Source organism: Sphingomonas sp., from assembly GCF_039594485.1.
Taxonomy (GTDB): domain Bacteria; phylum Pseudomonadota; class Alphaproteobacteria; order Sphingomonadales; family Sphingomonadaceae; genus Sphingomonas.
Map to the genome: position 1 here is coordinate 57,672 of NZ_JBCNNI010000003.1, position 57,671 is coordinate 115,342.

General features: G+C 64.4%; 31 protein-coding genes and 1 pseudogene (2 of these 32 cut by a window edge). 22 read left to right on the forward strand and 10 right to left on the reverse strand.

The window, feature by feature from the left end:
* From ABDV78_RS01980 to ABDV78_RS02015, 8 genes are all read left to right on the forward strand, one after another.
* Positions 1-10,476, forward strand: the 3' portion of a protein-coding gene (locus tag ABDV78_RS01980) for a cadherin domain-containing protein (RefSeq protein WP_343525506.1). The gene continues 9,873 nt to the left of window position 1, outside the view; only the last 10,476 of its 20,349 coding nucleotides appear in the window; its start codon lies off the left edge, out of view; the stop codon is at positions 10,474-10,476.
* Positions 10,477-11,007: 531 nt separating this feature from the next.
* Positions 11,008-12,318: a serine hydroxymethyltransferase gene (gene glyA / locus ABDV78_RS01985; RefSeq protein WP_343525507.1), complete on the forward strand. Its 1,311-nt coding sequence runs from the start codon at positions 11,008-11,010 to the stop codon at positions 12,316-12,318.
* A gap of 22 nt (positions 12,319-12,340) precedes the next feature.
* Positions 12,341-13,594, forward strand: a complete 1,254-nt coding sequence (locus ABDV78_RS01990; protein WP_343525508.1) for a sarcosine oxidase subunit beta family protein — start codon at positions 12,341-12,343, stop codon at positions 13,592-13,594.
* An 11-nt stretch (positions 13,595-13,605) separates the two neighbouring features.
* Positions 13,606-13,890, forward strand: coding sequence for a sarcosine oxidase subunit delta (locus tag ABDV78_RS01995; RefSeq protein ID WP_343525510.1), 285 nt, complete (start codon positions 13,606-13,608; stop codon positions 13,888-13,890).
* Entirely contained in the window at positions 13,887-16,868 is a 2,982-nt protein-coding gene (locus ABDV78_RS02000) for a sarcosine oxidase subunit alpha family protein (RefSeq protein WP_343525511.1), read from the forward strand. Before ABDV78_RS01995 ends, ABDV78_RS02000 begins: the two co-directional genes overlap by 4 nt.
* Positions 16,861-17,400: a sarcosine oxidase subunit gamma family protein gene (locus tag ABDV78_RS02005; RefSeq protein ID WP_343525512.1), complete on the forward strand. Its 540-nt coding sequence runs from the start codon at positions 16,861-16,863 to the stop codon at positions 17,398-17,400. The genes ABDV78_RS02000 and ABDV78_RS02005 overlap by 8 nt, the downstream gene beginning before the upstream one ends.
* A 4-nt stretch (positions 17,401-17,404) precedes the next feature.
* Positions 17,405-18,766: an L-serine ammonia-lyase gene (locus tag ABDV78_RS02010; RefSeq protein WP_343525513.1), complete on the forward strand. Its 1,362-nt coding sequence runs from the start codon at positions 17,405-17,407 to the stop codon at positions 18,764-18,766.
* Positions 18,767-18,776: 10 nt separating this feature from the next.
* Positions 18,777-19,262: a prolyl-tRNA synthetase associated domain-containing protein gene (locus ABDV78_RS02015; protein WP_343525514.1), complete on the forward strand. Its 486-nt coding sequence runs from the start codon at positions 18,777-18,779 to the stop codon at positions 19,260-19,262.
* Between the two features lie 165 nt (positions 19,263-19,427).
* Here ABDV78_RS02015 and ABDV78_RS02020 read toward each other — a convergent pair whose 3' ends face one another.
* Complete coding sequence (locus ABDV78_RS02020) at positions 19,428-19,607, reverse strand: hypothetical protein (RefSeq protein ID WP_343525515.1); 180 nt, start codon at positions 19,605-19,607, stop codon at positions 19,428-19,430.
* On the opposite strand from ABDV78_RS02020, the gene ABDV78_RS02025 reads away from it, so the two are divergent.
* The 3 genes from ABDV78_RS02025 (at position 19,591) to ABDV78_RS02035 (ending at position 26,457) form a co-directional block, all read left to right on the forward strand.
* The gene (locus tag ABDV78_RS02025; RefSeq protein WP_343525516.1) at positions 19,591-21,594 is read left to right on the forward strand and encodes a BCCT family transporter; all 2,004 of its coding nucleotides are present in this window, start codon (positions 19,591-19,593) and stop codon (positions 21,592-21,594) included. The genes ABDV78_RS02020 and ABDV78_RS02025 overlap by 17 nt on opposite strands.
* 401 nt (positions 21,595-21,995) lie before the next feature.
* Entirely contained in the window at positions 21,996-24,422 is a 2,427-nt protein-coding gene (locus tag ABDV78_RS02030) for a TonB-dependent receptor (RefSeq protein ID WP_343525517.1), read from the forward strand.
* 73 nt (positions 24,423-24,495) lie between these two features.
* On the forward strand, positions 24,496-26,457 hold the full coding sequence (locus ABDV78_RS02035; RefSeq protein WP_343525518.1) for a sulfotransferase: 1,962 nt from the start codon (positions 24,496-24,498) through the stop codon (positions 26,455-26,457).
* 27 nt (positions 26,458-26,484) lie between these two features.
* Here ABDV78_RS02035 and ABDV78_RS02040 read toward each other — a convergent pair whose 3' ends face one another.
* Entirely contained in the window at positions 26,485-27,537 is a 1,053-nt protein-coding gene (locus ABDV78_RS02040; RefSeq protein ID WP_343525519.1) for a GlxA family transcriptional regulator, read from the reverse strand.
* Between the two features lie 168 nt (positions 27,538-27,705).
* On the opposite strand from ABDV78_RS02040, the gene ABDV78_RS02045 reads away from it, so the two are divergent.
* The 7 genes from ABDV78_RS02045 to ABDV78_RS02075 all read left to right on the forward strand — a co-directional run bounded on the left by ABDV78_RS02045 (position 27,706) and on the right by ABDV78_RS02075 (position 35,853).
* Positions 27,706-28,455 (forward strand): electron transfer flavoprotein subunit beta/FixA family protein, encoded by a 750-nt coding sequence (locus ABDV78_RS02045; protein WP_343525520.1) that lies wholly within the window; start codon positions 27,706-27,708, stop codon positions 28,453-28,455.
* 21 nt (positions 28,456-28,476) lie between these two features.
* The gene (locus ABDV78_RS02050; protein WP_343525522.1) at positions 28,477-29,409 is read left to right on the forward strand and encodes an electron transfer flavoprotein subunit alpha/FixB family protein; all 933 of its coding nucleotides are present in this window, start codon (positions 28,477-28,479) and stop codon (positions 29,407-29,409) included.
* A gap of 20 nt (positions 29,410-29,429) precedes the next feature.
* The gene (purU, locus tag ABDV78_RS02055; protein ID WP_343525523.1) at positions 29,430-30,287 is read left to right on the forward strand and encodes a formyltetrahydrofolate deformylase; all 858 of its coding nucleotides are present in this window, start codon (positions 29,430-29,432) and stop codon (positions 30,285-30,287) included.
* Positions 30,288-30,346: 59 nt separating this feature from the next.
* Positions 30,347-32,908 carry an FAD-dependent oxidoreductase gene (locus ABDV78_RS02060; protein WP_343525524.1) on the forward strand — a complete coding sequence of 854 codons (2,562 nt, stop codon included), beginning with the start codon at positions 30,347-30,349 and terminating at the stop codon, positions 32,906-32,908.
* Positions 32,909-32,927: 19 nt separating this feature from the next.
* Entirely contained in the window at positions 32,928-33,377 is a 450-nt protein-coding gene (folB, locus tag ABDV78_RS02065; RefSeq protein ID WP_343525525.1) for a dihydroneopterin aldolase, read from the forward strand.
* A gap of 123 nt (positions 33,378-33,500) precedes the next feature.
* Positions 33,501-34,748 (forward strand): aromatic ring-hydroxylating dioxygenase subunit alpha, encoded by a 1,248-nt coding sequence (locus ABDV78_RS02070; protein ID WP_343525526.1) that lies wholly within the window; start codon positions 33,501-33,503, stop codon positions 34,746-34,748.
* A gap of 25 nt (positions 34,749-34,773) precedes the next feature.
* Positions 34,774-35,853: a hybrid-cluster NAD(P)-dependent oxidoreductase gene (locus ABDV78_RS02075; RefSeq protein WP_343525528.1), complete on the forward strand. Its 1,080-nt coding sequence runs from the start codon at positions 34,774-34,776 to the stop codon at positions 35,851-35,853.
* Positions 35,854-36,032: 179 nt separating this feature from the next.
* Here the strand turns inward: ABDV78_RS02075 and ABDV78_RS02080 are convergent.
* A pseudogene (locus ABDV78_RS02080) lies at positions 36,033-36,128 on the reverse strand (Hsp70 family protein); the annotation flags it as partial.
* Between the two features lie 260 nt (positions 36,129-36,388).
* Here ABDV78_RS02080 and ABDV78_RS02085 point away from each other — a divergent pair.
* The 4 genes from ABDV78_RS02085 to ABDV78_RS02100 all read left to right on the forward strand — a co-directional run bounded on the left by ABDV78_RS02085 (position 36,389) and on the right by ABDV78_RS02100 (position 41,516).
* Complete coding sequence (locus tag ABDV78_RS02085) at positions 36,389-38,662, forward strand: FdhF/YdeP family oxidoreductase (protein WP_343525529.1); 2,274 nt, start codon at positions 36,389-36,391, stop codon at positions 38,660-38,662.
* A 632-nt stretch (positions 38,663-39,294) separates the two neighbouring features.
* Positions 39,295-39,867: a DeoR/GlpR family DNA-binding transcription regulator gene (locus tag ABDV78_RS02090; RefSeq protein ID WP_343525530.1), complete on the forward strand. Its 573-nt coding sequence runs from the start codon at positions 39,295-39,297 to the stop codon at positions 39,865-39,867.
* A gap of 35 nt (positions 39,868-39,902) precedes the next feature.
* The gene (locus tag ABDV78_RS02095) at positions 39,903-41,045 is read left to right on the forward strand and encodes an MFS transporter (RefSeq protein WP_343525531.1); all 1,143 of its coding nucleotides are present in this window, start codon (positions 39,903-39,905) and stop codon (positions 41,043-41,045) included.
* A gap of 153 nt (positions 41,046-41,198) precedes the next feature.
* Positions 41,199-41,516, forward strand: a complete 318-nt coding sequence (locus ABDV78_RS02100) for a UrcA family protein (RefSeq protein ID WP_343525532.1) — start codon at positions 41,199-41,201, stop codon at positions 41,514-41,516.
* 508 nt (positions 41,517-42,024) lie between these two features.
* Here ABDV78_RS02100 and ABDV78_RS02105 read toward each other — a convergent pair.
* The 7 genes from ABDV78_RS02105 to ABDV78_RS02135 all read right to left on the reverse strand — a co-directional run.
* Positions 42,025-43,533: a tryptophan halogenase family protein gene (locus tag ABDV78_RS02105; RefSeq protein WP_343525533.1), complete on the reverse strand. Its 1,509-nt coding sequence runs from the start codon at positions 43,531-43,533 to the stop codon at positions 42,025-42,027.
* On the reverse strand, positions 43,530-44,246 hold the full coding sequence (locus ABDV78_RS02110; RefSeq protein ID WP_343525534.1) for a DUF6445 family protein: 717 nt from the start codon (positions 44,244-44,246) through the stop codon (positions 43,530-43,532). The genes ABDV78_RS02105 and ABDV78_RS02110 overlap by 4 nt, the downstream gene beginning before the upstream one ends.
* A 68-nt stretch (positions 44,247-44,314) precedes the next feature.
* Complete coding sequence (locus ABDV78_RS02115; RefSeq protein WP_343525535.1) at positions 44,315-47,155, reverse strand: TonB-dependent receptor; 2,841 nt, start codon at positions 47,153-47,155, stop codon at positions 44,315-44,317.
* A 553-nt stretch (positions 47,156-47,708) separates the two neighbouring features.
* Entirely contained in the window at positions 47,709-51,317 is a 3,609-nt protein-coding gene (locus ABDV78_RS02120) for a family 43 glycosylhydrolase (protein WP_343525536.1), read from the reverse strand.
* 102 nt (positions 51,318-51,419) lie between these two features.
* On the reverse strand, positions 51,420-54,185 hold the full coding sequence (locus tag ABDV78_RS02125) for a TonB-dependent receptor (RefSeq protein WP_343525537.1): 2,766 nt from the start codon (positions 54,183-54,185) through the stop codon (positions 51,420-51,422).
* Positions 54,186-54,238: 53 nt separating this feature from the next.
* Complete coding sequence (locus ABDV78_RS02130; protein WP_343525538.1) at positions 54,239-56,809, reverse strand: cellulosome protein; 2,571 nt, start codon at positions 56,807-56,809, stop codon at positions 54,239-54,241.
* Positions 56,810-56,841: 32 nt separating this feature from the next.
* Positions 56,842-57,671 carry the 3' portion of an MFS transporter gene (locus ABDV78_RS02135; RefSeq protein WP_343525539.1) on the reverse strand. The gene runs 559 nt beyond the window's last position, so 830 of the gene's 1,389 nt are visible here — the last part of the coding sequence; its start codon lies beyond the right edge, outside the window — the gene reads right to left on this strand; the stop codon is at positions 56,842-56,844.

The window sequence follows — 57,671 nt, forward strand, 5'->3', positions numbered from 1 at the left end:
CAGGGCGGCGACGCGCAGGGCGACACGCTACGCAACATCCAGAACGTCATCGGCACGGCGTTCAACGACTATCTGATCGCTGGTGCGTCGGGTGGCCGTTTGTCCGGCGGCTCGGGCGACGACCGACTGATGGCCGGCGCGGGTGCGGATGTGCTGGATGGCGGCGCGGGCAACGATGTCGCGAACTATTCGCTTTCGACCGCGGGGGTCGTGATCGATCTCTCGCTCGGCATCGCGAGCGGCGGCTATGCGACGGGCGACACGCTGCTCTCGATCGAGAATCTTGACGGCACCAAATATGCCGACACACTGTCCGGCACCTCCGGCGTCAACACGATCATCGGTGGCGCGGGCGACGACGTGATCGAGGGGCTGGGCGGCGCGGACACGCTGGATGGCGGCGATGGTATCGATACCGTGTCCTATGCGCGCTCAGGGCTTGGCGTCACCATCGACCTGGGCCTGGCGACGGCGCAGAATTCTGCGGGCGATGCGTCCGGCGATATCCTGAGCGGGTTCGAGAAGGTGCTCGGTTCGGCTTATGCCGACCGGCTGACGGCGGCTGCGGCAGGCAGCACGCTGATGGGCGGTGCGGGCAACGATATGCTGGTCGCGGGCGCCGGAGCCGATGTGATCGACGGCGGCGCGGACAATGATACCGTCGACTATTCCAACTCGACGGCGGGCATCGCGGTCGATCTGGCGGCGCAGACGGCCTCGGGCGGCGATGCGCAGGGCGACGTCATCACCAATGTCGAGAATATCATCGGCACCGGCTATGCCGATACGCTGACGGGCGATGGCGGTGCCAATATCCTGCGCGGTGGTGCGGGCGATGACGCGCTGGCCGGCCTGGGTGGTGCGGACCTGCTCGATGGCGGCGACGGCAACGATATGGCGGACTACAGCGCCTCGACCAATGGTGTCACGGTCAACCTGACCGCCGGAACGGGGGCGGGTGGTGACGCCGAGGGCGACACGCTGATCTCGATCGAGAATGTCACTGGCGGCAGCGGCAACGACGTGCTGACCGGCACGTCGGGCGTCAACATCCTTCGCGGCGGTGCGGGCAATGACGTGCTGGCCGGGCTGGGCGGTGCGGACGTGCTCGATGGTGGCGCGGGCAGCAACACCGTCGACTATGGCGCGTCGGGTTCCGCGGTCTATGTCACGCTGGGCAATCTTCGGCTTGGTACGCCGTTGGGGCTGGTCACCAGTGCGGTGGCGCGTGGCGGCGATGCCGAAGGCGATACGCTGACCAACATCCAGAACCTGATCGGTTCTGCCTATAATGACATTCTGGCCGCGTCACTGGGCGGCGGCAAGCTGCAGGGCGGCGGCGGCGACGACATTCTGGTCGCCAATGCGGGCGCCGACGCGATGGACGGCGGGGCTGGCAATGATCTGGTCCATTATGGCTACAGCACTGGCGGCGTGACGGTGAACCTGTCGACCGGAGTCGGCAGCGGCGGGTTCGCACAGGGCGACACCTATGTCGCGATCGAGCGTGTGCTCGGGTCGAGCTGGAACGACGTCCTGACGGGCGATTCCGGCGTCAACCAGCTCCAGGGCGCGGCGGGCAGCGACATCATCGAAGGGATGGGCGGCGCGGATACGCTGGATGGCGGCGATGGCGTCGACACCGTGTCCTATGCCAGTTCGGCGCAGGGCGTCACGGTCAACCTGAACCTGACCACCGCGCAGGTGTCGGCCGGGGACGCATCGGGTGATATCCTGAGCAATTTCGAGAATATCCGCGGTTCGGCGCAGAACGACGTCTTGACCGGTGATGCGGGCGTGAACACGCTGACCGGCGGCGCCGGCGACGACGTGCTGGAGGGTGGCGCCGGGGCCGATACGCTGGACGGCGGCGCGGGTGCCGATACGGCGAGCTATGCCGGGTCCAGCGCGGGCGTGACCGTCGACCTGCGGGTGACGACGGCGCAGGCCTCCACCGGCGATGCGTCGGGTGACGTGTTGATCGGGATCGAGAACCTGACGGGCTCGGCGTTCGACGATATCCTGACCGGCGATGGCGGCAACAATGTCCTGCGCGGCGGCGCGGGGGCCGACACGCTGGTCGGTCTGGGGGGCGCGGATACGATCGATGGTGGCGACGGGGTCGACACGATCACCTATACCGCCTCGCTGGCGGGGGTCACCGTCAACCTGACGACCAACGTCAATCTGGGCGGTGACGCACAAGGGGACGTGATCCAGAATATCGAGAATGTCACGGGTTCTGCCTATGACGACACGCTGACCGGCGACGCCAATGCCAATGTCCTGCTGGGCGGCGACGGCAATGACGTGCTGGCGGGGCTGGGTGGCGCGGATACGCTGGACGGCGGCGCGGGCAGCAACACGGCCGATTATTCGGCGTCGAGTGCTGCGATCACCGTCAACCTGAGTTCGCGCAACACTTCCCTGGCCAATGCCGGTCAGGGTGTCGGCGGCGATGCGGATGGTGACACGCTGATCAACATCCAGAATATCATCGGTTCGGCGTTCAACGATTATCTCTACGCCAATGATGCCGGTGGTGTGCTGACCGGCGGTGCGGGCGACGATGTCTTCGTTGCCGGTGCGGGGCGCGACGTCTTCAACGGCGGCACCGGAAGCGATATGGTTTCCTATAACTGGTCGAATGCTGCCGTTACCGTCAACCTGACGACCGGCGCTGCATCGGGCGGTTATGCCGCGGGCGACACGTTCAACGGGATCGAGAGCCTGCAGGGCTCGGCCTATAACGACACGCTGACCGGCGACGCCAACAGCAATGCGATCAGCGGCGGCACCGGCAACGACGTCATCGACGGAGCGGCGGGTGACGACATCCTTGATGGCGGCGACGGTACGGACACGCTGAGCTATGCCAGCGCGACCAGCGGTGTGCGGGTGGTCGCGAACTCCAATGGGTGGGTGAACAATGTCTGGCAGTATCTGCCGTACAACACCGTCGGAGCCGGCACGGACATCACGAGCAATTTCGAGATCCTGATCGGTTCCAATTACAGCGACATTCTGAAGGGGGGGCGGGGCCTCTATACGTTCCAGGCCGGTGCGGGCAACGACCTCATCTTCGGTAACAGCAATTCAGGTCTGATCGACGGTGGCACGGGTATCGATACGCTGACCTATATCGAGACAAATTCCTGGGGTGGGGTGACGGTCGATCTTGGCGTCAACGGCAATGCGGCGACCAAGGCATCGGGCGGCTGGGCCAACAACGACCAGATCGTGAATGTCGAAAACCTGACGGGCTCCAACTATTCCGATTATCTGGCCGGTGACAGTGGAGTCAATGCGCTCGACGGCGCGGCGGGTGACGATACGGTGGTCGGCGGCGACGGCAATGACGTGCTGTATGGCGGCGACGGGGACGATATCCTGATCGGCGGCGCGGGTGCGGATGCGCTGATCGGTGGCCGCGGCACCGACACGGCGAGCTGGGCTGGCGCTACTGCGGGCGTGAACGCGAACCTTTCGACCGGCATCGCCTTTGGCGGTGATGCTGGTACACTCGGCACGGCGACCCGTTATGCCAATGCCAGCCTGATCGCTGGATGGAGCTTTTCGGAAGGATCGGGCAGCACCGCCACCGCGATCAGCGGGACGCAGACCATCGCGCTGAACAACGCCAGTTGGGTTGCGGACGATCATGGCGGCAAGGCACTCGACTTCGCGGGAACTGGCACCAGCAACGCGAAAGTTGGTGCGCTGACCTTCGGCGATAGCTTCACGATCGCCACAAAGGTCTATTTCGATCGGGCTGCCGGCGCGAACGAGGGCCTGTTTCGCTTCGGGATGAGCAGCAATACCGATGGTCAGGGGGCGGGGCAGATCTTTGCGAGCCGGAATGCCGCCGGTGCTCTGTATTTCGAAATCCGTGACAGTGTGACGGGCGTCAACTTCGGGACAACGTCGGCCGCAGGAATTACAGCGGCAGGCAGTTGGTACGACGTGGCAGTCACCTATCAGGCGGGTCGCATGACGATCTATCTGAACGGCGATGTCGTTGCGACCGCAGACAACAATGTCAGGCTGACGACTTCCACCTATGTCGACAACTATATCGGTCGGGACTATTCGAGCTCTCGCCCTCTCGATGGCAAGGTGGACGACTTCGCCGTCTTCAATTCCGCGCTGACCCAGGCCGAAATCCAGCAGCTTGCGACCCAGGCCAAGGGGCTGGAGGGCTCCGGTCTGGTGACCGATACGCTGTCGGGGATCGAGAACCTGACCGGCACCGATTATGCCGACACGCTGACCGGCGATCGCGGCGACAACACGCTGAACGGCGGCCTCGGGAACGACATATTGACCGGCGGCGCGGGCGATGACGTGCTGATCGGTGGGGCCGGTGCGGACGCGCTCGATGGCGGAGCGGGGACGGATACCGCATCCTATGCCGGATCGACCGCACCCGTCACCGTCAACCTTGCCACGGGTGGCGCTTCAGGCGGCGATGCGCAGGGCGACACGCTCACCAGTATCGAGAATGTGACGGGGTCGGTCGGCGACGATACGCTGACCGGTGATGGCACCGAAAATGTCCTGACCGGTGGGCTGGGCAATGACACGATCGTGGGCGGGGATGGCAACGATGCCATTTATGGCGACGGGGCGACCTCTGCTGATCTACGGAACCTGATCACCTTTGGGAGCCCGGCCAATCTGTTGGTGAACGGTGGTTTCGAGGCCTATACTGGCGCGGCGCGCAATGCCAGTTCGTCCTTTACGGCTAATGCTGCGACGGGCTGGAGCAGTCCGACCGGAAGGATCGATATATTCAGCAACTATACCAACTCCGACGGGACGCCGCAGAACCAGGCGGTGCGCCTTCAGTCAGGCCAAGTCGCTGACGTTTGGCAGAACGTCACGACGACCGCCGGTGAAACCTACATCCTGAAGTTCGATCTGGGAAACTGGAACGGAGGCTCCGCCGGATCGGTCAATGTGCTGTTCAACGGCGCGATCATCGATACGATCAATTCCACCGTGGCCGCCAATGGCTGGCAGAGCTTCGCCTATCTCGTCACCGGTACGGGGGCGCGCGACAAGATCGAATTTACCACCAATGGTAACGGCGTATTGGTGGACAAGGTCGTTTTCGCCGACGCGGGCGGCAACGACACGCTGTCGGGCGGCGGCGGCGACGACGTCATCGATGGCGGGTTCGGCAACGACCGGATCGATGGCGGCGATGGGGACGACTCGATCATCGGCGGCACCGGCAATGACACGATCGACGGTGGGGCGGGCGACGATCGCCTGTATGGAGACTCGCCGGCACTGACATCACTTGGGCCGGTCGAGACGTTCGAAGGCGGCCTCGATGGCTGGACCGGCACGACGGTCACTGCTGCGGCGGATGGTAGTGGCAATTATCTCGGGCCGCTGGGCGGATCGGGTAACAATGCAATCGTTACCGAACAGATTTCGAAGACCTTCGCGATCAATAGCGGCGGTGCTCAACAGGTAACGCTGACCTTCGATGTGCTTCGGATCGACTCGCTCGACGCAGGGGACAATCTCTCGGTCTATGTCAACGGCAAGGTCGTCGCGACGATCACGCCGATGGCCACGGTGTTGACCAATGCGGGGGTGACCGCGACGTTGAGCGCCGGCGCGACCACGCGGATCTACTCCGCCGGCTGGGGCGGCGACGCAGTCAACGATACGGTCTACCATTTGACGGTGAATGCGCCGATCGCGGCGGGTGATACGTCCGTCCGCATCGGTTTCGGCAGCAACGCCAATTCTCCCATCAGTGATGAAAGCTGGGGCCTCGACAACATCCTCGTGCAGGTTGGCGGAGCCGGAGCCGCCAACGTGGCCGGCGGCGACGATATCATTCGTGGCGGTGCGGGCGACGACGTCATCGACGGCGGCGGCGGTATCGATACGGCGGTCTATTCAGGCAATCGTTCCGCTTATACGGTCACCTATTCGAGCACGACACAGACCTATACGATCGACGGGCCGGACGGACACGACACCGTCACGACGGTCGAGAAATTCCGGTTCGACGACGGCACCTTGAGCGCGGCGCGGCTGGTCGCGGGGATGACGATCACGCCGACCGGCAGCATCGCGGAGAACAGCGCCGCCGGCACCGTCGCCGCGACGCTGGCGATGGCGGACGGCAGCGGCGCGACCTACGCGATCACGGGCGGGACCAATGCGGCGTCCTTCACCCTATCCGGCAATACGATCATCCTCGCCAACGGAGCGTCGCTCGATTATGAAGCGGGGGCGACCCGCAGCGTACAGGTCACTGCGACCGATGCGGACGGATCGACCCATATCCAGACGGTGACCATCAATGTCACCAACGTTAACGAGCCGCCCGTCATCACGTCGCCAGCGGGCTTCTCGACCGCGGAGAACGGAACGGCGGTCGGAACGCTGACGGCCACCGATCCAGATGCGGGCACGACGCTGCACTGGTCGATCGCGGGCGGTGCGGATGCCAATCTCTTCACGATCAACCCGAATACCGGAGCACTGACCTTCCGCAGCACAACCGATTTCGAGACGCCGCGCGATGCGGGGGGCGATAATGTCTATAACCTGACGGTTTCGGCGAGCGACGGCACTAACGTGACGACACAGAACCTTGCGGTCACCGTCACCAACGTCAACGAAGCGCCGTCGCTGACACTGAACGGTGTCGGCACGGTGAAGGAGAACGAGGTTGCCGCGACGGTGGCGACCTTCGTGGCGGGCGACCCGGATGCGGGCGATACGCTCACCTATGCGCTGGGCGGTGCGGACGCGGCGCTGTTCGTCGTCGATGGCAGCAGCGTGCGACTGAAGGACGGGGTCAGCCTGAACTATGAGCAGGCGGCGACGCGCAGCCTGACGCTGACCGTGACGGACTCGCACGGCCTGTCGCAGACGAAGGCGCTCACCTTCAATGTCGGCGACGTGAACGAAGCCCCGGTGTTCGACACGCCGACGGCGGTGTCGGTGGCGGAGAACGGCACGGCGGTTCAGCTGGCGCATGCCAGCGACCCGGATGCGGGCGCGGTGGTCACCTATTCGCTTGGCGGCACCGATGCGGCCCTGTTCGCGATCGACGCCCAGAGCGGCGCGATCACCTTCCGCGCCACGCCCGACTTCGAGGCACCACAGGATGCGGGGGGCAACAATGTCTATAACCTGACTGTTTCGGCGAGCGACGGCACCAACGTCACGACGCAGAACCTTGCGGTCACCGTCACCAACGTCAACGAAGCGCCGTCGCTGACACTGAACGGTGTCGGCACGGTGATGGAGAACGAGGTTGCCGCGACGGTGGCGACCTTCGTGGCGGGCGACCCGGATGCGGGCGATACGCTCACCTATGCGCTGGGCGGTGCGGACGCGGGGCTGTTCGTCGTCGATGGCAGCAGCGTGCGACTGAAGGACGGGGTCAGCCTGAACTATGAGCAGGCGGCGACGCGTAGCCTGACGCTGACCGTGACGGACTCGCACGGCCTGTCGCAGACGAAGACGCTGACCTTCAACATCGGCGACGTGAACGAAGCCCCGGTGTTCGACACGCCGACGGCGGTGTCGGTGGCGGAGAACGGCACGGCGGTTCAGGTGGCGCATGCCAGCGACCCGGATGCGGGCGCGGTGGTCACCTATTCGCTGGGCGGGACCGATGCGGCCCTGTTCGCGATCGACGCCCAGAGCGGCGCGATCACCTTCCGCGCCACGCCCGACTTCGAGGCACCACAGGATGCGGGGGGCGACAATGTCTATAACCTGACGGTTTCGGCGAGCGACGGCACCAACGTCACGACGCAGAACCTGGCGGTCACGGTCACCAATGTGAACGAAGCGCCGCAAATCACCTCGGCGACGGCGGCCATTGTGGTCGAAGGCTCGACGGCGGTCGCGACCTTGGCTGGTACCGACCCGGAGGGACAGGCGCTGCGCTATGGCCTGTCGGGCACGGACTCTGCACGGTTCGCGATCGATCCGACAACGGGTGTGTTGCGATTTATCGCCGCGCCCAGTTTCGATAACCCGACCGACGCGGGCGGCGACAATCGCTATGACGTCGTCGTTTCGGCCAGTGATGGCACCAACGTCACCTCGCAGGCGATGACGATCGACGTGGTGCGTGATCAGCGGCCACCGACGATCACCTCGCCAGCCACGTTCACGATTGCCGAGAACGAAACCAGTGTCGCGACGGCCACCGCGACCGACCCCAATGCTGGCGATACGATCAGTTGGTCGATCGCCGGGGGAGCGGATGCCGCGCGGTTCGTGATCGACAGCGGCACGGGCGCCCTGATCTTCGTCGCGGCGCCGGATTACGACGCGCCCGCCGACGCGAACGGCGACAATGGCTATCAGCTCGTGCTGAGAGCGACCGACCAGACCGGGCTCTTCAGCGACAAGGCGGTCACCGTGACCGTGACCGACGTCAATGAGGCGCCGGCCTTCGTGACGGGCACGGCGCTCAGCGTGCCGGAAAACAGCACGGCGGTCGGGACGATCCTCGCCGTCGATCCAGAGCATAGCGCGGTCCGCTATTCGATCGTCAGCGGCGGGGACGCCGCCCTGTTCACGATCGACAGCCGGACGGGTGCCCTGTCCCTCGTTTCGCCGAAGGACTATGAAGCGGTCGGGGCGGCGCATTATCAGGTCACCATCGCGGCGTCCGACGGCACGCTGAGCGCGACGCAGACCTTCGACGTGGCGATCACCGACGTCAACGAAGCGCCGGTTCTGGCCTCGACCGCCACCGTGACCATCGCCGAAAACCAGACGGCGGTGACGACGATCGTCGCGCAGGATCCCGACGCGGGCGCGCAGATCGTTTATGCGATCGCCGGTGGCGCGGATGCCAATGCCTTCTCGATCGACTCCCGTACCGGCGCGCTCAGCTTTCGAAGCGCTCCCGATTACGAGTCGGGCCAGCATAGCTATCAGGTGCAGGTGCTCGCATCCGACGGCTCGCTCGCGACGACGCAGACCTTGACGGTGAACGTCACCGACGTCGACGAACCGCCCGTGATCACCTCGCCGAACAGCGTGAGCGTGGCGGAGAACAGTAGGACGGTGATGACGGTCGAGGCCCGTGATCCCGAGGGGCACGCGCTGCAATATTCCATCACGGGCGGGGCGGATGCGGCACTGTTCTCGATCTCGTCCGCAGGCATCCTTTCGTACAAGACTGCACCGGACTATGAAACCGGCAGCCGTCTGAACGAAGTGCAGGTGTCGGTGTCGGATGGCACGTCGAGCACCAGTCAGATGATCCATGTCGCCGTGACCGACGTCAACGAGGCACCGGTCATCACGTCCGGCGATTTCACGATCAACGAGAACCAGACCGCGGTCGGCACGATCCAGGCCCGCGATCCAGAGGGTGTGGACGTGATCTATGCGATCGCCGGGGGGGATGATGGCGGGTTGTTCAACGTGGATTCCGTCACGGGGGCGCTCAGTTTCCGTAACGCCCCCGATTTCGAGGCGCCTCGCGATGCGGATGCCAACAACGTCTATAACGTCGATATCCTGGTATCCGACGGTACGCTGGTCACGATCCAGCATGCCCATGTCACCGTGCAGGACGTGCAGGGTGAAGTGGTGGTCGGTACGAGCGGTGACGATGTCCTGAATGGTGGCATCGGCGATGACAGCCTTTCGGGTCTGGGCGGAAGCGATATCCTGGTCGGCGGTCCTGGCGCGGACAGGCTGGACGGCGGCGAGGGCAGTGACCAGGTGGATTATACCCGGTCGTCCGCTGGCGTGACGGTCTATCTTGACGGAACCGCGGGTGTCGGCGGCGATGCACAGGGTGACGTGCTCACCGGGATCGAGAATATCAACGGATCGCTTCACGACGACGTCCTGGTGGGCGATAGCGGCAGCAACCTGCTTGATGCCGGGCCCGGTAACGACGTCTTGATCGGTCATGGCGGCGGCGACACACTGATCGGCGGCGATGGTACGGATACCGTCAGTTACGCCGATGCCGCGTCTGGTATCGTCATGATGCTCGGCATGGGGCCGGGCCAGGGTTCCGGTCCGGTTGTGGCCGGCAATGCCGCCAGTGGAGATATGTTGAACGGCATCGAGCGGGTGATCGGGACGGATTATGACGATCAGTTCGTCCTCAGCCTCTCGGGCGGAATTTCGATCGATGGTGGAGCGGGGAACGACATGGTGACGCTTGCGCCTGGAAGCGGTTCCGTGTCGGACACCGATCTGACGTCGGTGCTGAGCCATGTCGAAGAGATATCGTTCACGCGGAACAATGTTCAGGCCAACTTCACCGTGGACGCGGATTTCATCCGTTCGCTGGCTGGCGCGGGCGACAATTCCCATCTGACGTTACATATGGACGGGGACGACAACGTGACGATCGCTACGGGTGCAAACATGGTCCAGAACGGTAATGACTATACCTTTTATAGCGATAGCTCGTTGCAGCATCAGGTCGCATCCTTGACCCTTGCGGGATGATGCGCGCAAACATTGTCATATTGGTCCGCCGAACCTCCGGCAATGATCGGGATCGTACGCTCCTGGTCGTTGATGACGTGCCGAACCGAACGAGGTGCCCGATCAGGGGCTGGCCGGCGTGACGCCGGAGCCGCCCTGGCGCAGGGCGGCCCGCTGGACGCGCTGAAGAAGGGGATGGCCTTGACGCGGAGATGGTGCCGGTAGTGCGCGGAACGGTTATCGCCGTAAGGCGATAACCACCGATCCCGACAAGCTGGCCTTCATCGGTGAAACCTCCGCCCTCGCCGGGCTGGTTCTGGAGGTCGACAAACATGGCCTGCCGGAATTCCCTTTGGCCACAGGAAGACCACCAGCCTTTGAACGCCGATCCAGGATCGGTGCTTGTCTGAATCATGAACCTCGCGTCCTTGGGCGGCTGGGATGTTCGCGTCATGGCAGGTGTCGCAAATCTTCACGACCGGCGGCGCGCTCGTCCCAGCAGGCGAGGGGGCGAGCCATCATCCTGCTCTGCGAAGACGAGGGGGACCGATCATGGCGGATACCAGCAATCGCGGCGGCGACGCCGGCTCAGCCTTTTTCGGGGGCGCACTTGCCGCGAGCGATCCCGAGGTCGATGCCGCGATCAACGCCGAACTGGGGCGGCAACGCAACAAGCTCGAACTGATCGCGTCGGAGAATATCGTGTCGACGGCGGTGCTGCAGGCGCAGGGCTCTGTGCTGACCAACAAATATGCCGAGGGGTATCCCGGTCGCCGCTATTATGGCGGATGCGAGCATGTCGACGTCACCGAGCAACTGGCGATCGACCGCGCGTGCCGGCTGTTCAACGCCCGCTTCGCCAACGTCCAGCCGCATTCGGGCGCGCAGGCCAATATGGCGGTGCAGTTCGCGCTGATGAAGCCGGGCGAAACGCTGATGGGGATGAGCCTGGCGCATGGCGGGCACCTGACCCACGGCGCGGCGCCGACCTTTTCGGGCAAGTGGCTGAACGCCGTTTCCTATGGCGTGCGCGAGGAGGATCAGCGGATCGATTATGACGCGGTCGCCGAACTGGCGCGCGAATATCATCCCAGGTTGATCATCGCGGGCGGCTCGGCCTATCCGCGCCGGATTGATTTCGCCCGCTTTCGCGAGATCGCGGACTCGGTCGACGCGATACTGATGGTCGACATGGCGCATTTCGCCGGACTGGTGGCGGGCGGGGCACATCCCAATCCGCTCGACCATGCGCATGTCGTGACGACGACCACGCACAAGACGCTGCGTGGTCCGCGCGGCGGCATGATCCTGACCAATGACGAGGCGCTGGCCAAGAAGTTCAACTCCGCCATCTTCCCCGGCATCCAGGGTGGCCCGCTGGAGCATGTCATCGCGGCCAAGGCGGTCGCGTTCGGAGAGGCGCTGCGCCCCGGATTTCGCGACTACGCCCATCGCGTCGTCGAGAATGCGCAGGCCCTTGCGAAGGTCTTGGAAGACAATGGCTATACGATCGTGTCCGGCGGCACGGATACCCACGTCGTCCTGGTCGACCTGCGCCCCAAGAAGCTGACCGGCAAGCGCGCCGAACAGATCCTCGATGAGGCCGGCATCACCTGCAACAAGAACGGCATCCCGTTCGACCCGGAGAAACCCGCTGTGACGTCCGGCATTCGTCTGGGGAGCGGCGCCCTGACCAGCCGCGGTTTCGATGTCCCGGCCTTTCAGGAGGTTGGCCGCCTCATCAATCGCATCCTCGATGCCGCGTCGCTGGGGGAGGTGCCCGCTGCGCTGATCGACGAGGTTCGCGCCGATGTGGTCGCGCTGTGCGATCGCTATCCGATCTACGACACGGCGCGCGGCTGATGCCGGGCGGAAGGAATTCGTGATGCAACGCTTTTCGGCATTCTCGCTTCTCCGGCAGGGACTGGGCGGTCACAAGGGTTGGAAACCCCAATGGCGTCAGGCCGCACCGAAGCCGTCCTATGACGCGATCATCGTCGGCGGCGGCGGGCATGGCCTGGGCGCGGCCTATTATCTCGCCAAGGTTCACGGCATCCGCAACGTGGCGGTGGTCGAGAAAGGGTGGATCGGCGGTGGCAATACGGGCCGCAACACGACGATCATCCGTTCCAACTATCTCTTCGACGAGAGCGCGGCCCTGTATGACCACGCGCTGAAGATGTGGGAGGGGCTGAGCCAGGAGCTGAACTACAACGTCATGTTCTCGCAGCGCGGCGTGATGATGCTGGCGCACAACATCCATGACGTGCAGGTCTTCAAGCGCCATATCCATGCCAACCGGATCAACGGCGTCGACAATGAATGGCTGACGCCCGAAGCGGCCAAGGAATTCTGTCCGCCGCTCAATATCGATCCGGGGATGCGCTACCCGGTGCTGGGTGCTGCGCTGCAGCGGCGCGGCGGCACGGCGCGGCATGATGCGGTGGCGTGGGGCTATGCGCGCGCGGCCGATGCGCTGGGCGTCGACATCATCGAGAATTGCGAGGTGACCGGCATCCGTCGTGACGCGTCGGGTGCGGTATCGGGGGTGGAGACAACGCGCGGCTTCATCGCGTCGAAGCGGATCGGCGTTTCCGCCGCGGGGCATACCAGCGTGGTGCTGGGCATGGCGGGCGTCCGCCTTCCGCTGGAAAGCTATCCGCTCCAGGCTCTGGTGTCGGAGCCGGTGAAGCCCGTCTTTCCGACCGTCGTCATGTCGAACACGATCCATGCTTATATCAGCCAGTCCGACAAGGGCGAGTTGGTGATCGGTGCGGGGACGGACGCCTATACCAGCTATACCCAGCGCGGCGGGCTGCACATCGCGACGCACACGCTGGAGGCGATCTGCGAGCTGTTCCCGCAGTTCCGTCGGATGCGGATGCTGCGAAGCTGGGGCGGGATCGTCGACGTGACGCCCGATCGCTCGCCGATCATCGCCAAGACGCCGGTGCCGGGCCTGTACGTCAATTGCGGCTGGGGCACCGGCGGCTTCAAGGCGACACCTGGTGCCGCGCACCTGCTCGCCCATACCATCGCCCGCGACGAGCCGCATCCGATCAACGCACCCTATACGATCGAGCGGTTCCGCGACGGCTACATGATCGACGAAGCGGCCGCGGCCGCCGTCGCCCACTAAGGAGCGCGCGGATGCTCATCATCAACTGTCCCTATTGCGGCCCGCGACCCGAGCTGGAGTTCAGCTATGGCGGGCAGGCGCACATCGCCCGTCCGCTTCGGCCCGCCGAACTGTCCGATGAGGAATGGAACGCCTATCTGTACGTGCGTGCGAACCCGAAGGGCCCGCATGCCGAACGCTGGCGCCACCTGCATGGCTGTGGGCGCTTTTTCAACGCGGTCCGCGACACGCGCACCGACCATTTCCTCGCCACCTACAAGATCGGCGAGCCCGCGCCCGTGGAGGTGGGAGCATGACGACGTCCAACCATCGTATCATGCCCGGCAGGGTGATCGGCGATGCGGCGATCCGCTTCACCTTCGACGGCAAGAGCTATGCGGGGCAGGAGGGCGATACGCTGGCCTCCGCGCTGCTGGCGAACGGCGTGCATCTGGTCGGCCGGTCGTTCAAATATCACCGGCCACGCGGTATCTTGGGCGAGGGCGCGGATGAGCCCAATGCGCTGGTCACGATCCGTCGCGACGGCGCGCGCTATACGCCCAACCTGCTGGCGACGCAGGTCGAACTATATGACGGGCTGGATGCGGTCAGCCAGAACCGACACCCCAGCCTCGAGCGCGATCGCATGGCGATCAACGACAAGCTGTTCAGCCGCTTCATCCCCGCGGGCTTCTACTACAAGACCTTCATGTGGCCGAAAAAGGCGTGGGACCGGCTGTACGAGCCGCGTATCCGCGAGGCGGCAGGGCTGGGGATCGCGCCGTCCGAACCCGATCCCGATCATTACACGCAGCGTTATGCGCACTGCGACATATTGGTGGTCGGCGGCGGCCCGGCGGGGATCGCGGCGGCGCGTCAAGCGGCCGAGGCCGGCGCGCGGGTGATCCTGTGCGACGACCGCGCGCGGATCGGCGGATCGTTGCTGGCGGCGGTCGACACGACGATCGATGGCCTGTCGGCTTCGGACTGGCTGGCGCGCGAACGGGACGCGCTTGCTGCGTTGCCCAATGTCATATTGCTGCCGCGCACGATCGCGTTCGGCTATTATCCGCACAACTGGATCGGGTTGACCGAGAAGCTGACTGATCATCTCGCGGCTCCAGCCAAGGGTGCGCCGCGCGAGCGGTTGTGGCAGGTGCGCGCGAAACAGGTGGTGCTGGCGACCGGCGCGATCGAACGCCCGCTGGTATTCCCCGACAACGACCGGCCGGGGATCATGCTTGCCGATGCGGCGCGCACCTATCTTCAGCAATATGGCGTTGCGGTCGGGCGCAGGATCGTCATCGTCGGCGCACACGACAATGCCTATCGCGTCGCGCATGAGATGACGGCGGCGGGTATGACGGTCGTGGCGGTCGCGGACATCCGGCCCCGCTCGGCCGCATCGGAGGCTGCGCGGGAGGCGGGCCTGCCGGTGGTGACTGACGCGAAGATCGACGGTACGACCGGCGGCCTGCGCGTTGCGTCGATCACCATCACCGCCGATGGCGCGACCCGGCGGCATGCATGCGACGCGGTGCTGATGGCGGGCGGTTTCACGCCCAGCGTCCACCTCTTCTCGCAATCGCGCGGCAAGCTGGCCTGGGACGAGACGCTCCAGGCCTATCTGCCCGACGTCTCGGCCGAGGCGGAGCGGTCGGCGGGCGCGTGCCGGGGCCGGTTCGCGCTGGCTGACGCGCTGGGCGACGGGATCGCGGCGGGGCGTGAAGCGGCCTCGATGGCGGGCTTAGTGTCGTCGGCCGTGGCGGTGCCGCCAGCGGTCGAGGTGCGACATGCCCAGGGTCATGGCGGCTATATGGGCGCCGCGCCGACCACGAGCGACCTCGGCAAGGCCAAGGCGTTCGTCGACTGGCAGAACGACGTCACCGCCAAGGACATCCTGCTGGCGACGCGCGAGGGGTTCCTGTCGATCGAGCATGTCAAGCGCTACACCACGACGGGCATGGCGACCGATCAGGGCAAGCTGTCCAACATCAACGCGCTGGGCATCGTGTCGGAGGCGACGGGTCGGTCGATCCCGGAGATCGGGCTGACCACCTTCCGATCGCCCTATACCCCGGTGACGTTCGGTACGCTGGCGGGTCATGCGCGGGGCGACCTGTTCGATCCGGCGCGAATCACCGCGATCAATGACTGGGCCAAAGAACAGGGCGCGGCGTTCGAGGATGTCGGCAACTGGCGGCGCGCGCATTACTTCCCGCGTCCGGGCGAGGACATGCACGCCGCCGTCGCGCGCGAATGTGCCGCTGTACGCCGGAGCGTGGGCATCTTCGATGCCTCCACCCTCGGCAAGATCGAGGTCGTCGGGCCGGACGCGGCGGAGTTCATGAACCGCTTCTTCGTCAATGCCTGGACCAAGCTCGGCATCGGCAAGTGCCGCTATGGCGTGCTGCTGCGCGAGGATGGCTTCGTGATGGACGACGGCGTGGTCGGGCGGCTGGCGGCGGACAGGTTCCACGTGACCACCACGACGGGCGGCGCGGCGCGCGTTCTCAATATGATGGAGGATTATCTCCAGACCGAATGGTCGGGCCTCAATGTGTGGCTGACCTCGACGACCGAGCAATGGTCGGTGATCGCGGTACAGGGCCCGAAGGCGCGCGAGGTGATCGCGCCGCTGGTCGAGGGGCTGGACATATCGGCGGCATCCTTCCCGCATATGAGCATCGCCGATGCGCGCATTTGCGGCGTGCCGATGCGCCTGATGCGGGTCAGCTTCACCGGCGAACTGGGGTTCGAGGTGAACGTGCCGAGCGGCTATGGCCGGATGGTGTGGGAGGCGATCTGGGAACGCGGCAGGACGCACGGCATGGTGCCCTATGGCACGGAGACGATGCACGTCCTGCGTGCGGAAAAGGGCTATATCATCGTCGGCCAGGAAACCGACGGGACGGTGACGCCCGACGATGTCGGCCTGTCCTGGGCGATCGGCAAGGCGAAACCCGATTTCGTCGGCAAACGGTCGCTGGCGCGGCCCGCCATGTCCGCACCCGATCGCAAGCAGCTTGTCGGCCTCAGGAGCGTCGACGGCCGGACGGTGCTGGAGGAGGGCGCGCAGATCGTGACGCCGTCCGCCGCCACGACGCCGATCGGCCATGTCACCTCCGCCTATCACAGCGCCACGGTGGACGCACCCATCGCCCTGGCGCTGGTGCGCGGCGGCCGCCAGCGGCTTGGGGAAACGCTGCACATCCCGATGCCCGACGGGCCGATCGCGGTGGAGGTCGTCCAACCCATTTTCTACGATCCAGAAGGCACCCGCATCGATGTCTGATCTTTCCCCCGCTTCGCCCTTCGCGGCTGGCAGCGCGTCGATCCGTCCACTGGGCCATTTCGGTCGCGCGGTGCTGCGTTGTCCTGCGGCGATGCTCGATACGGTTGCCGAGCGGCTTGGCATCGCCCTGCCGCGCGAGGCGTGCCGTTCCACCGACGATGCGGCGCTCTCCGCGCTGTGGCTGGGGCCCGACGAATGGCTGTTGCTGGCGGATGGCGCGCCCGATGACTGGGTGACGACACTTCAGGCGCAGCTCGGTGATGCCTTGTGTTCGCTGGTCGATGTCAGCCACCGGCAGGTCGCGCTGGAGATCGTGGACGGCGGCGTCAGCGCGGAGACGCTGCTGGCCAGTGGCTGTGCGCTCGACCTGTCGCTCGCGGCCTTTCCGGTCGGCATGTGCACCCGCACGATGTACGACAAGGCGGAGATCATTCTCTGGCGACGCGCGCCGGAGCGCTTCCATATCGAGCTGTGGCGGTCCTTCGCCCGCTATGTCGAAGGGCTGCTCCGCATCGCGGAGACCGAGGCATAGATCGATGCTGGGGGTTCGGGATCTGTTCCGCGTCGGTATCGGGCCGTCCTCTTCGCACACCGTCGGGCCGATGAAGGCCGCCCAGAGTTTCGCGACCAGCCTGAAGGACATGATGTTCGCACGGGTGCAGGTCGATCTTCTGGGGTCGCTCGCCTGGACGGGCACGGGACACGCGACGGACAAGGCGGTCGTGCTGGGACTCGCCGGTTTCCTGCCCGATACGATCGAGCCCGAGCAGATCGATCGCGTGGTCGCACAGGCGCGCAGCGAGCGGAGCCTGATCATTGCGGGTCGGACGATCGCTTTCGACCTCGACACCGATATCGTCTTCGACCGCGACAGCGATACGCCCGTCCACCCCAACACCTTGCGTTTCACTGCGCTCGACGCGGGTGGGGAGGTCGTGGTCAGCGAACGGTGGTGCTCGATCGGCGGGGGATTCATCGTGCCCGAGGACCGGGTCGGCGACCCCGCACTGGACGAAGACGAGGCGAGCCCGCCCTTTCCGTTTCGGCGTGGGGATGAATTGCTGGCGATCTGTCGCTGTCACGGCCTCAGCATCGCGGAGGTGATGCGGGCGAACGAACTGTCGCGGACCTCCGCTGAAGACCTCGAGGCCTATCTGGATCGCGTGATCGAGGTGATGATGACGTGCATCGACCACGGCATGCGGACCGACGGCATCCTGCCCGGCCGGTTGAAGGTGCCGCGCCGGGCCCGCGCGCTCAGGCAGAAGCTCGACGGCGATCGCTTCCGCAATCGGCAGGCGCCGCACAGCATCATGGACCATGTCAGCCTGTTCGCGATCGCGGTGAACGAGGAGAATGCCGCAGGCGGCCGGGTGGTGACCGCACCGACCAACGGGGCGGCGGGCGTGGTTCCGGCGGTGCTGCGCTATTACCGCGACTTCTGGCCGGGTGCGGACCGCGCGGGAATGCACGATTTCCTGCTGACCGCGAGTGCGATCGGCGTCCTGACCAAGCTCAACGCCTCGATCTCGGGCGCGGAGGTTGGCTGTCAGGGCGAGGTGGGAACCGCGAGCGCGATGGCTGCCGCCGGGCTGGCCGCGGCGATGGGCGCGACCGATCGCCAGGTGGAGAATGCCGCCGAGATCGCGATGGAGCATCACCTCGGCATGACGTGCGACCCGATTGCGGGCCTCGTCCAGGTGCCGTGCATCGAGCGCAACGCCTTTGGCGCGGTGAAGGCGATCAACGCCGCCTCGCTCGCATTGCGGGGGGACGGGATCCATATCGTCTCGCTCGACCAGGTGATCGAGACGATGATGCGAACTGGCACCGATATGCACGCGAAATACAAGGAAACCTCGCAAGGCGGCCTGGCCGTCAGCTTTCCCGAATGTTGAAGGGCGGATCATGACCGAAGACGACATCTATGCACAGTTTGCTCGCGCCGGGGTGGCGGTCGAGAAGCTGGAACACCCCGCCGTCTTCACTGTCGAGGAAAGCGCCGCCATTCATGCCGCGCTGCCCGCCGCGCATACGAAGAACCTGTTCCTCAAGGACAAGAAAGGGGGCTTCTGGCTGGTCGTGCTGCCCAGCGAACGGCGTGCGGACCTGAAAGCGTTCGCGGAACTGCTGGGGGCGGGAAAATTCTCGTTCGGGAAGCCGGACGATATGGAGCGGCTGCTGGGTGTCACGCCCGGCGCGGTGACCCCGCTCGCGGTCGCCAATGCGCCGGTGAGGGAGGTGACGGTGGTGTTCGATGCGGGCTTTGAGCAGGCGGAACGGATTGCCGTGCACCCGTTGCGCAACACCGCGACCATCGCATTGCCCTTCGCCGCCCTGGTGTCGTGGCTGGAAAGCCTGGGCCATGATGTGCGGATCGTGGCGCTGCCTTGAAATGGGGTTCGACCCGCTGCCCATTCCAGGCGATGCGCGCCACCATTCCAGAAATTGAAATTATTTGCCGATGGCGCATTTGTAACGACCGCATGTCGCAGTCCTGATGTTCTAGCGCAAAGCGCCATGCTCTTCTCCATTCCAGGCTTGGCCCTTGACGCGCCGTCATGGCCCAGGCCGCGAAATATCGTGATCAGGAGAATTGGGGGGCATGAGCGCCTCGACGATGGCGGGACGGTGAAATCGATTTCGATGGGCATCGCCTGCTTCGGATGGCGCGATCAGTACCGGCAGCGGACGTAATCGACAGGGGAAGGGGTAGGTTACGATGAGCAGGTTCGTCATCAATCCGCCGGTTTTTTACGGCTCGGTCGGCGTCATTGCGGTGCTGCTGGGCGTGGGGGCGTTCCTGCCGCATCAGGCCGAGGCGATCCTGTCGGCCGTGGAAACCCGCATCCTGGCGGAGGTCGGCTGGTTCTATCTCCTCGCCGTCGGTATCTTCCTGATGTCCGTCACCATCCTCGCCTTCAGCCGGTTCGGCGACCTGAAGCTTGGTCCCGACGATTGCGTCCCCGATTTCCGCTTCGCCTCATGGGTCGCGATGCTCTTCGCGGCCGGCAAGGGCATCGGCCTGATGTATTATGGCGTGGCCGAGCCGATCATGCATGATGTGCTGCCGCCCGACGCCGTGGCGCGGTCGGTCGCGGCGCAGCAGGATGCGATGAGCATCACCTTCTTCCACTGGGGCATTCACGCCTGGTCGATCTATTCGGTCGTCGGCCTGTCGCTTGGCTATTTCGGCTATCGCTACAATCTGCCGCTGACGATCCGGTCGGGCCTGTATCCGATGCTCAAGGAGCGGATTTACGGTCGCATCGGCGATGCGGTCGATATCTTCGCGATCTGCTGTACCGTCTTCGGGCTTGCGACGTCGCTGGGCCTGGGTGTCCAGCAGGTGAATGGCGGCCTCAACTATCTGCTCGGCGTGCCGATGAACGTCGGCATGCAAGTGTTGTTGATCGTCGTCATTTCGACCGTCGCGACCCTGTCGGTGCTGTCGGGCCTGGGCAAGGGTATCAAGCGACTCAGCGAACTCAACATCCTGCTCGCGATCGGACTGATGCTGTTCGTGCTGATTGCGGGGCCGACGATCGTGCTGATGCGCGACCTGGTCCAGAATATCGGGCTCTATCTGACGACGTTCGTGCCCCGCACGTTCAACGTCTATGCCTATGCGCCAAATGCGTGGATCAACGCCTGGACGCTCTTCTACTGGGCGTGGTGGATGTCCTGGGCGCCGTTCGTCGGCATGTTCATCGCGCGCATCTCGCGAGGGCGGACAGTGCGCGAGTTCATCCTGGCGGTACTGCTGCTGCCGACCATCTTCACCTTCGCCTGGATGACGGTGTTCGGCAACACCGCGCTGTACCTGGATCACGGTGTCGCCAACGGCGCACTGTCCGCCGCCGTCAAGGACAATGTGTCGATCGCGCTGTTCAAGTTCTTCGACTATCTGCCCTTTTCCAACGCAACGACCGCGTTTGCCGTCTTCATGATCGGCATCTTCTTCATCTCTTCGCAAAGCTCCGGCTCGCTGGTGATGGACATCATCGCATCAGGCGGAAAGACCGTGACGACCTCCGCCCAGCGGCTGTTCTGGTGCGTGCTGGAGGCGCTGGTCACGATCATCCTTCTGATCGCGGGCGGCCTAGCCGCGCTGAAGGCGGCGACGATCATCGCGGCGCTGCCTTTCGCGATCGTGATGCTGGCGCTGGTTTACGGCCTGTTCCGGGGCATGCGTGCGGACATGGCGCAATATGCGTTGGGCGGGCGCGCCGTCGCCGATTATGCCCGTCCGTCAGCGGGATTGTCGTGGCAGGCGCGGCTTGGTTTCGCGCTTCATACGCCGACCGCCGATGAGGTGCGCGACTTCCTCGCCACGGTCGCCGCGCCCGCGCTGAAGGCGGTCGCCGACGAACTCAACGGCCGTGGCCGGGCGGCCAGCGTTCGCGAGGACGAGGATGGCGTCTGGCTGGAGTCGCCGACTCCCGGTCAGCGATGCTTCCTCTACGGCGTTCGCGCGGCGGCCCGGCCCCGCGCGACACTGTCGGCGGCGGATGCGATCGCCGTGGAGGACAGGTTCGAGGCGCAGACCTTCTTCGCATGCGGCGGCAAGGGATACGACATCCTTGGACTCTGCCAGGAACAGCTCATCGCCGATGTGCTGGCGCAATTCGAACGGCATCTTGCGCTGTCTCAATGCCCGGACACGCTGCTGGTGTCGCGCGCGCCGGATCATTCGGCGACGTCCTCGGAGGCTAAGCCGCACTGAATGTCGCCAATGTCGATAGGGAGCGTGGGAGAATCAGGTCATGTCCATCGAGATGCCGCCCGGTTCTGATCTCCGCTCGACAGAGGTTTTCATAATTTCCTTCGAACGGAGTGGAATTCGGAAGGATAGGTCTAGGGATAAGAGGGCTTTGTTGGAAAACGAAACCTCGAATGCCTTATCAAGACATTGCCAGGGATATCAGGTTCCATAGGCGGTGATGGCAGCATCACTTGAAACGATGGTGCTCCATGTAAGCGTATATAAAAAAGAAAATAATAATAAAGCGCCGGAGGGACGAGGCGATCATCAACGCGATGGATCGTCTTTGTCAGACAATGGAGGCGGGAATGAAAAGGGGTGTCAGAATATTCATGGTGCGTGAGCTTTGCGCATCAACAGCATTGACTGTATTTGTACTGGGAAGTCAGCCCGCCTGGGCGCAGATGACGGAGGGGACGACGGCCGAATCCGCCGCGCCGACGGCGTCGAATAGCGCGCAGGACGGCGCGAGCGGCTCGGCCACGGCGAAGGCGTCGCAGGGGGGAATCAGCGACATCATCGTCACCGCGACCAAGCGCAACGAAAGCATCCAGCGTGTGCCGGTGTCGGTGCAAGCGCTCAATACGAAGGCGCTGAACGACCTCAACATCACAAGCTTCGACGATTATGTGAAATATCTGCCGAGCGTGCGTTCGGGTGGGCGCGGCCCCGGTCAGAACGACGTCTATATCCGCGGTCAGGCGACCGATGCGGTGACCGTGCTGTTGTCGGGGGCACAGGGTTCCGAGCCCAACGTCGCGATGTATCTCGACGAGCAGCCCGTGACGTCGCCGGGGCGCAACCTCGACGTCTATGTCACCGACATGGCCCGCATCGAGGTGCTGCCCGGACCGCAAGGGTCGCTGTTCGGCGCCAGCTCGATGGCAGGCACGGTGCGCCTGATCACCAACAAGCCCGAGATGGGCGTGTTCCACGCCAGCGTCACCGGCTCGGTCGAGTTCACCAAGAGCGGCGAAATGAGCAACGCGGTGGAGGGCTTCGTCAACGTGCCCGTCGCCGACAATCTGGCGCTTCGCGGCGTGTTCTACTCGGCCCAGAAGGGCGGCTATATCGACAATGTCGCGGGCACCTACACGCCCAGCCCGACCGTCAACCGCGCGCTGCCCTCGGCGCCCGGCACGACCTATGAGACGGCCAACAACAGTGACCTCGTCCAGAAGAACTTCAACGACGCGAGCTATCGCGGTTTTCGCCTCAGCGCGAAATATGACGTGACGCCCGACGTCGATATCCTCCTGACGCATGTGCGGCAGAATCTGGATACGGACGGGGTGTTCGATTATGATCCCAAGGTCGGGGATCTGAAAGTGACGCGCTTCTACCCCGATTTCCTGCGCGACAGGTTCAGCCAGACCGCCTGGACCGTCAATGGTCGTCTGGAGGGCCTGGATCTCGTCTATACCGGGGCCTATCTCGACCGAAAGATCGCCCAGTCGGTCGATTATACCGGATATACCAATACCGGTGCCTTCGCGGCCTATTACACCTGTACTTATACGACTCCGCGCCGCTGCCTCAATCCGGTGAAGGGTTTCTCGGGCAACCAGCGCATCAGGCGGTTCACGCAGGAGGCGCGGCTCACCACGCCGCAGGAACTGCGCTTCCGGGTGACGGCGGGGCTGTTCTATGACCGGACCAAGCTCGAGACGCTGGACAATTATGTCTATGAGGCGACACCGCAGCTCGGTTTCGCGCGCAATGCGCCGATCACGGCGGCGCGGAACATCGATCCCTCGACGCGGCCGGCGGGCGTCGCCTTCTTCAACGATATCACCCGCATCGGCGAGCAGAAGGCGATCTATGGCGAGGCGGCCTTCGACATCGTTCCGAAAAAACTGATCCTCAGCGGCGGCGGTCGTTATTACTGGCAGACGACCGAATTCTACGGATCGTCGAACTTCGCCAATCTGGGGACGGATTCGACCGTGCCGGGCGCGGGCGGACGCATCTACAACCGGCCCAAGCTGAAGGAGAAGGGCTTTGTTCCCAAGGCGACGCTGACCTTCAAGCCGACCGGGCAATTGTTGTTCTACGCGACCTATTCGGAAGGCTTCCGCCCGGGCGGCTTCAACCGTGGTGGCGGGGCGGCGTCGTTCAATCCGGCCTATCCGACGGTCCCGGTCAATTATGTATCCGACACCGTCAAGAACTATGAATTCGGTTTCAAGACCGATCTGTTCGATCGAAAGGTCCGGTTCAACGGCAGCTTCTACCGCGTCGACTGGAACAATATCCAGGTGTCGCGCCTGGATACCGTCAACGTGTCGAACCTGACGTTCATCGACAATGCGGCCAATGCGCGGATCAACGGGTTCGAAGGCGATCTGACGATCAAGCTCGCCCCGCCGCTGACCCTGTTCAGCGCCGTGTCGTACAACGACGCGAAGCTGACCAGTACGCAATCGACGGTGATCGAACTGGCCCCGGTCGGAAGCCAGTTGCCGCTGACGCCGAAGGTCCAGGGCAATGTTCGCCTTCGTTACGAAGGGATACTGGATAACGATCGGACGTGGTTCGCCCAGGTCGGCACGCAACTCTCCGCGTACAGCTACAGCTCGCTCGCGTCGGCGCTGCGTGTCCGGCAGGATGGGTATAGCACGTTCGATGCGGGTGGCGGCTTCACCATCGGCAAATATCGCTTCGAAATCTTTGGCGAGAACCTGACCGACACGCGGGCGCAACTGTTCTACAACACGCAGGATCAGATCCCGCGCATCACGACCAACCGTCCCCGGACCTTTGGCATGAAGGTGACGGTGGACATGTAACGCTGGCGCCGTTCCCCGGCATCCGCGATGATGCCGGGGACGGACGCGTGCAATGGGGATTGAACGAAACGCCATGAAGTCGGATCAGGCGAAGGAGGCGCTGCAAGGGGGGCGGCTGGTCGAGGCGGAGGCGCTGGCCCGGCATGGCCTTGCCGCAACACCCGACGATCGCGACCTGTTATATGTGATGGCGGTCGCACAGCGCTATCAGGACAAAGCCGACGATGCGCTCGTCACGCTGGACCGGCTGGTGGCGGCGCATCCCGACTATGCGCGCGCGGAGCAGGAGCGGGGGCATGTGCTGGTCGCGCTCGATCGCCCTGCCGAAGCCCGCGAGGCCTTTGACCGTGCGGTTGCGGGCAATCCGGCACTCCATGCCAGTTGGCGCGCGCTGGTCGCGCTGAACGCGGACAATCCGCGCGAAGCCGAACGCGCCCGCGAAGAGGTCGCGTATCTGACCGCGATGCCCAGGGAACTGCTGTCGGTCGCCAGCATGATCTATGAGGGGCGGCTGCAACCCGCCGAGGAAGTCTGTCGCCGCTATCTGCGCGCCCATCCGACCGATGTCGAGGCGATGCGCCTCCTCGCCGATATCGGCACTCGGCTCCATGTCTATGACGATGCTGAGTTTTTGCTGGAAAGCGCGCTGGAGTTCGAACCGGGCTATGCGCTGGCCCGGCTCGATTATGTCGGCGTGCTGCACAAGCGTCAGAAGTTCGCCGCGGCACACGCGCAGGCCGCAAGGCTCCACGCGATGGACCGCGACAATCCGCTGTTCCAGAACGCGCTGGCGAACGAGAGCGCGGCGATCGGCCGCTATGACGAGGCGCTGGCCATCTACGACGCCCTGGTCGCGTCCGGGGCGGCGGCGGCGGGCACGCATCTGGCGCGCGGCCATGCGCTGAAGACGATCGGCCGCCAGGAGGAGGCCGTCGCCGCCTATCGTGCGGCCTATGGCACACAGCCGGATTTCGGCGATGCGTATTGGAGCCTCGCCAACCTCAAGACCTATCGCTTCACCGATGACGAGATGCGGGCGATGGCGGCCGCTGCCCAGGCACCCGGCACTTCGATCGACGACCGTGCGCACCTCCACTTCGCGCTGGGCAAGGCGCATGAGGATCGCCGTGACCATGCCGCCGCCTTCGCACATTATGACGCGGGCAATCGCCTCCGTCGCGAACAGTCGCGCTACGATGCGGATGCGATGGACCGCGAGATGGATGCGCAGATCCGCTTCTTCACCCCCGAGCTGATCGCGCGGATGGCCGGGACCGGCGAGCCGAGCGATGCGCCGATCTTCATCGTCGGCCTGCCGCGCGCGGGATCGACCCTGGTCGAACAGATACTGGCCTCGCACAGCCGCGTCGAAGGAACGCTGGAACTGCCCAACATCATGGCGCTGGCGCATCGGCTCAACGGCCGCCGCCGCGCCGATGAAGGCGAACTTTATCCTGATTGCCTGGGCGAGCTGGGCGGGGAGGACTTCGCCCGCTTCGGTCGGGAATTCCTGGACGAGACGCAAGTCCACCGGACCGGACGGCCCCATTTCACCGACAAGATGCCGAACAATTTCCGGCATATCGGCCTGATCCACCTGATCCTGCCCAACGCGCGGATCATCGACGCGCGGCGCGATCCGATGGATTGCTGCTTCTCCGGCTTCAAGCAACTGTTCGCCGAGGGGCAGGAGTTCACCTATGGCCTGGAAGAGGTCGGGCGCTACTATCGCGGCTATGTGCGGCTGATGGCGCATTGGGATGCGGTGCTGCCGGGCAAGGTGCTGCGCGTGCAATATGAGGACATGATCGACGATCTGGAGAGGCAGGTCCGCCGCATCCTGGATCATTGCGGACTGGCGTTCGAGCAATCCTGCCTGGACTTCCACAAGACCAGGCGATCGGTCCGCACCGCCAGTTCGGAACAGGTCCGCCAGCCCATCTATCGGTCCGGCATGGCGCAGTGGCGCCCGTTCGAACCGTGGCTGGACCCGTTGAAAAGGGCATTGGGGGCGGACATCCACCCTGATCGCTGACCGTCGATCAGGGGCTGTCGATCGATCTCAGGTCGCGTCGGCCGTCGCCAGTTCGCTTGTCCCCAGCCGATGTACGCCGGATAGCGATGCACGCGCTTCCAATGGCGACTGGCCGAAGCGGCGCCGGAACATCCGGCTCATATGTGAGGAATCGCAGAAGCCGCATTCGACCGCGATCGTCGTGATCGACTTGTCGGTGGTCTGAAGGATATGGTGCGCCAGTGACAGGCGCACATCCATGAACGCGACCTGCGGCGATACGCCCAGTGCCGTCTTGAACCGGCGTTCGAGCTGCCTCTTGCTCTTCCCCATACGCTGCGCGATGTCGGCGACCGTCAGGGGCATGTCGATATTCTGTTGCGTGATCATCAGCGCGCGCAGGACGATCGGGTCGTCGGTGCGATAGTTCAGCATCGCGCCCGGCTGCGCCTTTTCGCTACCCAGCGCTTCGTCGATGATCATGATGTGCAGGCTCTTGCTCGCCTGCGCGCGGCCGACATGCCGGTCGACCAGATAGGCGGCCAGATGCGCCGAACTCGCGCCGCCCGAACAGGTCAGTCGATCGCGATCGACGATGAAGATCCGGTCGGATACCGGGTCGAGACCGTCGAACTGCTCCAGAAAATCGCGGTGATGAAACCAGCTTACGCAGCATTTATACCCGTTGAGCAGCCCCGCGCCGTGGAGCAGGAAAGCCCCCGTGCATACGCCGACCAGAGGAATGCCCAAAGCCGCGGCCTTGCGCAGATAGGCGGTGTATTCGCTGTCGAACCCTTCGATCTCGTGGATCAGGCCGCCGACCACGACGATATAATCGAACCGGGTCGGATCGCCGAGCTGTTCGTCGGGCCGGATGGTGATGCCGGAACTGGAGGGGATCGGCGCGGAGCAGTCCGATATGACCTTCCAGTCGCAGGCGATGGGGCGGCTGCGGTCGCCCTCGTCCGCAGCAAGTCGCAGCACGTCGACGAAATTGGCGAAGGCGCATAATGTGAAGCGCCGGGCGAGAATGAAACCCACCGACAGGCGAAGCCCTGCGGCCCGGCGACGAAGCGACGCATCCAGCGCTGATCGGGACATCTCCAGACACGTCTCCCTATTTTGCGACGATGATGTGTCACATGTCGTAGAGTTTGTGGTGTTCTGACGCAATTATCCTTTCCGCCTCGGCGGTGCTTGTCGCAAACCTACTGATGTTCAAGGCAAAATCTGCATCGACGGTGTCGTGCCTAGTGGGGGAGCGGCGGTATGAAAGTCTTGGTGCCCGTCAAGCGCGTGGTCGATCACAATGTGAAGATTCGCGTCAGGAACGACGGATCGGGTGTCGACCTGGCCAATGTGAAGATGGCGATGAACCCGTTCGACGAGATCGCGGTCGAGGAAGCGGTCCGGCTGAAGGAGGCTGGCATCGCCACCGAGATCGTCGTGGTGTCGATCGGCCCGGCCCAGGCGCAGGACGTGCTGCGCAATGCGCTCGCGATCGGCGCGGACCGTGCCATCCTGGTCCGCACCGAGACACCGCCGGAGCCGCTGGCGGTCGCGAAACTGCTGAAACGGATCGCCGAGCGCGAGAGCCCTGAATTGATCCTGCTCGGCAAGCAGGCGATCGACGATGATGCCAACCAGACCGGGCAGATGCTGTCGGCCCTGCTGGGCTGGTCGCAGGCGACCTTCGCGTCGCATATCGCGGTCGCGGATGGGGCGGCGGTGGTGACGCGCGAGGTCGATGGGGGGCTTCAGGTCATCCGGGCCCGCTTGCCCGCCGTCATATCGGTCGACCTGCGCCTTAACGAGCCGCGCTATGCCTCGCTGCCCAACATCATGAAGGCCAAGAAGAAGCCGCTGGAGGACTTGGCCGCCGAGAGCCTGGGGGTCGACATCGGCCCTCGCCTGACGGTGGTGGCGACCGAGGAACCGACGGTTCGCCAGGCGGGCGTGCGGGTCGGATCGGCGGCCGAACTGGCCGGCAAGCTCAAGGAAGCGGCCGGCGTCTTCTGATCGCGAGTGGGAGCAAGAGCGATGTCCATTCTTCTGTTGGCCGAACACGATAATACGCATCTTTCCGAACTGACCGCCCGCGCGCTGACCGCCGCATCGGCGATGGGCGGCGAGGTGGACGTGCTGGTGGCGGGGCTGTCGGCGAAAGATGCGGCTCAGGCCGCCGCCCGACTGGTCGGGGTGCGGCGGGTGCTGCTGGCCGAAGCGACGGCACTCGAACACCGGCTGGCGGAACCGAGTGCCGCGCTGATCCTGTCGCTGGCCAGCGGCTATGACGCGATCGTCGCCCCGGCGAGCAGCAACGGCAAGAGCATCCTGCCGCGGGTCGCCGCGCTGCTGGACGTCATGCAGGTGTCGGAGATCGTCGCGGTCGTCGCGCCCGACACCTTCAAGCGACCAATCTATGCGGGCAATGCGGTGCAGACCGTGCGCTCGGCCGATCGGATCAAGGTGGTGACGGTCCGCACGGCGGCCTTCGCGCCAGCGGGGTCGCGGGATGACGCGGCCGAGATCGTCACGGTTGACATGGCCGATACGCCCGATCTCTCGATCTTCGTCGAGAACCGCTTCGCCGCGAGCGAGCGGCCCGATCTCGCCTCCGCCCGGATCGTCGTGTCGGGCGGCCGCGCGCTGGGATCGGCGGAGAAGTTCCGCGAGACGATCCTGCCGCTGGCCGACCGGCTGGGCGCGGCGGTCGGCGCGTCGCGCGCGGCGGTCGATGCCGGTTACGCGCCCAATGACTGGCAGGTCGGGCAGACCGGCAAGGTCGTCGCCCCCGACCTCTATGTCGCCTGCGGCATCTCCGGCGCGATCCAGCATCTGGCGGGGATGAAGGACGCCAAGGTGATCGTCGCGATCAACAAGGACGAGGATGCGCCGATCTTCCAGGTCGCCGATTACGGCCTGGTCGGCGATCTGTTCGAGGTTCTGCCCGAACTCGAACGCCAGCTCTGATCCCTATCGAAAGCCTTTCCATGACCGAGAAGTCCTATGTCATTCGGCTGGGTTGCAAGGATCAGCCCGGCATCGTCGCCGCCGTCACCACCGCGCTGGCCGGACTGGGCGCCAATATCCTGGAGTCCAACCAGTTCTGGGACCGGCAGGCCGACCATTTCTTCCTCCGTATCGCGGTCACCTTGTCGACCGATGTGACGCGTGACGCGATCGTGGAGGTGCTGCGACCGGCGGTCGAGCGGTTCGACCTGGACCTGTCGGTCGTCGACATGGCCCAGCGTCCGAAGATCATCATCATGGTCTCGAAGTTCGATCATGCGATGCATCATCTGCTGTACCAGATCAAAGTGCGCTGGCTGAATGCGGAGGTGGTGGCGATCGTGTCCAATCACGATGCCGCCAGCGCCGCCGCCGCGATCGAGGGCGTTCCCTTCCATCACTGGCCGGTCACCAAGGAGAACAAGGCCGAGCAGGAAGCGAAGCTGCTCGATCTGGTCGAGCAGACCGGCGCCGAACTGGTCGTGCTCGCCCGCTATATGCAGGTGCTCTCCAACGAACTGTCCGAGCGGCTGTATGGCCGGGTCATCAACATCCACCATTCCTTCCTGCCGAGCTTCAAGGGCGCCAAGCCCTATCACCAGGCGCACGAGCGCGGGGTGAAGCTGATCGGTGCGACCGCGCACTATGTCACGCCCGACCTGGACGAGGGGCCGATCATCGAACAGGAGACCGAACGCGTCAGCCACATGATGACCAGCGAGGATTTCGTCGCCGCCGGTCGCGACATCGAATCCCGCGTCCTGGCGCGCGCGGTCAAATATCATCTCGAGGGGCGGGTGATGCTGAACAGCCACCGCACCGTGGTCTTCGCGCCGTGAGCGCCGGGCCGATGACCGACATGATCCTTGCGACGACCCTTTACCGAGAGGAATAGAGAATGGCTGCCCTTCCCGAAAAAGCCCGTGTGGTGATCGTCGGCGTCGGCGGCATCGTGGGCGCGTCGATCGTCCACCATCTGGTCGAACGCGGCTGGGACGATATCGTCGGCATCGACAAGTCCGGCGTGCCGACCGACATCGGATCGACCGCGCACGCGTCCGACTTCTGCTATGCGACCAGCCATGATTATCTGTCGACATGGACGACGCTCTACTCGATCGATTTCTTCGAGAAGATGGGCCATTATTCGCGGATCGGCGGGCTGGAGGTCGCGCGGGTCGGCGACGATCAGCGGATGGACGAGATCCGCCGCAAGGTCGCCTCGGGCAAGGCGTTCGGCACCCGCGCGGAACTGGTCGATCCCGCGACGATCAAGGCGAAGTTCCCGCTGATCGAGGAAAGCCTGGTGCAGGGCGGTCTGTGGGATCCCGATGCCGGTCTGGTCGTGCCCCGGTCGCAGACGGTGGCGGGCAAGCTGGTCGACCAGGCGGTCGATGCGGGCAAGCTGTCGGTCTTCGCCAATACCTCGGCCCTGTCGCTGGTCATCGAGGAGGGGCGCATCAAGGGAGTGGAGACCACGCGCGGTACGATCATGGCCGATTATGTCGTGGTCTGCACCGGCCTGTGGGGCCGCCTGATCGCGGAGATGGCGGGCGAGGATCTGCCGGTCTTCCCGGTCGACCATCCGCTGACCTTTTTCGGGCCGTACAAGGAGTTTGAGGGGACGGGTAAGGACATCGGTTATCCGCTGCTGCGCGACCAGGGCAACTCCGCCTATATGCGCGACACCGGCGATCCCAGGACGACCGAGGGCGGCCAGATCGAATGGGGCTATTATGAGGAACATGCGCCCCGCCTCGTCCATCCGCGCGACCTGCTGGAAAAGGAACAGGCCCGCCTGTCGCCGTCGCAGCGTGACCTGGAGATGGAGCAGGTGCTCGAACCGCTGGAGCGCGCGATCGAGCTGACCCCGATCCTGGGCGAGTTGGGCTATAATGAAAGCCATTCGTTCAACGGCCTGCTCCAGACCACCACCGATGGCGGTCCGTCGATGGGCGAGAGCCAGAAGGTGCGGGGCCTATGGTATGCGGTCGGCATCTGGGTGAAGGACGGCCCCGGCATGGGCAAGCTGATCGCCGACTGGATGACCGACGGCCGCACCGCGATCGACCATGCCAGCATCGATTATGCGCGGTTCAACCCCTTCCAGCTTGAGGCCAAGTTCATCGAGGAGCGTTGCCTCGAAACGGCTGCCAAGATCTACAACCCGCCAGTCCATCCGCGCGAGCCCTTTGCGGGTGGCCGGGGCATACGTCGTTCGCCCTTCTGGGAGCGTGAGAAGGAACTGGGCGGCTATTTCATGGAACTCGGCGGCTGGGAGCGCGCGCATGGCTATGCCGCGAACGAGCATCTGCTGGAGAAATATGCCGACCAGGTGCCGGTGCGCGAGAATGAGTGGGACAATCGCCATTTCTGGCGCGTGTCGAACGCAGAGCAGCTCGAACTCAGCGCCGATTGCGGGCTGATCAACCTTTCGCACTTCCACATCACCGACATCGAGGGGCCTGATCATGTCGCGTTGATGGAGTGGCTGTGCGCCGCGAAGATCGGCGGCGATGCGACGATCGGGAAGGGCGTCTACACCCACTTCCTCGATGATGAGGGCAATGTTCGCGCCGACTTCACCGTCTTCCGCCTCGCCGACCGCTGTCGCCTGGTGAACGGTGCCGATGCGGGACCGCGCGACATCCATTACATGCGCCGGGTCGCGCAGGATCGCGGGCTGGACGTGACCGTGACCGACGTGACCAAGAAATATGTCACGGTCGGCATCTGGGGGCCGAACGCACGGGTGAACCTGCAAAAGGTGGTCGAGGACTCCGAGGCGCTGTCATTGGAGAATTTCCCCTTCGCCGCGATCCGCACCGTCCGCATCGCGGGCAGGAACGTGATGGCCTTCCGCATCTCCTATGTCGGCGAGCAGGGCTGGGAACTGCACATGGCCTATGAGGATGGCCTGGCGGTGTGGGACGCGCTGCGCTCGACCGGCGTGATCGCGGTCGGCGTCGAGACCTATGCCAATTCGCGACGGCTGGAGAAGAGCCTGCGCCTCCAGAATGCCGACCTGCTGACGCATTACAATCTGCTGGAGGCCGATCTGGCGCGTCCCAAGGCGAAGGAGGCGGATTTTCGCGGCAAGGCCAGGCATCTGGAGCATCGCGCGCGCGCGCATCAGCCCGCCAAGCTGTGTACGCTGGTGATGACCGACAATGTCGATGCCAAGGGCGTGAAGCGCTATCCGGTCGGCATCCTGCCGGTGATCGACCCCGAGACGGGGGAAGTCCCGGTCGACGAACTGGGACGGCGTTCCTATACCACGTCGATCGCCTATGGTCCTTCGATCGGCAAGAATATCGCGCTGGCCTATCTGCCGTGGGCGCTCTGCCAGGAAGGACGCAAGCTGGAGGTCGAGTATTTCGGCGAGCGTTACCCGGTTGAGATCGCATCGGTCGGCTATCGCCCGCTCTACGACCCCGAAAACCGTAAGCCGAAAAGCTGATCGTCCGCCGGTCCGAACCGTGAGATATGTCATCCGCCTGAACAATTGTTCCTTCTTCGCGCACCATGGCGTGTTCGACGAGGAGGGGAGGCTCGGCCAGCGCTTCCACGTCGATGCGGAGGTGGTGGTCGATGCCTCGGTCACATCGGACGGTCGTGCGATCGTCGGAACCGTCGACTATGGCGAGATTTTCCGCGAGATCGAACGCGTGGTCCGGGGACGGCGGCGGTTGCTGATCGAATCGCTTGCGCTGGATATCGCGCGCGCGCTCTGTGACCGGTTCGCGACCGTGGTGAGCGCCCATATCACCTTGCGCAAGCCGAGCGTGCCGATCGACGGAATCCTCGACTATGTCGAGGTTCAAATGTCCTGGCCGCCAGGGGATGGCATTTGCAATGCTGATGATGCCGTGTCGCGATCGGCGGCCCACGATGACGCGATCATCCTATTGGAGCCGGAGCACCGCTGAATAGGCTGTGCCCGCATTGGCGAATATCGGGTTGCACGTAACGGCGACCTGGCAAGAATAGGCATGGGGCTTCGCCGTCGCGATGCGTGGCGGAGCCGGGGTTACCTGATGAAGGATGGGAAGATGAACGCGCGTAGCGAGATGCTGAACCTGATCCGCCACCGTAAGGACGGCTATTCGCTGCCCCAACCCTTCTATGTCGATCAGGCGTTTTTCGATCTCGATCTGGAAATGATCTGGTATCGCGACTGGCTGTTCGCGGGCCATGATTGCGAGTTGAGCAAACCGGGCAGCTATTTCACGCTTCAGGTCGGCGCCTATCCGATCGTCGTGCTGCGCGACCGCGACGGCTCGATCCGCGCCTTTCACAATAGCTGCCGTCATCGCGGCAGCCGGGTGTGCAGCGCGGAACGCGGTGTCGCGGCCAAGCTGGTGTGTCCCTATCATCAATGGACCTACAATCTCGACGGCTCGCTGGCCTTCGCGCGGCAGATGGGGGAGGGGTTCGACCGCACCCAGCATTCGCTGAAGCCTGTCGCGTGCGAGAGCGTGGCGGGCTATATCTTCATCTGCCTCGCTGAGGAGCCGCCCGCATTTGCGCCCTTCAGCGACCTGATGCTCCCCTATTTCGCGCCCCACAACCTCGTCGATGCGAAGGTCGCCTTTCAGGCGACGATCGTCGAAAAGGGCAACTGGAAGCTCGTCTGGGAAAATAATCGCGAATGCTATCACTGCGCGGGTAGCCACCCCGAATTGTGCAAGACCTATTCGGAATCGCCGAATGTGACCGGTGTCTCCGGCGGCGGCGAGGACCCGGAGATGGCGGATCACTGGGCGCGGTGCGAGGCGGCTGGGTTGCCCGCGCAGTTTCGAATGCACGACAGCGGCCAGTTCCGCGCGATCCGCGCACCGCTGCTGCGCGAGGCTGAAAGCTATACGATGGACGGAAAGCGGGCGGTTGCGCGCGGCCTGTCCGATGCGGTCAACGCCCAGCATATCGGCGCACTGATGCTGTTCAATTATCCGACGACCTGGAACCATGTTCTGGTCGATCACGCGGTCACTTTCCGCGTCTTGCCGATCGGACCGAACGAAACCGCCGTGACGACGAAATGGCTGGTCCATAAGGATGCGGTCGAAGGCGTCGACTATGACCTTGACCGTCTGACCCATGTCTGGACGCAGACCAACGACCAGGATCGTCGCATCGTCGAGGAGAATGCGCTCGGCATCCGCTCGCCCGCCTATGAGCCCGGCCCTTACTCACAACTCCACGAGGGCGGCGTGATCCAGTTTGTCGACTGGTACGCGCGCTCGGTCGAGGCGTGGCTCGACGGATCGGCTCAGGAACGCGTTCGGCGGTTCGCGTGATCGCCCGCCTGCGGGGAGACCGATAATGGCGGGTGGCCATCTCCATCTGGATGAAATGTCGCCATGGAGCGACCGGCTGCACCATCTGGAGGTGATCGGCATCGTCGACGAGGCGCCGGGGGTGAAGACCTTCACCTTTCGCTCCGACCGTGATTGCTGGTTCCGCTATCGCCCCGGCCAGTTCGTGACCCTGGAACTGCCGGCGGAGGGTGGTCCGCTGTTACGGACCTATACGCTGTCCTCCTCGCCCTCGCGCCCCTTCTCGATCGCGGTGACGGTGAAGGTGCAGGCGGAGAGCGTCGGCACCCGCTGGATGTTCCAGCATCTTCGGATCGGCGCGCGCATCCGCGCCTATGGCCCGACCGGGCATTTCACGCATGTCGCGCATCCGGGCCCGCGCTACCTGTTCGTGTCGGCGGGGTCGGGGATCACGCCGATGATGTCGATGCTGCGCTGGATGGCTGATTGCGCGCCCGACAGCGATGTCGCCTTTGTGACCATCGCACGGCGGCCCGAGGACATCATCTTCCGCCGTGAGCTGGAACTGCTCGACCGGCAGATGCCGAACCTGTCGCTGGCGATGATCGTCCGAGACAATCCGCCGGGCGATACATGGAGCGGGCATCGCGGCCGCCTGGACGCGGCACGGCTGGCGATGCTCGTGCCCGACATGGCGACGCGGGAGGTCTTCTGCTGCGGCCCGGACGCGTTCATGGCCCTGGTCGGGGACATTGTGCGCGACGCCGGGCTCGACATGGCCCACTATCATCAGGAAAGCTTTGGCGAGGCCCCGGCGAATGCGCCGAGCGAGCAGGTGCCGCCCACCCGGACCGACTTGGGCGAGGCGATCACGATCACCTTTGAGGCCTCCGGCGTCACCGCCACCTGCGAACCCGGCCAGACCGTGCTGGAAACCGCACGCCAGGCCGGTGTCCGCATCCCGGCCGCCTGCGAGTCGGGTCTTTGCGGGACATGCAAGATCATGAAGCGGTCGGGCCGGGTCCAGATGGAGCATAATGGCGGGATCCTCGACGATGAGATCGAGGAGGGCTATATTCTGGCGTGCTGCTCCCGGCCGAACGAGAATCTTCACGTCGACGCATGAGCGCGCCGGCAGGGTCTTCTTTTCGAAATCCTTCATCCGCAATGCCCGATCGGTCTTCGGGCAGGCCTTCTCCTTGGCTCGATTTGTTCTTCAGGACGAACTCGATCGGAGCGACGAACTCAACGGTCTCGCCCAAGACGTGCGCTGGATGTTCGGGCAGCGGCGGGGGGCGGTAGTGCGATGGCCTCACCATCCGCGGCAAAGGCGACCATGGAGGACGTCGTTCGACCACCTTCGGCATTTTCAATGACCCTGGCCTTGCCATGTTCGAGCATGGTGGGCCATGTTTGCGTCCTTCCGCATTCCGTCAACCGGATCGATGGTGCAGCCGGCAGAGTGCGTCGCCTTGGCGATCGTTAAGGCCCGGTCGGAGAAGCTTGCCCCGACATGCGCATGAAGATTTCGGGCAAGGTCGTGATGACCTCACAAGGGCGGCATTCTGGACGACGAGATTTAGGAGAGCTACATCCTCGCCTGCGCTTCGCGGCTGCTTGGCGTGGAGGAGGACGAAGCCTGATAGTGTGAAGGATTGAGGGTGACGGACGGACGCATCGACGGCGTAAAGGACTATGGGGGACCGGCGGGCGGCTGGGGCGCGTTGCGTGCCGTCGCAGGGGCGGTGCGTGCGCAGATGGCGGACGCGCGGGCGCTGCTGTCGGTCAACCAGCCTGACGGGTTCGACTGTCCGGGCTGCGCCTGGCCCGACCCGCGCGAAAGCTCGTCCTTCGAATTCTGTGAGAATGGCGCCAAGGCGGTGACCTGGGAAGCGACCGCCAAGCGGGTCGATCCCGATTTCTTTGCCCGCCATTCCGCCAGCGAGTTGTGGACATGGAGCGACCATGACCTGGAGGATGCGGGGCGGTTGACCGATCCGCTACGCTACAATCTGGCGACCGATCATTATGAGGTGATCGGCTATGACGAGGCGTTTCGTCTGGCGGGTGAGGCGCTCAACCGGCTCGATCACCCCGATCAGGCGGAATTCTATGCCTCGGGCCGCACCTCCAATGAGGCGGCGTTCCTGTGGCAGCTTTATGTGCGGGCGTTCGGGACCAACAATTTCCCCGACTGTTCGAACATGTGCCATGAGGCGACAAGCACAGGGCTGCCCCAGTCGATCGGCATCGGCAAGGGCACGGTGACGCTCGAGGATTTCGAACAGGCCGATGCGATCTTCTGCATCGGGCACAATCCCGGCACCAACCATCCGCGCATGTTGTCGTCGCTGCGCGATGCGGCGAAGCGCGGCGCGGCGATCATCGTCGCCAATCCGATGAAGGAACGCGGGCTGGAGCGGTTCCAGTCGCCCCAGCATGTCGGCGACATGGTGCGACCCGGCGGCGTGCCGCTCGCCTCGGCCTATCATCAGGTGCGGGTCGGCGGTGACATGGCGATGCTGAAGGGCATGATGAAGGCGCTGTTCGCTATGGATGCCGCCGATCTGGCGGCGGGCGGGGCAGGGGTGCTCGACCGCGCGTTCATCGCCGAGCACACCACCGGCTTCGACGCGTTGGCCGCCGATATCGCCGCGACCGACTGGGCGGAGATCGAACGCCGCTCCGGCCTGCCGCGCGGCGAGATCGAGAGCATGGCGGATATCTATGCGCGGGCCGAGCGGGTGATCATCTGCTATGGCATGGGCATCACCCAGCATCGCCATGGCACGCGCAACGTGCAGCAGATCGCCAACCTGCTGCTCCTGCGCGGCAATTTCGGGCGTCCGGGCGCGGGCATCTGTCCTCTGCGGGGGCACAGCAATGTGCAGGGCGACCGGACCGTCGGCATCACCGAACTGCCGACCGAGGCGTTCCTCGCACGGCTGGACAAGGCCTTCGGCATCCGCAGCCCGCGCCGTCATGGCCATAATGCGGTCGAGGCACTGAAGGCGATGCGCGATGGGCGCTCGCGCGCGATCCTGTCGCTGGGCGGCAACCTGGCGGTGGCGATGCCCGACCCCGAGGCGTGTTTCTCGGCGTTCCGCAAGATGGACCTGTCCGTCACCATCGTCACCAAGTTCAACCGGACCTGCCTGCTCCAGGCGAAGGAAACGCTGGTCATCCCCTGCTTGGGGCGCACCGAGCAGGACATGCAGGCAAGCGGCGCGCAGTTCGTGACGGTCGAGGACTCCATGTCGATGGTCCATGCCTCACGCGGGCGGTTGAAGCCTGCGGCGGAGGGTCTGCTGTCCGAACCCGCGATCGTAGCGGGGCTGGCCGTGGCGACGCTGGGCGAGGCTGAAATAGACTGGGGCGCGATGGTCGCTGATTACGACCGCATCCGCGACAAGATCGCGGAGGTGTTTCCCGACTTTGCGGACTTCAACGCGCGGGTCCGGCAGAAGCATGGCTTTCGTCTGACCGTTGGGCCCTCGAACCGCGTCTGGAACACGTCGGATGGGAAGGCGCATTTCATCGTCCATCCCGATACCGATGGCGCTGGCGGCAATGCCGATGCGCCTCTCGTCCTGACGACGATACGGAGCCATGATCAGTACAACACGACCATCTACGGCCAGAATGACCGCTATCGTGGCATCACGGGAAGGCGGGACGTGGTCTTCGTCAATGCCGATGACCTTGCCGAAGCCGGACTGCAACATGGCGACATGGTCGATGTCGTAGCCGGGCCGGATCGGATCCTCGCCAGACAGGTCGCGGTTGCGCATAGCATCGCACGCGGATCGGTCGCGGCTTATTATCCCGAGGCAAATCACCTGATCGCGCTGGAAGATCACGATAGGGACAGTGGCACGCCGGCCTATAAATCGGTGCCGGTTACGTTACGCCGCGCGGTATCCGCCAATCCATGATCGCCCCTGCGGCTCTCGCCGCATGGCTGAAGCCGCTCATACGACGCCACTTGCGGGGAAAAGAGAAAAATCCGCGCGGGGCCGGATATATCGGTCCGTTCCTCGTAAACTCCGCCGCGGGCGTTTGCCCGCATCGTCGTGTTCGTCACCATTGTCGGTCAGCGGTGCAACAAGGCAGAATAGGACGCGGGCGCGGGGTGCCCCGATGAAGCGCTTTTCAAGCCGTTTCGCCATGGCGAGCGTGGCGTAATGCTGAACGTCTTCGGCCGATCCGTCCGAGCCATGTCAGGACCGTGGTGGCAATAAACCCGCTGCCATCATGCTCTTGGAACAGCGCGGCCAGATTGCAGAGGTGGCGGGGGCCAATGTCGCGTTTGTGCACGATGTGATCGAATGAATCTTGATTGTGCATGATTTGATGCTAGATGGCGGGAATGACATCAGGCCTCCCCTCCAATCGCCGCGATGCGATTCTAGCACGGCTTTCGGCCGGCGAGCCGGTCCGGTCCGGTGCGCTGGCCGAAGAGTTCGGCCTGTCCGAAGACGCAATTCGGCGGGACTTGCGAAGCCTCGCTGCAGAAGGGCTTTGTCGGCGCGTCTATGGCGGGGCGTTGCCGCTCAGTCAGGGTTTGGTGCCTATCGCACAGCGGTTCGAAGAGGGTGTGTCGCGCAAGCGTGCGCTGGCGAGCATGGCCGTCGCATCGATCGAGAAAGGCAGCACGGTCTTCCTCGACAATGGCAGTACAAATCTTGCCGTGGCCGAGAGGCTTCCGCAGGGCTATGATCTTTTGGTTGCGACCGGATCAATCGCGATCGCGGCGTTGCTTCAAAAGCGCGATGATATCGATCTCATGATGATCGGGGGCGCGGTCGACCGCGTGATTGGCGGGGCGATTGACGGCACCGCTTTGAAGGCGGTCGCCCGGCTCAACATCGACCTGTGCGTGCTCGGTGCCTGTGCGCTCTCCGCCCGGGGCGGGCTCAGCGCGTTCGAGACGGCTGACGCAGACTTCAAACGGGCGTTGCTCGCGCGCAGCAGCGGGGCGATCGTGCTCGCGACCAACGAAAAGCTGGGTCTGTGTGCGCCCCAGCGTATCGCGCCCGTCGATGCCGTCGATCGGATCATCGTCGAGCATGACGCTTCCCCTGATGCGGAGCGTGAACTGGCGAGCGCCGGCGCGACCATCATTCGCGCCAGGGTCTAGGCCGCGCATCGATCCCAATCTCCGGAGCCATCATCATGTCCCAGTCCGGCGCCGCATCGCATCTCGCCACCCGGCTCGCCTTTCTCGTTTCCGGATTTGGCCTGGCCTGTTGGGCGCCGCTGGTTCCGCTCGCCAAGGAAAGGCTGATGATCGATGACGCGGCGCTTGGCCTGTTGTTGCTGTGTCTCGGCCTCGGATCGATTGGCGCGATGCAGTTGGCGGGTCCCTTGACCTCGAAATTCGGCGCGCGGCCGGCGATCCTGGTCGGTGGCGTCGGGCAGTCGTTGCTGTTGCCGCTCCTTGCCTTTGCCCCGACCGTGCCGACGATGGCCGTTGCCCTGCTGCTTTTCGGTGGATTTCTCGGTGTCATCGAAGTCGGCATGAACGTGCATGCGGTCGAGGTGGAGAAGCGTGCCGGCCGGCCACTCATGTCCAGCTTCCACGGACTGTTCAGTGTCGGCGGCTTCATCGGTTCGACGTTGCTGACCATCGTCCTGTCCAGCAAGGTCAGTCCGGTCGCGGGCGCGATCGTCGCGTCGGCGCTGATGATCGCGGCGCTGGCCATCGCCTCACCGAGGCTGATCGCAACGCCCCAGGCCAGCGAAGTCCCATTGTTCGTATTGCCTCGCGGGATTGTCGTCGTTCTGGCCGGCCTCGCCGCGATCACCTTTCTCGCCGAAGGCGCGATGCTCGACTGGGGCGCGCTGCTGCTGAGCGGCAAGGGGCTGCTGCCCGTCACGCAGGCGGGGCTGGGCTACAGCGTGTTCGCCGTCGCGATGACCGTTGGGCGGCTGACCGGGGATGCCGTGGTCGCGAGGCTGGGCGATCGGCGTACAATGGCGTGGGGCGGCTTGCTCGCCGTCATCGGCTATGCCGTCATGCTGACGGCTTCGGTCGCGCCGCTCGCGTTGTTGGGGTTCCTGTTGATCGGTTTCGGTGCCTCGAACACCGTCCCCGTCCTGTTCCGCCAGGCCGGCGCGCAGACCGTAATGCCCAGCGGCCTGGCGATCGCTGCCGTCACGACGGTCGGCTATGCCGGTATCCTCGCCGGGCCTGCTGGAATCGGCTTCGTCGCCCAAGGGATCGGCCTCAACGGGGCCTTCTGGTTGCTGACGGTGCTTCTCTGCCTGGTGCCGCTATGCGCGCGCGCCGCCACCTCTTCCAGAGCAAAGCAATAACCCTTCCCGACATAGGGTTTTCTCCACCACTAGGCCGGTATCACCTAGCCATCGTACTGCTCATGTGACCAATACAGTTTTGTAAAACCGTCCCGATCTGTCTCTGGCATGGTCAGCAGCTTTGTGTGCAACAGGCCTCCCATGGAGGTCGTTATGAAGAACCGCATTGTTTTGACTGTCTCGTTGCTAATCCTCTCCGCGCCCTGCGTGGCGCAGGAAGTGAAGATCGGCCCAGATCGCTACGCCGTTGCCCTCCGGCGCACCGAGCTTCAGTCGAACACCCCGGCAGCAGCGCGGCGGTCGCTCGCCCGGATCGACCGGGCGGTGATGGCGATCTGCGGGGCGTCTAACGTCAGCCTATCGGAGGCGAAGTGGGCCATCCGCCACTCCTCCTGCTGGCGTGAGGGCATGAACGACGCTCTTCGCCAGATAGGCGATCCATACCTGTCGCGCGCCTGGCAGGACCAGTGAGGAAAGGGAAAATTCCGTGGCTGGCTCCGGTAAGCGACGATCTACTGGCTGCACGAAGGTTCACGATCTGATCGCCAGCCAGGCCCATGTCGCGATCAAGGCTGCCGATGCCTTCCACACCCAAGCCGCCCGTTCGAACGAGACGTGGCCTAGCGACTTCGATCAGCGGCGACTTCCTTGCATCCTTGCCTTGAGCGCGTCGGCATAGGCCTAGTGATGACGGCCATTATGGATCGTCCTCGTTAGGCGATCTATCCTGGCTCCAGCACGGCGGCGGCATAGGGGAGGGGCGGCAGGCCGAGGGCTGCAGGCGCGACCTGAGCGGGGCCGGTGTCGCGACGCACAGTGCGACGACACCGAGCTTGGTGTTTCAGAGCATGATTTTCGCTTTCTTACTGACGATAGCCCACCCGGTCGGTCGCGTATGACCGAACATCGATATAGGGCATGGCGCGCGCCGGCGGGCGCGGCTGTACCCCGGAGGGGTCTGCCGGGTGTTCTGCTCGGATCAGTTCCGCGCGGAGCAGTGGCGTGCGATGAAGTCTGCATGGGCGGGCATGTGCCCGGGCGCGGCCTGCGTCACCGCCGCGATCCGTTCCAGCCGCGCGCGTAGTTCGTCCATTGGCATACCCTTTGCCAGCGGATCATGGCCGCTGGCGACCAGCCCCTGTCCGTCCATCACCGCCAGCCAACTGGTCTTGGTGAACAGCTCGTCCGCTTCGCGATAGACGCGACCCGTGCGGGCGTAGATCGCCAGCCGCTCGGCCAGTGTGTCGGGAATGTCCATGTTCGCCAGTTCGCACCAATAGGCGGTGTCGCGTCGCTCGGTCACATGGAAATGCAGAATCAGGAAGTCGCGGACGCTGTCGAACTCCGCCGCCATCAGCCGGTTGTAGCGGCGGGTGTCCGCTGGCTCGAACGCCTGGGTGGGCAGCATCTCCAGCAGGCGCGCGATCCCCGCCTGGATCAGGTGGATGCTGGTCGACTCCAACGGCTCCAGAAAGCCTCCGGCCAATCCCAAGGCGATGCAGTTGCCGATCCAGAACCGGTCGCGCCGTCCGGTGCGGAAACGCAGCGGACGCGGATCGGTCAGCGGCACGCCGTCGAGATGGGTCAGCAGCGTCGCGACGGCCTCGTCATCGGACAGATGACGACTGGCATAGACCAGGCCATTGCCGGTGCGATGCTGAAGTGGGATGCGCCATTGCCACCCAGCACCGTGTGCGGTCGAGCGGGTGAAGGGTGTCGGTGGCCCGACATTGGCGGTGGGCACCGCGACCGCCCGGTCATTGGGGAGCCAATGACCCCAATCCTCGAACCCGGCACCCATTGCGTCCTCGATCAGCAGGCCGCGGAAGCCCGAACAGTCGATGAAGAGGTCGGCGGCGATCCGGCGGCCATCGGTCAGGACCACCGCCTCGATAAAGTCACGCGGTCCAGCGCGCTGGACCGAGACGACGCGGCCCTCCTCGCGGTGAACGCCGGCGGCCTCGGCATGGCCACGCAGGAAACGAGCATAGAGCGCTGCGTCGAAGTGAAAGGCATAGCCGATATGCGCGAGCGGTGTGTTGCCCGGCTGGGGCCGCATGAACCGCCCCGCCCGCGCGGCGGACGCACAGATCGAGTAGGCCTCGAGCGGTAGCGCCTCGCCTGCTAGCCGCAGTCGCTGCCACATCGCCTCGAAAGGGATGGCGCCCTTGTCGATGCCGTAGACGCCAAAGGGATGGAAATAGCGATGGCCGTGGCGCCGCCAGTCGACGAACTCGATCCCCAGCTTGAACGTGCCCTTTGTCGCGCGGACAAAGTCGTCTTCGTCGATGCCGAGCAGTGCGTTGAACGCCTGGATCGGCGGGATGGTCGCCTCGCCGACGCCGACTGTGCCGATCTCCTCGGATTCGACAAGGGTGATCGCCGGGCCGTGCGGTCCCAGCACGCGGGCGAGCGCGGCCGCCGCCATCCACCCGGCGGTACCCCCACCGATGATCGCGATCCGGTCGATCGGCGCGTTGTCGCTCATGCCGCAAGCCGGCATTGCAGGAACAGATTGCCGGTCAGCCGCCCCGATCTGGGATCCGCAGCCTGAGCGGGAAGGCGGGTGATCCACCCGGAATGCAGCAGGTTCGCGCGGTAGAGGAGCAGCCGGTCGGGCCGAGCGGCGATAACGTCGATCACCTCGAATGCGGCGTCGCCATCGGTGCAGTAGCCGGCGGACGGTGGCGGATCGCTCAGGCGTGCCGCATGGTATTGCGACAGGCGTTCGGCATCCAATGTCTCAAAGCCGGTGGCGCGATGCCGGAAAAAGGCGGTGCCGTCTTCATTGTTGGCGGACAGGAAATGGACGGTGGCGAATTGCAGCGCGTCGGCGGTGTCGACATGCGGCACGCGTTGCTCCTCACGGAGGGAACTGGGATCGGCTGTGACCAAGGAAAAATTGCCCCGCGCGCGGACCGGATGCACGGGTACGCCGGTAAAATATCTCGCGATCAGTGGCAGGACGCGGCGCACCATCGCACCGACATAGGCCACCGGCGCAGGACCAAGCAGCCCAGGATAGCCGCTATCCACCCGGCTGGCGGGGACGAAGGCGGATCGCGTCGCGGCGAAATCGCGCAGGTGCTCCACCCATCCGGTCGCACCGTCCAGGATAACGACCGGCTCGCGCTCATGGCCGATATGATGGACGGTCGGGACGGCATCGGCCGAAAATTCCAGCGCGGGCGCCGTGACCATGATTTTTCCTATCCCTGACGAAAAATGCCAGCATGGTCCGATAGTCAGACCATGCTGGCAGGCGGGGATCAATAGGTCGCGCGGAGCGACAGACCAAAGCGGCGATCGTTCAGCTGATACTGAAGCGGTTGGCCCATGGTGCCGATATACGTGACATTCATGCGGTTGGTCAGGTTCACCGCATCGGCGGAGACGGCAATGTGGCGGTTCAGATTGACGCTGACCGAAGCATCGAGCGACGCATAGGGCTTGGCATATTGCGGCTGGTTTGTGCCTGCGCCGAACGTCTGGTCGAGATAGCTTGACCGCCAGTTATAGGCGAGGCGCCCGGTGAACGGACCCTTTTCGTACAGGCCTATCAAATTGTAGTTGTGCTTGGACAGCTTCTCCAGCGGCAACTGGGTGTTGCCCGATCCCGCGACCGCGAACGGATTGGTGACGTTCGAGTCGACATAGGTGTAGTTCGCCTGCACGCCAAAGCCGCTGAGCAGACCCGGCAGGAAGTCGAAGAACTGCTGATAGCCGATCTCTGCCCCCTTGACCGTACCCTTGCCCGAGTTCAGCACGGTGTTGACGTCATAGGCGCGACCCTGGAAATTCTGGACGATCACGCCGCTGGCCAGGAAACCATCGACCTTCTTGTAGAACAACCCGCCGGTCAGCGATCCGGTTGGCGCGAAATACCATTCCGCCGTCAGGTCGAAATTGTTCGAGGAAATCGGCCGCAGGCGCGGATTGCCTGAATTGGCGCTGGGACGGCCGGTGATAGGATTGATCTGATTGGGGTTGTTCAGTGTCAGGTTGGTCGACAGTTGATCAAAGTTCGGCCGCGCCAGCCCTTTCGAATAGGCGAAGCGCATCTGGAATTCGTCGGTGATGCGCGCCCGCAAGTTCACGCTGGGCAGAGCGCGGGTATAGCTGTTCTGGATCGAGAGCGGCGAACTGGTCCCGTTGGAATTGAACTGGGTGCCGAACGAGGTCAGGTCGGTCTTGACCAGTCGGACACCGATGCCGCCATCGAAGCGTACGCCGTCACCCTCGAATGCGTAATCGACCATGCCCCAGGCGGTATAGGTCTTCTCTGTCTGCGAGTTGAGATCGCCTGGCGTGAAGGCATCCTTCGTCTTAGCGCCGAACAGGGCATAGAGCGCCTTGGTCTGCGCCCAGACCCCGTCGCCAGCGGGAAAGGCGGGATAGAGGAAACCGCCGGTCACGCTGCGTCCGTCGAAGAAGTTCTTGGATGGTCCCGGCATCGCCAACTGGGGATTGCGGCTGAGCGGGATCAGCGGGGTGCCGTCCTTGGCCGAACAGGACGGATCCGGGCCGGTCGCATAGAGGCAGATGCCATTCCAAGTGCCCCGCAGATTAATCGAATTGTCGGAATAGCGCGCGCCCCCGCGCAGTTTCTGCAGGAAGCCGCCTTCCAGATCATATTCGATGTCATAGGCCAGCGCGAGCGTGTCCGCGTCGTTGCGTTGAAGCGCGTCGGCGATGAACGGTGTGCTGTAATTTGCCGGATTGCTGAGCAGTGCCTTGTCACGGACGTCCCATTGCGGGCGGCTGCCGCGCAGGTCGAAATCGATGATCGACGCATGCGGCGATCCGGTGGGCGTGTTCTGTCCGGCCGCGGTAAACAGCGACAGGACATGGCCGTTGCGGTCGGCATTGTAATAACTTTTCAGATACTGGGCATCGAAATGAACCTTGGCACGGTCCGTTGCCTGCCATTCGGCAGCCAGGGTGAAGTTCTGGCTCTGGCTCCACAGCTCTTGGTCGAATCGGCCGGTTTCAAAATTCTGCCCGCGCAGTGAGCCGGAGGTCGCATAGCCTTCCTTGTTGAAGGTGAAGGTTGATCCGGGCAGCGGATCGGACACGCTCCCGCCATTGACCGTGTAATAATAGGCACCGCGCCGGTTGAACCAGTATTTGGCAAGCTGATACTGGCCGGTGATCAGCAGATTGTCGGCTGCCTGCCATTGCACCGCGCTAGCAATGCCCAGGCGCCGGCGATCGCCCAGGTCGTCATAGACCTGCATACCCATCGGCGCCTTGGCATTGGCGGGCGCGCCCGAAATGCTGCCGGCCGGGATCGGTTGCTGCGGGTTGGCGAGGATGCCGTCCTGGCGGTAATGCGCGGTCGAATAGACGGCGTTGAACAGGATGCCGATCTCGCCGATGCCGGTATCGAAGCGATTGCTGTACAGGCCCGAGGCCGAATAACCGAACTTGTCGACGCGGTCATAATAATTGCCGCGCAGCGTGCCGCTGATCGTCTGGCCTGCCTGGTCGAAGGGCAGGCGAGTGCGCAGGTTGACTGCCGCGCCGACGCCGCCCTCGATGATATTGGCGGGCGCGTTCTTGTAGACGTCGATGCCACCGAGCAACTCGGGCGGAATCCCCTCCAGGTCGAAGGCACGGCCGCCCGATGCCGAATAGATGGCGCGGCCGTCGAGGAAGTTCTGCACCTGGGTCAGGCCGCGCACTGTGATGGCGGGTGACGTGCGGTGATCGAAGTCGGTCGCGCCCTCGCCGTAGCGGCGCTGGATCTGGACGCCGGTGATGCGTTGCAATGCCTCGGTCGTGTTGGCGTCGGGCAGCTTGCCGATATCCTGCGCCTGCACCGAATCGATGATCTGATTGGCGTTGCGCTTCAGCGCCTGTGCCGAGCGCAGCGCCTCGCGCACGCCGGTGACGACGATGTCCTGATCCGAAGCATCCTGCTCGGCGACCTGCGAGGCGTTCAGCGCGCCGGTCGGCTGGCTGGCGTTTCGGCCCTGCTCCACCCGAAGTTCGGCGCCGCGCTTCGGTGGTACAACGGCGGTTTGTGCGTTGGCGATGCTATGAATACCACCGGTCGCGATTGCAACGATGGACGCGCCAAACAGCCAGCGCGATGCAATATCTCGCATATATCCTCCCCCCAATGTTCGTCCGCTATGATGCGGCTCGCAACCTACATGGCACAAACCCAAATGACTGACAAATGAAATTGAACCTGATCGATACGACTTTCGCGCTCAAAGCAATGCTTTGATTTCATGTGAAAATTTGAATGTCACACAAGGCCGCTTATGTGTGCCGATCCAAGGTGCTCTAGCAAAAATGGAAAATTATGTATTATATTACAGATGGTTGAGTGGATATTTTGTTTGCCAATCTCGCTTGGCGGAAAAATGTGCATATCAATAGCGCCTATGTGTTTCTGGGCTTTCCAGACTCCTGATTTCGGGCTTAGAATCCCTCTGGAGGCTTGATCGAGCGGCTTCCGCAATGGCCGCGGTAGGGGCATCAAGTCCGACAAGTAGTGCTGCTGCAAGCGTATCCTTACCATCGCGGTGGCGAGGTGTACCAAACCGGACAAATAAGGGCGGGCGGCCATGGCGTATCGCGCGATGTGCACCATCTGGTGCGCACCTCTCGATCGCCTTCAGCCGCATTGGGCATCCTGAAAGTCGGTCCGGGTTAGAGAATCGTCACGGCCATGGTGACCCGGCGATGGGCTGGCACGACTTCCTCGTCGCGGGTCATGTCGAGCAGGGGGCGGCCATCGGCGGCCCAATGGATGCGACGCACCCGCGCGTCACGTCCGTCGCCGCCGACGCCGTCGCCCCAGCTGTGATAGACGTACAGCATATTGCCGTCCTCGTCCGTGGTGAACGCGCCGTGCCCCGGCCCCTGTTCGTAGCGGCGGTAATCCGTGACCCCGGTCGGCATCGGCATGCTCTTCTGAAGTGGGGCCGTCCATTTTCGCCAGGATGCGATCTGGGTCAGGTCGGCGTCGAGCGGGGCGGAGATGCCGTTGACGACATAGGTCGGGCTCACCCCCGAACTGGAATAGACGAGCGTCAGTCGGCCGCCATGGGTGAGGGCGAAGGCCCCCTCGGCGAGATTTTCCTCCACCGAGGTCTGGGGGATGATGATCGGTGACGGTGTACCGGCAAGCCGCGTCGGATGCGCCGGATCGATCTTCGCGATCCATGTCAACGGATCCCCGATCGGGCCCGAAGTCCCCAGATAGCGTTGCGACCAGATATAATAGGACTGATCGCCGACCGTGAAGAAGGACATGTCGAGGCTGATGTTCGCGGGCATCTCCGCGCGACCGAGCGGGCTGCCGTCGGTCTTGCGGATCGCGGCCGGCCGCGACCAGTCTGCGGGGTTTGCCGGATCGCCCCCGTCGCGGAGCTGGATGATGTGCGCGGCGACGGTGGACCAGTCCCCGCCCTGGTTCGACTGATCGTCCTGCGGATTGAAGCAAGGCGCGAACAGGATCGAGAGCTTGCCGCCGATCTCATGGATTTCGGGTGCCCAGTAGCAGCCGGCGATCACCCGACCCTCCGCCGTCCGGTCGCGGCGGGTCAGACGGTTGAGCAGATCGACCTCACGCGCCTTTCCACCATTCTCATCGGCGAGATCGGTGATCCGCTCGGCCACGCGGATCGGCAGATGCGCAGACCCGACATTGTCGTTGTTCGTGTCGTCGGTCGCGGCAAAGAGATAGCGGACCCGGCCGCCCTGTTCCCATCGATAGATGTCGGGATCGGCGCGGTTATAGGCAAAGATTTCTGGGTAATCCCGCTGTCTCACCGTCCCGTGGACCAGATACCGGCCGGGCCGGCCCAGCCGCGCGAGGTCGGCGGCATCCCAGTCGACCGCGCGGGTGGCGGTGGAGCCGTCGGAATAGCCCAGCGTCACCCGTACCGCGTTCAACCCGGCGACCTTGGCGGCGGCGATCGTCTGCGTCGGTACGCTGGCCGTGACGTTGACGATGCGGTCGAAACGGTTGGTGAGCGCGCTCGCCGCACTGGCGGAGATCGCCAATGTCGCGGTATCGGTGGTCGTCACGACGCCGGATCGAGGCTCGCCGACATTGCCGACCAGCGCGATCCGCTGGCGGCGGCCTCCGGCCTGCGCCGGCCGGGACGTGTCATCGTCTTCCGTTCGCGCGAGGTCCGTGACGAGCGTCCAGCGCGGTCGATCGGCGCGATCGGTCCATGACACGACATAACGGCGGCTCGCACTGTCCCACACCGCGCGCGGGTGCGCCACTCCCTCGCTCGTGCGCAGGTCGAGCGTGCCCAGTTCGACGAAGTCGGCAGGGTGGCGGGGATCGCTGCGAAACACGAGCGTCGCGGTGGCGGCCGGGTCGGGCACACCGTTCATGTCAACACGCGTCGCGATGATGCCCAGCGCTCCGTCGGCAAAATAGAAGAGCGACGGGTCGGCGACGCCGCGTAGCGCGACCCGGTCGACCCCGATGTCATCACTGCGAGCGAACAGGACGCCGTAATTGCCGTTCAGCGGGCGAAGCCGACCATTGGTATCACGCAGCCCCAGATGGACGCTGCGCGCGACCGCCGGCTGGTTCGCATCGTGCGCGTTTGTAGGCGTGCGTGCATAGGCCTCCAGACGGCGCACGCCGCTGCCGAGCAGCCGGACCTCGAAGTCTTTGGTGAGCGTGGTTCCATCCGGGTGGCTTAGCCGACCTTCGAGATGAACCAGACGCTCGCCCGTCTGCGTATTGGTGAGCATACCGTCGCGCAGGGGCTTCCCGTCGGCGCGCCAGGCAGCGGTGAACCCAGCCGGAACCGGCAGATTTGTGCCCGGTGCGAGAACCGGTGGGACGACCCAGGTTTCGGCGACGGTGGAGGGGCCGGTCGCGGGGCGGCCCCAGCGCGCGACGAGCCGACGCCGCTCGGCCTCGGTAATCGCCAATACCGTCCCATGGCGCGGCGATGGCGGAAGGTGGAAATCGCGCGGGTAGGTCCAGGTGATCTTGCCGTCCAGCGCGTTGGTCGCCAGGGGGATATAGCCGACGCCGCCATAATCATCGACCCACAGGAAATATTTGAACCCGCTACGGTCGCCGGGATTTGCGACGAATGCTGTCGGCCCCTCCACTTCGGGCGTACCCGTGCGGCGACCGATGCATCGATCGATGATCTTCCACTGGCCCGAGGCGCCATCGGCCCGCAGCGACGGAGACACCTGCGCCAGGATATCGCTCGATGGGCAGCCGCTGGCATCGCTGATCTTGGTGAAGCGGTAATAGCGATCACCATGCTTCATCACGGTCGCATCGATCATTCCCTTCGACCGGACCGCTCCCGGCACGTCGGCGGCCTTGAACCAGGGCTTAGGCGTGGTGAAGACGCGGAAGTCGCGGGTGATGGCGCTCAAGATCTGCGGACCTTCGCCATCCTCGACCTTGTGCGCCCCGTCCTTGTAGAGGGTCGACGTCCAGTACACGACATAGGCGCCGATCGTCGGATCGTAGCTTGCCTCCGGCGCCCAGGTCATTCCCGCGGCGGGCAGGTTGACGCGGACATGGCGCTGCTGTCCCCAATGGATCAGGTCGGTCGATTCCCAGATTTCGAGATAGTGGCTGCCCTGGCTGGTCGAATCGCCCCAGCCGGTGCGGCCGACCGACAGGTCGGTGGCGAGCAGGAAGAAGCGATCGCCCTCCGCCGAGCGCATGATGAACGGATCGCGGAGCCCGCGCGTGCCCTCGGTCGATTGCAGCACGGGTTGTCCGTCGTTCAACGTCTTCCATTGCAGGGCGTTGTTGCCGTCGGACACCGCAAAGCGCAGCTTTTCGCCCTCGATCGTATTCTCGGTGAAATAGACGAAGAGATAGGCCGCGTTCGGCGTCGACGGGGCGGGCGCGCCCTTGACGACGACGGGGATCGGCACCCTGAAGGGACGACGGCCGGGCATGGCAACGGTCGCCGTCAACCGCACCTTGCGGTCCGTGGCGCCACGGGTGACCTTGCCCTTGCGCAGGACATCCGCTCCGATCCCCCGGTCGGTATCGGTCATCGTCGCCGTGTCCGACGAATGCCAGCCGATCCGCGCCATGGGGAGGGGCTGTCCTCCGACCGATGGGCCGAGTTCGGCCGTCGTCTCTGGCAAGGTGATGTTGCCGCGGATCGGGGCCGTGAATGCGGGATTCTCGCGCAACGCACGCGCGATCGCCTCCGCTTGCGGATCCGCCTCGGGCACTGCTCCGCTCAGGGCGACGGCCGCGATGGGCGTGAGCAGGATGTGCAGATATCGAACCAGGCCGTCCATTCGTCTTTTCCTGCTCATGCAGCGCCCCGTGCCCCCATGTTGCCTTCAACCCGGATAATAAGGTGGCAAGCGCAAGCCGCGCGGCCGTGCTTGCCCAACAGCCTAGAAACGGAAGCGCAGCCCAGCGGACAGCAGGCTTGCCTCCCACCGCACGTCGCGGGGATAGCGCGGATCCTTGACGTAGCTGTGATAGGGCGTGCGCAGCAGGTTGGTGGCGTCGACCGTCAGCGTGACATTGTCGTTGACGTTGTAGCTCGCCGACAGGTCGAGCCGCCCGACTGCACCCGAATAGACGGTGGTGAACACGCCCGGCGCGCCGAAACCATCGACGTTCGCGCTGCGATGATTATAGGCCAGGCGCACGCTTGCCGGGCCGAGTTCATACAGGCCGATCACGTTGAAACTGTATTTCGACACGCCGGGCAGGGTGTTGCGACCACCCGCGAAATTGGCCGCGGCGGGCACGACCTGTTCCCCGTCGATATAGGTGAAGTTGGCCTGCATGCCGAGCCCGCGAAGCGCGCCCGGCAGGAAGTCGAAGAAGGTCGTCGCCGCCGCCTCGATGCCCTTGATCGTTCCCGAACTGGAGTTCGACGGTCGGTAGACGAGGATGTTGCCGAACGGCGCGACGTTGACCACCTGCGGCAGCGAATTGATGAAGCCCTCGATCTCGCGGTAGAAGCCGGCCACCGACACCGAGCCGGTCCGCGAGAAATAATATTCGAGCGATGCGTCGTAATTGTTCGACCGGATCGGTTGCAGGTCCGGGTTGCCGCCATTGCCGGTGTAAGAGATATTGCCGCCGATCGTCCCTTGCGAGATGGTCAATGTCGGATTGATCTGGTTGAAGCCCGGACGGGTGAGCGCTTCGGTCCGCGACAGCCGCAGCTTCAGCCGGTCGGTGAAGTGCAACTGCGCGCTGATGTTGGGCAGTATGTCGGCATATTGCGTGGATGAGGCGATCGGAACCAGTTGCGTCCCGCCGCCTGCCACGGGAAGCGAATTGGTGCCTTTCAGATTGTTGCGCGTGACGACCACGCGCGTACCGATCACGCCGTCGACGGGGAAACCGATGTCGAAGGCATAATCGATCTGCGCATAGCCCGAAAATACCTGCTCGCGCGCCGTGAACGCATTCAGCGGGTTGAGCGCCGGCCGTTCGGGTGCCCATGCGCCCTGCGCGCCGGTGTCACCCGCGCGGACCAGCGCGTCGCGGACATAGTCGCGCACGTCATTCAGCCGATCGTTGAAGATATAGGCGTTGGGTGCGTACCAGGATCGGAATTGCTGGACGTCGTCGCCGTGGAACCCGGCCTCGATGATCCCGCCCTGCGACACGCTGGGCACCTTGTTGATCGGGTCGCGCAGGCTGGCCAGCGAAGCGTAGCGGTCGCCATAGGTGGAGCTGGCGTTGCGATCGGCATAGCGAACCCCGAAGCGGAACTTCGGAAACAGCGACGACTGGGTATCCAGCAACAGGTTGCCCTGCCACTGCCACTGGTCGCCCATCGATTTCTGACGGCTCTCGAACAGACCCCGCACGTAGAAGCTGTTCGGGTTGGCGAAGTCGACGCCGCTCGGCACGAAGTTGACGCTCCCCTGGTCGTTCAGACGGACCGCTAATGACAAGGGTGTCGCGGTCTGCGTCTGGAACTGTCCGAACGTGTTGTCGACGATCGACTTGGTGTAGGCGAGATCGGTGGTGAAGACGGCGTTGCCAATCTCCCATCTTGCGCCCAGCGCGCCTTGGAAGGTGTCGGTGCGCCCGCGCCCGAACTCCTTGGTGGGACCATTGACGATGCCGAGATCGACATCGAACGATTCAAGCGTCGTGCGGTCCTGCGTGAGGACGGCGTTGCGGATCGTCGGCGGATTGCCGCCGGTCGTGCTCGACTGGATGGAGATGCCGAAAAAGTCGTTGGCGTTCTTGTTGCGATAGGCCTGCCACAGACCATCGGCGTAGATCATCAGATTGTCGGTCGGCTGCCATTGCAGGGAGCCATTGACCGACGGACGCTGGCGGTTTCCGCGACCATAGAACAGCCCGATATCCTGCGGGAAGGTGAAATTGCGCCCGACCGAGGCCGGCAGGATTTGCTGCGCGGCAGGTACATTGTCCTGGAAGCCCTGATAGCGGACCGAGTTCAGGTAGCGCGTCTGGGTGAAGGACATGTTGAGCAGCGCGCCGATCTCGCCGATCCCGGTCTGCCAGCGATTGCTGACCAGCAGGCTGCCGATAGGGTCGAGCTTGCGCGATTCCGTATTATAGACCCCGCGCGCCGCACCGGCGAGCTGGAACCCCTTGAAATCGAACGGACGACGCAGTGCAACGTCGATCAGTCCAGCGATTCCCCCTTCCAGATTCTGCGCGGTGACCGCCTTGAACACGTCGACGCGCGCAACCGCCTGCGCCGGAAAGTCCTGGATCGCCACGGACCGGCCATCGGCGGTGAAGATCTCGCGACCGTTGACGGTCGTCTGAACGTTGGGCAGGCCGCGGATCAGCACCCCGTTCGCTTCGTCGGCATAGCGGGTCACCTGTACGCCGGTGATCCGCGCGATCGCTTCGGACGCGTTGTTGTCGGGGAACTTGCCGATATCCTCCGCGACCAGCGCATCGACGATCGCATCCGAATTGCGCTTGATATTCTGCGCGTTGCTCAGGCTCTGGCGGATGCCGGTAACGACGATATCCTCGGGGGGAGCCTCAGCGATCGGTGCAGCGCCGGATGGTGCTGTCCGTGACGGCTCGGCCCCGCTCGTCTCGCCCTGCGGGACGGTGGACTGGGCCAGTGCGGGTGTCGCCGCGATCGTGATCGCCAGCGTTGCACTGGACGCGAGCAGGCGTGCCGTCGTCATCAGGGTCATGGTCGCGTTCCTCGTCCTAGATCTTGTTTTTTGTCGTGGTTGGGTGATGATCGTCAGGGTATCGGGGTGATGGCGATCCGGTCGATATTGGGGGCGTAGCGCGAGCGCAGCAGCACGTCGGGCCACACCTGCGAGGCATAGGTCTTGCCATCCCAGTTCGGCTGTTCCTCGCCCGCGATACGGATCGTGTTGGTGCCCGCCCGCAACATCACCGGCACGGTCATCTCCCACCAGTTGTTGCGGTGGAAGCTGTTGGGGAAGGTCGCCAGGACCGGCGTGTCGCCGTTGACCGAGATGCGCGCGATCCGGGCGAGTGGATCGGGGTTGTAATGCGTCGCCTTCGACTGCTCGTCGTTCGAGAAGCGGACCGTCAAGGCATAGCGGCCCGCGCGGGCCACGCGGACGTCGGGGAAGGTGAGCGTGTTGGCATTGCCCGGCGCGCCGCCAATGTCGAACACCGCCTTGCCGCCATCGGCGAGAGACGCCTCGGCAACGCGGGCGGTGCCCGCGACCTGCGCCGCCTCGGCCTGATAGACCTGAATGCCTGCGGCCGGTGCGGCCGTCACGCGCAGTCCGCGCAGACCGGCGGTGTCGGACACGACCACCTTGTTGATGCCGCCCAGCAGGAAAGCCGTGTTCCCGGTCATGGCACGGCCGTTGACGGTCAGCGTCGGCCTTGCGCCCGCGGCCAGCGTGGCGAGCCGTGCCGGTCCATCCTTTGCGGCATAGACCCAGAATGTGGCCGCTCCACCACGCATCCCGGCGTCGCGCACGTCATAGACCTGTGCGTCGTTCGCCGGGGCCTGCGTCAGCGTGATACGGTCGACCAGCGCATTGCCGTTCGTCTGCCCGCGCCCGTCGGTGCTGCGCGTCGCGAGCGTGACGACGTGTCGCCCGGCGTTCAGCGTCACGCTCGTGTCGACATGGTCGAGCACCGATGGCTTGTAACCGAGCGGCAGGTGCAGTTCACCCGCCTCCTTGCCGTCGATGCGCAGGAAAACGTTGGTCGGCCCCTGCGCCTCGGCCAGCGGGTCCTTGTTGAAGGTGCTGGCCAGCACGCGCAGGTCGTAGCGGCCGGTGCGCGGCACCTCGACCGCGAAGTCCAGCGCCGCGTCGTTACCGGATGCGAACCCTTCGACCGAATAGCCGCCCGAGGTGTGGAAGCGGGAGACGTCCTTGGGCGAGCCCTCCGGGCCGCGCACCTTCAGTCCGCTGCCACGGCGGGTTGCCGCTTCCGCCTCATAATCCTGCCGCCATGGCGCGTTGGGCGCTGCCGGGGTGGTCGTGCCCGGCGTGATGACCAGTTCATAGGCCGACTCCTCGCGCAGGGGCGGCAGGCCATCGCGCCCGAATGTCAGCGCCAGCGTACCGTCGCGGACCGGAACCCGCTGGTCCGCGACGACGATCGGCGGCGCGGCATCGCCCAGTTGCCCGGTCCAGGCGATCTCGCGGATCCGCATCTGCGCCGATGCGCCGAAGAACGCGGGCAGTTTCGTCAGCGTCACAGCGGCCGCGCCGTTCTTGCCCCCGAGCAGCAGACGCGCCTGGCGTCGCTCTGGATCGAGCGTCGCGACGCCCTGTAACGTATAGCTCTGGTTGGGGTGGGGGGGCGTGACGTCCAGCGTATGTCCGCTCATCGTCGCATAGGCGTTCAGCAGCCACCATTGCCCGTTGCCGCGGTTCGCCTGCACGGCACTGTCGCTCAGATTGCCGTCGATGTTCCAATAGGCGATGTCGGCGTCGACCTTCGCATCCTCGATCGCGGCGACCCACTGGACCATCTGCCCCGGCACCGAGGTGTGATAGTTATAGGCATATTCGTTGATATTGATCGGCAGGTGGCGACCCTGCCACTTGGTGCCTGCGAAAAGCCGGTCCTCCCATTCACGGTATTTGCGTACGCTGGTGCGGACGGTCGCGGGGTCGCTCAGTTCGTGCCATGTGACGATATCGGGCATGGTGTCCTGCGCGATCGCGTGGCGCAGGAAGCCCTCGACCTGGTCGAACAGGATGCTGGTGTTCGGCCCGGCGATCCGGGTGCCGGGCGATGTCTGCCGCAGCGCCCGTACCGCACGGTCCCAGGCGTCGAAGAACACCGCCGGTTCCTTGAGCCAGCTAACGCCGTTGCAGCTCTTGGCATCTTCGCTGAACATGTTGCCGTCGGGCTCGTTGAACGGCACGAAGACGATGCGGTCGCGGTAGCGCGGGGGCAAACCCCGGACCTGTTCGGCCTGGCGTTTCAGCACCTCGATATAGTTCGTCACCGACTGCGCGCAGTCGCCGGTCTTCCACTTGTAAGGGAACTCGCGAAAGACATCGGTCATGTAGATATAGGTGTCGCCGCCCGACGCGTCGGTCAGCAGGGTGGAGACCTCCAGCGCATCGGCGCCGGGGTGCTGCGGCCCGTCCTGTGCCTTTGTCGACACGGTGCGCAGGTTGATCCCTTCGATCAGGTTCGGGTGCGGCAGTCGTGCGTCGTACAGGCCGTAGAGCGTACCCGATGCGCCGCCATGGAACGCGCCGGTGTTGCTGCTCATGTCGACGGTCAGCCGCTCGGGGGCCTCCTGCGCCAGGGCGGACCAGGCGGTGGAGGCGAACAAGGTGGCGAGAAGAAGATGACGCATGGGGCGGGTTTCCAGGGGAAGGAGGGAAGGGGTCATGCGGCGCGGTCCGCATTCATGCGCGCGATGGTGGCGGCGTTCAGGGCGAGGCGGCTGATCGCGAAGGCGAGCATCAGGTGCATCGCAGCCGGCACGAGCGTGGACAGGGCCCGGATACCGGCCAGCGATAGGGGCGTCTGATTGTCCGCCCCGGCGGTGTAGGAAACGAGGACCAATACCCCGCTGATCAGGACACCCGCCACGGCCCAGGCGAGCTTCACGAAGAACTGGTTGAAGGCAAAGCTCATGCCTGAGGAGCGCATCCCCAGCTTCCACTCGCCATACTGGTCGGCAAGCTGGATCAGCGTGAAATGCAGCGGCAGGGTGCAGCCCAGCACGATGCAGCACAGTCCGACCAGGACCAGCCACAATGTCGGATAGTGGCCCGGTACGAAGAAGGCGCCGACATGCCCCGCGACCAGGATCAGATTGACCCAGATATAGATCGACCGCACATCGTAGCGGCGCGTGAAGGCGGTGACGACGATCGAGCCGATGAACCCGCCGATCGTCGCGATGCCGAAGAAGAAGGCCTGATAGGTCGTGCCGCCCTTCAGCACATAGGTGATGAAGTAGAGCGCCGCGCCGCCCTTGGTGTTGAAGATCGCGATCAGCAGCAGCGTCATCGCGAAGGTGATGCGCAGTTGGTCGTTCTTCAACGTGTTGGCGATCGCGACCCGCAGCGGTGGCTCCTCGGCGGCGGCGAAGGCGATCCGCTCGCGGACGAACAGGAAGCAGATCAGGAACATCGCGACCGCCGCAAGGCTCAGGATCGCGACGCCATCGCGATAGCCGCGCGCGACGTCGCCGCCGCCCAGATGGCGGA

Bases quoted from the DNA above. Each gene is read 5' to 3' on its own strand.
- ABDV78_RS02110 (WP_343525534.1), bottom strand. From the start codon at position 44,246: ATGGTCACGGCGCCCGCGCTGGAATTTTCGGCCGATGCCGTCCCGACC.
- purU (WP_343525523.1), top strand. From the start codon at position 29,430: ATGACCGAGAAGTCCTATGTCATTCGGCTGGGTTGCAAGGATCAGCCC.
- ABDV78_RS02000 (WP_343525511.1), top strand. From the start codon at position 13,887: ATGACGACGTCCAACCATCGTATCATGCCCGGCAGGGTGATCGGCGAT.
- ABDV78_RS02075 (WP_343525528.1), top strand. From the start codon at position 34,774: ATGGCGGGTGGCCATCTCCATCTGGATGAAATGTCGCCATGGAGCGAC.
- ABDV78_RS02105 (WP_343525533.1), bottom strand. From the start codon at position 43,533: ATGAGCGACAACGCGCCGATCGACCGGATCGCGATCATCGGTGGGGGT.
- glyA (WP_343525507.1), top strand. From the start codon at position 11,008: ATGGCGGATACCAGCAATCGCGGCGGCGACGCCGGCTCAGCCTTTTTC.
- ABDV78_RS02040 (WP_343525519.1), bottom strand. From the start codon at position 27,537: ATGTCCCGATCAGCGCTGGATGCGTCGCTTCGTCGCCGGGCCGCAGGG.
- ABDV78_RS02045 (WP_343525520.1), top strand. From the start codon at position 27,706: ATGAAAGTCTTGGTGCCCGTCAAGCGCGTGGTCGATCACAATGTGAAG.
- ABDV78_RS01995 (WP_343525510.1), top strand. From the start codon at position 13,606: ATGCTCATCATCAACTGTCCCTATTGCGGCCCGCGACCCGAGCTGGAG.
- ABDV78_RS02035 (WP_343525518.1), top strand. From the start codon at position 24,496: ATGAAGTCGGATCAGGCGAAGGAGGCGCTGCAAGGGGGGCGGCTGGTC.
- ABDV78_RS02015 (WP_343525514.1), top strand. From the start codon at position 18,777: ATGACCGAAGACGACATCTATGCACAGTTTGCTCGCGCCGGGGTGGCG.
- ABDV78_RS02025 (WP_343525516.1), top strand. From the start codon at position 19,591: ATGAGCAGGTTCGTCATCAATCCGCCGGTTTTTTACGGCTCGGTCGGC.
- ABDV78_RS02010 (WP_343525513.1), top strand. From the start codon at position 17,405: ATGCTGGGGGTTCGGGATCTGTTCCGCGTCGGTATCGGGCCGTCCTCT.
- ABDV78_RS02130 (WP_343525538.1), bottom strand. From the start codon at position 56,809: ATGCGTCATCTTCTTCTCGCCACCTTGTTCGCCTCCACCGCCTGGTCC.
- ABDV78_RS02115 (WP_343525535.1), bottom strand. From the start codon at position 47,155: ATGCGAGATATTGCATCGCGCTGGCTGTTTGGCGCGTCCATCGTTGCA.
- ABDV78_RS02060 (WP_343525524.1), top strand. From the start codon at position 30,347: ATGGCTGCCCTTCCCGAAAAAGCCCGTGTGGTGATCGTCGGCGTCGGC.
- ABDV78_RS02020 (WP_343525515.1), bottom strand. From the start codon at position 19,607: ATGACGAACCTGCTCATCGTAACCTACCCCTTCCCCTGTCGATTACGT.
- ABDV78_RS02070 (WP_343525526.1), top strand. From the start codon at position 33,501: ATGAACGCGCGTAGCGAGATGCTGAACCTGATCCGCCACCGTAAGGAC.
- ABDV78_RS02120 (WP_343525536.1), bottom strand. From the start codon at position 51,317: ATGGACGGCCTGGTTCGATATCTGCACATCCTGCTCACGCCCATCGCG.
- ABDV78_RS02050 (WP_343525522.1), top strand. From the start codon at position 28,477: ATGTCCATTCTTCTGTTGGCCGAACACGATAATACGCATCTTTCCGAA.
- ABDV78_RS02100 (WP_343525532.1), top strand. From the start codon at position 41,199: ATGAAGAACCGCATTGTTTTGACTGTCTCGTTGCTAATCCTCTCCGCG.
- ABDV78_RS01990 (WP_343525508.1), top strand. From the start codon at position 12,341: ATGCAACGCTTTTCGGCATTCTCGCTTCTCCGGCAGGGACTGGGCGGT.
- ABDV78_RS02005 (WP_343525512.1), top strand. From the start codon at position 16,861: ATGTCTGATCTTTCCCCCGCTTCGCCCTTCGCGGCTGGCAGCGCGTCG.
- ABDV78_RS02095 (WP_343525531.1), top strand. From the start codon at position 39,903: ATGTCCCAGTCCGGCGCCGCATCGCATCTCGCCACCCGGCTCGCCTTT.
- ABDV78_RS02125 (WP_343525537.1), bottom strand. From the start codon at position 54,185: ATGACCCTGATGACGACGGCACGCCTGCTCGCGTCCAGTGCAACGCTG.